Raw genomic sequence first — 55,359 nt, forward strand, 5'->3', positions numbered from 1 at the left:
ACGACGTCGTAGGACTTGCTCATCGCCTGCCTCTCTCTCGGGTGCAGCCAGTACACGATGAGCGGCGGCGGCAGGGCCAATATCATTCGGGCACCCGGGGCATGACGAAAAGGTATGGGGCAATGGAGCTGCGGCAGCTGCGGTACTTCGTCGCGATCTTCGAGCGGCGGTCGATCTCGCGCGCGGCCGAGCACCTGCGGATCTCGCAGCCCGCGCTCACCCGGCAGCTGCACCAGCTCGAGCGGTACGTCGGCACACCGCTGTTCGACCGCGTCCCCGGCGGGGTCAGCCCCTCGCCGGCGGCGATGGCGTTGCACGAGCACGCGCGGCTGGTGTTGCGCCTGGCCGACGCCAGCCGGGAGGTGGCCCGCTCGGCGGGCCCCGTCCGCGAGGCGGTGCGCGTCGGCCTGCCGCCCGGGGTGCCCGGGACGTGGATCGAGCGCGTGATCGGTGCGGTGGCAGGGGAGGTGCCCGGCGCGGCGCTGACGGTCACCGATGCCAGCAGCGTGGACCAGGTGCGGTTGCTCCGGGAAGGCCACCTGGACCTCGGCCTGATCCACCAGCGGCCGCCGGCGCCGTTCGCCGCCCGGCTGGTGCTCGAACAGCAGCTCGGGCTGGCCGTGCGGCCCGGGCACGAGCTGTCCCGGCGGCGCCGCTGTCACCTGTCCGACCTCGACGGGCTGCGGATCCTGGCGCACAGCCGGGACCAGGTGACCGCCGAGCACGACCGGGTGCTCGCCGAGGCGGAGGCCCAGGACGTCCACCCGGAGTGGGTGTTCGCCTGGTTCACCGAAAACGCCTACGCCTGCGTCCTGGCCGGCGACGCGGCCGCCGCGCTGCTGACCCGCCCGAGCGCGGAACGCCTGCTGCCCGGGTGGTGCTGGATCCCGTTCGACCCCGCGGGTTTCGCGCTCCCGCTGTGGCTGGCCCAGCACCCCCAGACCCGGACGGTGGTGACGGCGGTGGCCGACGTCGTCGCCGCGACCCCCGCCGGCGACGCGGGCTGACCGTCCACCCGGGACAGTCGCGTTCGTGGTCCCGGTGGTGTCAGGGGCGCGGGTTTCCGGCTTGCCAGCCCGGGTCGCGGCCGATGAAGGCGATCAGCTTGTCCTGCGCGGAGGCGTCCTCGGCGACCGGCACGGCCGGCCCGAACTGCCCGCTGCCCCGCAGGATCTCCTCCATCGGCCGCATCGCGGCGAGCGCGGCGGTGCAGCGCTCCTGGCCCAGGTCCGGTTCGCGGCCGAGCGCCTTGGCCAGGTCCCAGGTGTGCAACCACACGTCGCCGGTGTAGAACTGGTCGATCGCCTGGTCCACGGGTTTGTCGCCGGTGTGCGGGTTGCTGAGCACGCGACCGGCGGGGTCGTCGAGGATGGCCTGGATGTCGGCGACGTGCTGCTTCCACGCGGCGCGCGGGTCGGCCTCGACGTCGAGCGCGGGCAGTTCGATCCCGGCCCCGCCCAGGAATGCGCGGGACCACTCGATCAGGTGCTTCACGACGTCGAGCGCTGTCCACCCCGCAACCGGGGCGGGCCGCGCCCAGTCGGCGGCCGAGGCGGATTCGACCAGCGCGGTGAACCGGGCCGCGTCGTGTGCGTGCTGTTCGGCGGGACTGTTCGGCGTCATCGTCACGCATCCTTCGCGAGCAGCTCGTCGAGCTTCTCGTAGCCTTCGGTGATCCCGGTCTCCATGCCGCTGGCCAGCATGCCGTCGCGCGTTTCGAAGTCCTTCACGACGCTGAGCACCCGCAGCCGGGTACGGCCGTCCTGGAGCGCCTCGAACGTCACCGTCTCCAGCGCGACCCCGTCGGGCTCACCGAGGTAGGTGAACGTCCACACGATCCGCTCGTGCGGGCGCACTTCGTGGAAGCTGCCGAAGAACGCGGCGATCTCCTCGCCGTCGCGGTCGTTGGCGAACGCCCACGCGCCGCCGGTGCGCGCATCCCACCGGGTGATCCGCGTGGTGAGGGAGCGCGGACCGACCCACTGCGCGTAGAGCTCGGGGTCGATGTGGGCGCGGAACACCTGCTCGCGTGGTGCGTCGAACTCGCGGATGATCTCGATGGTGGGGACCTTCTCGGCCGCCACGATCTGGGTCTCGGTCTGTCGGGTGATCATGATGCGTCTTCCCGGGTGTGTCGATGGTCGTCGGTCATGTGGTCCAGCAAGGCGTCCAGGCGCCGGTAGCGTTCCTCGGCCGTGCGCCGGTAACGCTCGATCCACTTCGTCATCAGGTGGAGCACCTCCGCATCCAGGTGAACGGGCCGCCGCTGCGCGACCTTGCTGCGGGTCACCAGCCCGGCTTCCTCCAGCACCTTCACGTGTTTGGAGATCGCCTGGAGGCTCATCGCGTACGGCTCGGCGAGCTCGCCCACGGTCGCGTCCGCGGCGGCCAGCCGGGCGACCAGGTCCCGCCGGGTCGGATCGGCCAGTGCCGCGAACACCCGGTTCAGCTGCTCGATGTTCTCGTCCACCCTGTTTCCTCAACTGCTTGGTTGAGAACGACGATAGGGGGCGCCACGGGCGTTGTCAACCTGTCGGTTGAGAAACGGGGTGCCACCGGCGCGGTGCCCCCTGTGCGGGTGAGTCCACGCCGCGCCCTGCCCAGCCAGACCCCGGGTGACCTGCGAAAACCTCTTGTGTAACACCTGCCACAGCAAAACCGTCCGTTTACACGCGTCCCGCATGTCACGCACACTGCGGTCGTAGCGGAAGGGGGTGGCTGCCGTGGGCCGGATCGCGACGCGGGTGTTCGTGGCGCTGGTCGTGCTGGTTCTGTGCGCCGCGCCGCAGGCGTCCGCCGAGCCCGCGCCGGTGCCGGGAATGGACGTGTCCGGTCACCAGGGCGAGGTGAACTGGCCGGCGGCCTGGGCCGCGGGTGCCCGCTTCGCCTACGTCAAGGCCACCGAGGGCACCGGGTACCGCAACCCCTACTTCGCCCAGCAGTACGACGGGTCCTACCAGGTGGGGATGATCCGCGGCGCCTACCACTTCGCGCGGCCGGACATCTCCGGCGGTCCCGCCCAGGCGGACTTCTTCGTGGCGCACGGCGGCGCCTGGTCCGCGGACGGCAGGACCCTGCCGCCGATGCTGGACATCGAGTACAACCCGTACGGCCCGGTCTGCTACGGGCTCGCCCGGGACGCGATGGTCGAGTGGATCCGGTCGTTCTCCGCGCAGGTGCACGCCCGCACCAGCCGGTGGCCGATGCTCTACACCACCACGGACTGGTGGCGGACCTGCACCGGTGACTCCGCGGCGTTCGGGGACACGCATCCGCTGTTCATCGCCCGCTACGCCAGCAGCCCCGGCGCGCTGCCCAGCGGCTGGCGGTACTACTCCATGTGGCAGTACTCGGATTCCGGTGCGCTGCCCGGCGACCAGGACACGTTCAACGGCTCGATGGACCAGCTGATCAAGCTGGCCGGCGGCGACCCGGCCCGCGGCACCGTGGACCCGGCACCCGCGCCGCCCACCACGACCACTCGGCCCACGACGACCGTGCCGCCCACCACGACCATGCCGACCACCACGACCATGCCGACCACGCCGAGCACTCTGCCCACCACCACCACCGTGCCGGCCACGACCACGGTGCCGCCCACCACGACGACCACCGCCGCGCCGCCGCACTCCGCCGCGGCGAGCAGCAGCGCGCGGGCCGACGCCACGACGCGGACGGAAACCACCGCCGCCACCACGTCGGTGTCCCCGGCCCCGCCGGGCAGCGCTTCGGACGTCCCACCGCCCGCCGGCGCGCAGCACCCGGCGGAACCGATCAGCGGGCTGGTCTGGGCGGGCGGGCACGCAGGGACCCCGCCGGTGTCCCTGCGGGACGACCACCACGCCGAGGAGCTCGTCGCCCGTGTCGACCCCGGTGCTTCGCCGGACAGCAGCCTGGCACCCGCGGAGTCCCGTGCGCTGGCGAGCACCGGCACGAGCCCCGCGCGGGGGATCGTCTTCGGCGGCGCGCTCGTCCTGCTCGGTGTGATCCTCACGGTCCTGGCCCGCGCCGTCGCGCCCCGCTGACCCACCCCATCGCCCGCCGCGGCCACCCCACCGCCGGGAGCGGCGAACACGCGGCCGGGAGCGGCGCATACGGCGTGTTTGCCCTCGGGGCGCGCCGTGTTTGCTGTTCCGTTCCCGGTTATGTCCAGCGATCCATGATTTCGCGTCCCTGCGGGATGACGAGGTCGAGCAGGCCGGGGAACCGGGCGTCGAGATCGTCGCGGCGGAGCCGGTTGAGCCGCCTGGTCCCTTCGTCTCGCTGGTGGATCACGCCTGCCTCGCGCAGGGTCCGGAAGTGGCCGCTCTGCGTGGACTTGCTGACCGGGAGCGCGAAGGTCGTGCAGGCCAGTTCGCCCTCGGGCTCGACGGTGGCCAGCCGGGCGACGATCGCCAGCCGGACGGGATCGCTCAGCGCGGTCATCACGGTGGGGAACTCCAGCTCGTCCCGCGCCGGGTGCACGAGCTGGGTTGCGGTGCGACTCGCCATGAGGTCCATCCTAACGAACATGTTCGGCTTCTACGAACATCTGCTATGTTCGAGAAACGCGAACATGATGCCGGAGGTAGGACATGCCGAACGACACACCCCTGCTCGGAGCGCCGGCCGGGTCACGGGCTCAGCCAAACTCATCCGGGCGCGGCCCGCGAACCGGCCGCCCGGGCGGGTGGCGATTCTGGGCCACGGCCTACACGCTGCTGATCCTGCTCACCGGAACGAACCTGCCGACACCGCTGTACCGCGGCTACGAGGCGAGGTTCGGCTTCTCGCCGTTCGTCGTCACGCTGATCTTCGCCGTGTACGTGGCCGTGCTCATCCCGTCCCTGCTGGTGGCCGGCCCGCTCTCGGACGCACTCGGCAGACGCCGGGTTCTGCTGCCGGCGGTGCTGCTGGCGGCTGCGGGGTCGCTCGGGTTCGTGTTCGCCACCAGCACGGGGTGGCTGTTCGCGGCGCGGGTCCTGCAGGGTCTGGCCGTCGGCGCGGCTTCCGGGGCGCTGACTGCTGCGCTGAGTGAACTCGAACCCTCCGGCAACCCACGGAAAGCGGCGCTGGTCTCGACGGTGGCGTCGGTCGGCGGACTGGGTCTCGGCCCGGTGCTGGCCGGATTGCTCGCCCAGTACGCACCGGCGCCCACCGTGGTGCCGTTCGTCGTCGAGATCGTGCTGCTGATCCCGGCCGCCGTCACCGTCATCCGGATGCCATCCACGCAACCGAGGACGCGGTGGCGGCCTCGCCGGCCGGAAATCCCGCCCATGATGCGCGCGGTGTTCGCGACCAGTGGGACCGCGAATTTCCTGGCCTTCGCCGTGATCGGGCTGTTCCTCACCCTCATCCCGGCCTACGTGGCCGCACTGACGAACAGCACGAACCTCCTGCTCGGCGGGGGAACCGCCGCTTCGACGCTGGCCTTCTCGGCGGTCGTCCAGGTCCTCGCCCACGGACGGCCGTCGCGCCGGCTGCAGCTCGCTGGCCTGCCGATCCTGGCCCTGGGCCTGGGTCTCCTGGTGCTCGTCGGGCGCGTACCGTCGCTGGTCCTCCTGCTGGCCGCCACCGCGCTCGCCGGTACCGGTCACGGGCTGGTGTTCCTCGGCGGGCTCACCGCGGTCAACAAGGCGGCGCCGGACGGCAGCCGCGGCGAAGTGCTCTCCAGCTTCTACGTCATCCTCTACACCGGCGTCGGGTTTCCCGTCCTCGGCGTCGGCATCCTGGCGACCGCGGTCGGTCTCGCCACCGCCGTGAGCTGGTTCGCCGCCATCGTCGCCGTGCTGTGCCTGCTCGTGCTGCTGGCGCTCGGCCGTGGTCACCGCCACGCACCCGCCGATGCCGGCAGCTGACTCCGCTCGCCCGGACCCGGGGAGACCCATGGACACCGCTGAATTCGACGCCGCCCATCGCGGGCAGCTCACCGTCGCCGCGTCGATCGCGGGCCCGGCCGGTCACCAGCGGGGTGCCCGCATCCTGGGAGCGCTTTCCGCGCCCCGGTGCCGTCCCGCACCATCGGGGCAGGCATTCCGGCACTGGGCGGTGGTTCATGGTGACACGACTGTTCCGCACGATCGGCCGTGCGCTCGGCGGGCTCGGCCACGCGATGGTGCCGGTCAGCGCGCCCTACGATCTCGGGTTCGCACTGCCCCGGCCCGACGACCCGCCGGCCGGGTACCCGGGTGACCGGCTGAGCGTCCCGCTCTCGCCGCGGGAGCGGGCGGCGTTCCACGTCCTCACCGCGGACCTGGCGCTGTGACCGGTCACCGTCGCCGGGCCGGGGTCACAGCGCGGGCAGGCGCTGCGGCAGGCCGATGAGCGGCGCGAGCGGGTCGCCGGTGTGGTGGACGCGGTCGAGGACGGTGCGCAGGGTCCACCGGTCCGGCCGCAGGTCCGGGTCGTCGAGTTCGTCCCAGGCGACCGGCACCGAGACCGGTGCTCCGGGGGCCGGGCGCGGGCTGAACGGGGCGACCAGGGTCTTGTTGATGGCGTTCTGGGTGTAGTCGAGGCGGGCGCGGCCTTCGCGCTCCTTCTTGTACCACCGCCAGCTGACCAGGTCGGGCAGGACGCGGCCGACGACGCGGGACAGCTTCTCCACCCAGGCGCGGGTGTCGGCGAAGCTGTGGCCGGGTGCGACCGGCACCCAGATCTGGATGCCGCGCTGCCCGGTGACCTTGGGCATGCCGGCCAGGCCGAGGTGGTCCAGCGCGGTGCGGTAGAGCCGGGCCAGCGTGAGCACGTCGTCGAATCCGGTGGTGGGCCCCGGGTCGATGTCGATCAGCGCCCAGGTGGGCTGGTGGACGTCGGGCAGCCGCGAGGTCCACGGGTGCAGTTCCACGGCGCCGAAATTGGCCATCCAGACCAGGGCGGGCACACTGTCCAGCACCGGGTAGCACTGGGTCTCGTCCTCGTCGGCCTCGGTGTTGTGCCAGCGGGTGAGCCAGCCCGGGGCGTGGCCGGGCACCTCCTTGTGCCAGAAACCGGGCCGGTCCACGCCGTCGGGGTAGCGGTGCGCGTTGACCGGCCGTCCGGCGAGATAGGGCAGCATGACGGGAGCGATCTGCGCGAAATAGCGGACGAGGTCGCGTTTGGTCACCGGGGGCTCGTCACCGGTGCCGGGGAAGAGCACCTTGTCGAGGTTGGTGAGCTTGAGCCGGCGGCCGGCCAGCGACCACGTGCCGGCGGCGCCGATCCTGTCGAGCGCGGCGAGCTCTGCGGCGGTGGGCGGGTCCCAGCGGGGGAGCGGGGGAGTCAGCGGCACCTCGGCCTCGGCCGCCGGTGCGTCGCTGCGCCACATCGCCGCGGGCGCGGCGGCCACCTCGTCGTTGGTCCGGCCGGACTTCACCGACCGCGGCAGGTCCTCGGGATCCCAGCCCGGCCGGGCGGCCTCGTCGTGCTTGTGGATCAGCAGCCACTGTTCCTTGCCGCGCCGCTCGCTGCGGACGAGCGCGAACCGGCCGGCCAGCTTCTCGCCGTGCAGGTCGAAGTGCAGCTCGCCGTCCTCGATCGCCCGGACCGGGTCGAGGCCGTCGGCGGGCTGCCAGGTGCCCCGGTCCCACACGATCACGTCACCGCCGCCGTACTGGCCCTTCGGGATCACGCCTTCGAAGTCGGCGTACTCCAGCGGGTGGTCCTCGACGTGGACGGCCAGCTGCCGCACGTCCGGGTCCAGCGTGGGGCCTTTGGGCACCGCCCAGCTGGCGAGCACGCCGTCCACCTCGAGCCGGAAGTCGTAGTGCAGGCGGCGGGCGCGGTGCCGCTGCACGACGAACCGGCCGCCGGCCGCCCCCGCCGTCGCCGACCCGGCCGGCTCCGCGGTCACCGAGAAGTCCCGTTTGGACCGGTAGGACTCGAGCCGGTCCGGATTCCGCCGTCGTGCGCTCACCGCCCGGGACTACCCCTGAGCCGCAGCGCCCATACCGCCGTGGGCCCGCCCGTCCGGCGCGGGATACTCGGCGTTCACGGTTTCGCGGACGATAACGCAGGGTAGCCGCGAAGTCAGTCGTCTTGAGCACACAGGACGGGTCGGGAGTGGGCATGCGTCACGACGAGGAGATCGCCACCGGCGGCGACGGGGTGAGCCTGTGGCTGCCGCCGGACGAGCGGCCGCCACCGCTGGTGCGCCTCCGCCGGTGGGCGGCGGAGGCGCTGGCCGACCTGGGCGAGGACCACCTGGTGGCCACGCAGCTGGTCGCGACCGAGCTGGTGACCAACGCCTACGAGCACGGCGGGGGCCCGGCCCGGGTGCGGGTGCGGCGAGAACGCGAGCCGTGCCGGATCCGGATCGAGGTCTCCGACCGCTCGAGCACGCCGCCGGTGGCCAAGGACCCCGATGACACGGTAGTGGGTGGCCGGGGGTTGCGGATGGTCGACAAGGTGTCACTCGACTGGGGCAGCCACCCCTCGGACGGAGGAAAGACGGTGTGGGCGCTGGTCGACTGCGCAGCCTACGGGTGGCAGCCGTGCTCGGCGCTTGAGCAGCCCGGGCGCGGCCGTTAGGCGCGGAGCCGGCGCAGCCCCACCTGCCGCGGCGAACCCGGTGCCGCCGCGGCAGGTGCTGCCGTGCGGTGCGTTCAGCCCAGTGCCGTCCGGGCGGCGTGCACGATCCCGTCGGTGTCGAGGCCGTAGTGCCGGTACAGGTGGGTCGGCGGCCCGACGAGGGCGTACTCGTCGCGCAGCCCGTGCCGCACCACCCGCGCACCGTGGCCGTGGCCGGCGACGACTTCCGCGACCGCGCCGCCGAGCCCGCCGAGAACGCTGTGCTCCTCGACGGTGAGGATCACCCCGGAGCGGGCGGCGGCCCGGGACACCGCGTCCGCGTCGAGCGGTTTGACGGTGTGCATGTCGAGCACTCCGGTGGAGATGCCCTCCGCCTCGAGCACCGCTGCCGCGGACAGCGCGGGGTGCACCATCGAGCCGGTGGCGATGATGGTCAGGTCGCTGCCCGTCGAGTGCTCGATGGCGCGGCCGATCGTGAAGCCGCGGTCGTCGTGGTCGTAGACGTCGGGATCCTGGCCGCGCCCGATCCGGAAGTAGATCGGCCCGGGCCAGTCGGTGGCCGCCCGCAGCGCGGACCGCAACTGCGCCGCGTCGGCCGGGGCGATCACCGTCAGGCCCGCGATGCTCCGTGTGATGGCGAGGTCTTCGGTGGCGTGGTGGGACGTGCCGTAGTAGCCCAGGGTGATGCCGGCGTGGTGACCGATCAACCGGACCGGGAGCCGGGTGTAGGCCACGTCCGTGCGGATCTGCTCACACGCCAGCAGCGCCAGGAACGAGGCGAAGGTGGCCACGTGCGGCTGCCAGCCGGTGGTGGCCAGTCCCGCGGCGGTGGACACCATGTGCTGTTCGGAGATGCCGAACTGGACGTAGTGGTCCGGGTGCCGCTCCTGGAAGCGGACCAGGCCGTTGGAGTACTTCAGGTCCGCGGTGCCGGCGAGGATCGGATGCCCCTCGTCCACCAGGTCGGCCAGGGTGTCGGCCAGGGCGTGCAGGCCCGGCGCGCGGTCGAGGAGTGTCAGCAGGTGCCAGGATTCGGGCTGCAGCCCGGGTGCGATGCTCACCGGCCCCTCCGGAGTTCCTCGATCGCGTTGCGTTCGTCCTGCTCGGCGAGCCAGCCCAGGTGCCAGCCGAACTCGGCTTCCATGTACGAGATCCCCTTGCCCTTCACCGTGTCGGCGATGATCACCACGGGAGACGTGCGGGCGGTGTCGGCCACGACGCTGCGCAGGAGCGCGAGCAGGGCGGCCACGTCGTGCCCGTCGACCCGGTGCGCCTGCCAGCCGAAGGCGCGCCACTTGTCCTCGAGCGGTTCGATTCCGGTGACGGTGTCGATCCGGCCGTCCAGCGAGTGGTCGTTGCGGTCCACGATCGCGATCAGGTTCGACACCTGGTGGTGGGCCGCCCCGAGCGCCGCTTCCCAGATCTGGCCCTCGTGCAGCTCGCCGTCGCCGAGGAGGACGAAGACGTTCGAGTCGTAGCCCCGCATCCGGGTGCCCAGGGCGATCCCGGTGCCGGTGGACAGCGCGTGGCCGAGCGAGCCGCTGCTGAAGTCGATGCCGGGGATCCGGGTCATGTCCGGGTGGTCGCCGAAGGCGTTGCCCAGCCGCGTGTACTCGTCCAGCTCGCGGGGGTCGAAGAACCCCCAGTCGGCCAGGAGCGGGTACAGCGTCGCCGCGGCGTGCCCCTTGCCGAACAGGAATCGGTCCCGCTCGGGCCAGTCCGGCTCGCCGCGGCGCAGCCGCATCACGCCGTAGTAGAGCGTCGCGAGGATCTCCGCGCACGAGAAACCGGAGGCGTAGTGACCGGTCTTGGCGATGGAGATCAGCCGGACCGTTTCCAGGCGGGCGAACAGCGCGCGCTCGCTGATCGTGTCGATGAGGTCCGCGAGGTCGCGCTGCGGATCGCGTTTGACGACTGTCATGAGAGCGCAAAGTACCGCCTGACGGTCAGACTGTCCATACAACGAGAATCTTTTCTATTGGTCGTCTTGTCCGCACAGCGGTAACATCCCGAGGTGGCGAATGACGGAAGCGTGATGCTGGTGCGCAAGGTGGCTCAGGTGCTCGACCACCTCGCGCAGGGAGAGGCGACGGCGGCGGAGCTCGCCGAGGCGCTGGGAGAGCCGCGCAGCTCGGTCTACCGGCTGCTGTCCAGCCTGCAGGCCGAGCGCCTGGTGGAGCAGGGAGCGCGGCGGGGGCAGTTCCGGCTGGGGGTCAAGCTGCTCACCCTGGGCACGGCGGTGGTCGCGAGGTTCGACGAGCGCGAGTTCGCGCAACCGGTGCTGGAGCGGTTGCACGATCTGACCGGCGAGACGGTCTTCCTCTGCGTCCGGCGCGGCGATGCCGCCGTGTGCATCGAACGGCTCGCGGGCAAACGGGTGCAGTCGCTGGCGCTGCAGCTGGGCGGGTCCCTGCCGTTGCACGCGGGCGCCGCCTCCCGTGCCCTGCTGGCCTTCGCGCCGGAGACCGAATGGGAGGCCTACCTGGAACGGAACGTGCCGTTGTCGCGGTTCACCGCGTCCACTCCGTCCGAGCCTGCCGCGCTCCGCAAGGTGCTGCGGCAGGCTCGTGCGGACGGCTTCGCCGTCAGCGACCAGGACGTCACGGTCGGCGTGGCCGCGATCGGAGTGCCGGTCGTCGACTACCGCGGCGAGGTCCGCGCCGCGGTGTCGATCAGCGGCGTGCGCGAGTCGATCCTCGGCGAGGACTTCCCCCGCTGGCGTGACCTGTTGCTCGGCGCGGGGCAGGAGGTGTCCCGCGCTCTGGGCTCCGAGCTCGCCGGCAAGAACATCGCCCGGTTCGACTGACTCGGCGCCCCGAACGCGCCCAGGCCGAAATTCTCACCCACTAGACGAGACGTCCTTTGTATGAGAATGTGTCTCCCAACGTGGGGCGTGCAGCCCCGGTCCCTGACGGTTGAGGGAGGCCATTCATGGTCAACGGTGACCTGTCCGGTCGGGTCGTGGTCATCACCGGTGCGGGCGGCGGCATCGGGCTCGCCTGCGCCCGGCACGCGCTGGACGCGGGCGCCCGCGTCGTGGGCGCCGACCTGCAGACCGGGCAGCTCGGGGAACTCGCCGGCCCGGACCGGTTGCGCGTCGTTCCCGCCGACCTGCGCACGTCCGCCGGTGCCGAGGCGATGATCGCGGCCGCGCTCGACGGATTCGGCCGCGTCGACGTGCTGGTGAACAACGCCGGGGTCGCCCCGGTGCGGGACGGGTTCCTCGGCATCACCGACGCCGACTGGGCGTCGACGCTCGAGCTCAACCTCATGGGCTACGTCCGGGCGGCCCGCGCCGCCCTGGCGGTGATGCGCGACGCCGGGTCGGGCGTGCTCATCCACATCGCCTCGGAGGCGGCGCGCATGCCCAACCCCCGGCTGCCCGACTACAGCGTGTCCAAGGCCGCCGTGCTGATGCTGTCGAAGGTGCTCGCCGCCGAGTTCGCGCCCTACGGCATCCGGTCCACTGTGGTCTCGCCCGCGTTCGTGCGCTCACCCATCTACGACCGTCCCGGTGGTATCGCGGACAGTCTCGCCGAGGAGTTCGGTGTGGACCGGGAGACGGCCTTGCAGCGGTACGTCGAGCTGAACGGGATCCCGCTCGGCCGGCTCGGCACCGTGGACGAGGTCGCCGCGATGGTGACCTTCCTGGCTTCCGACCGCGCCGCCTTCGTGACCGGCGCCAACTTCTGCATCGACGGCGGCGTGACGCCGGTCGTGTGACCCCACCGCGGGTCGGCTGGCCGGCCCGTTCCCCGAACAGACAAGGACAATCAACGATGATTCCTCGCACGCTGCCCGCGCGCCGGCCGCTGCGCCGCGCCGGCGCCCTGGTCGCGGCCGGCCTCACGGTCCTCGCCACGCTCGCCGGGTGCGCCTCCGGTGCCGGTTCCGCCGGCGGTGACCGCACCGTCGGCGTCACGCTCAACGCCGCGTCCAACCCGTTCTTCCTGGCCGAGGGCAAGGCGATCGAGGCGGCGGCCGGACCCGGGGTGCGGGTCGCCGTCCAGTACGCCAACGCCGACGTGGCCACCCAGAGCAACCAGATCGACACCTTCATCCGCCAGCGCGTGAGCTCGATCGTGGTCGACGCGGTCGACTCCGACGGGATCGGTCCCGCGGTACTGCGGGCCAAGCAGGCGGGCATCCCCGTGGTGGCCATCGATGTCGCCGCCGCGGGCGCGGACGCCACCGTCGCCAGCGACAACGTCCAGGCGGGCCGCGATGCGTGCGCCTACCTCGCCGAGCAGCTCGGCGGGCGGGCGAAGATCGCGATCGTGGACGGGTCGGCGGTGTCGGCCATCGCCGACCGCATGACCGGGTGCCGGCAGGCCCTCGCCCAGGCTCCCGGGATCGACGTCGTCGCCACCCAGCGCGCCGACCTGACCCGGGACAAGAGCATGACCGTGGCGAGCAACATCCTCACGGCCCATCCCGACGTCGCCGGGTTCTTCGGGGTCAACGACCCGACCGCGATCGGCATCGCGCTCGCCGCCCAGCAGAAGGGCGCCCGCGTGAAGGTCGCCGGTGTGGACGGTGCCCGCCAGCTCACCGACCTGTTCGGCGACGGCCTGATCATCGGGACCTCGGGGCAGGACCCGGCGAAGCTCGGCCGCACCGGGCTGGACCTGGCGACGCGCCTGGCGCGCAAGGAGCAGGTTCCGTCGGCTCCGGTGCTGATCCCCACCGTGCTGGTCACGCCGCAGACCCTCGGCTCCTACCCGAGCTGGGGCTGACATGGCACGCCACGCAGACGTAGCCGGTACCGCCGACACAGCGGGTACCGCCGACGCAACCGGTACCACCGACACAGCCGGCACAGCCGTGGTGCGGCTGGACGGCGTCACCAAGTCCTTCGCGGGCAACCCGGTACTGCGCGGTGTCTCGCTCGGCCTCGTCCCGGGCGAGGTGCACGTGCTGGCCGGGGAGAACGGGGCGGGCAAGTCGACGCTGATCAAGGTGCTGACCGGGATTCACGCCCCCGACGGCGGCCGGGTTCTGGTCGACGGCGTGCCGGTGACCTTCTCCGGCCCGGGGGACGCCCGCGAGCGCGGGCTCACCGTCGTCCACCAGGAACTGAGCCTGGTGCCGGACCGCACGATCGCGGAGAACATCGTCCTGGGCCGCGAGCCGCGCCGCCGCGGCGGGCGGTTCGACCGGCGCCAGGCCCGGGCGCGCGCGGCCGCCGCGCTGGCGCGGGTCGGCGCGGCGCTCGACCCGGACACGCGGGTGGCCGACCTCAACACCGGGCAGCAGCAGCTGGTCGAGATCGCACGTGCCCTGGCCGACCGTCCGCGGGTGCTGGTGCTCGACGAGCCCACGGCCGCCCTGTCCGACGAGGAGGCCAGGGCGCTGCTGGGGATCGTCGCGGAACTGCGCGACGCGGGCCTCGGACTGCTCTACATCAGCCACCGGATGGCCGAGATCGACCGGATCGCCGACCGCGTCACCGTCCTGCGTGACGGCCGCGTCGCCGACACCATGTCCCGCGCCGGGATGACCGAGGACCGGATCGTGACCTCCATGGTCGGCCGGCCCGTCGAGAACCTGTACCAGCACGGTGAGCGCCGCCCCTCCGCGCAGGTGCGCCTGCGGGTGGAGCGGATCAGCTCGCGCACCGTGCGGGAGTCCTCGTTCGAGGTGCGGGCAGGGGAGGTCGTCGGGCTGGCGGGCATCGTCGGTGCCGGCCGCAGCGAGCTGTGCCGGCTGATCGCCGGTTTCGACCGCAGCGACGGGGGCGCTGTCACGGTGGACGGCCGGCCGGTCGACCTCCGGCACCCGGCCTCGGCCGCGGCGTCGGGGATCGTGATGCTGCCGGAGAGCCGCAAGACCCAGGGCCTGTTCCCGGCGATGTCGGTGGCGGACAACGTCTGCACCGGCACCCCGCTCGGCCGGCGCCCGCTGGGGCGGACGTCGGCGGGGGCGCGCCGGGCCGCCGCCCGCTCCTACGCCGACCGGATGCGGATCAAGGCAGCCGGCCTGGACCAGCGCGTCGCCGAACTGTCCGGCGGCAACCAGCAGAAGGTCCTGCTCGCCCGCTGCCTCGCCCGCCGTCCCGCGGTGCTCATCCTCGACGAGCCCACGCGTGGCGTCGACATCGGCGCGAAGGCCGACATCTACGCCCTGGTCAACGAAGTCGCCGCCCGCGGCGTCGCCGTCGTGCTGATCTCCTCCGAACTGCCCGAGGTTCTCGGGCTCGCCGACCGCGTGCTGGTGATGAGCGGGCGGGCCATCGTCGCCGAACTGACCGGCGAGGCGATGACGGAGGAAGAGGTCATCCGGCACGCCACCGGCTCGGTGAGCGTGCCCGCCGAACTCACACAGAGGTGATCAGATGGAAACGACGTCAGTGATCGAAGCAGCCCCGCCGGACCGGCGGGACCCGCGGCGGAGGCTGCGGCGGCGGGGGAGCGTGGCCGACTGGCTCGGCGTGCTGTCCGCGTTGCTCGTGCTCGTCATCGTGTTCGCGATCGCGGCGCCCTACTTCTTCACCGTACCCAACCTGCTCGACATCGCCCGGCAGATCGCCGTCACCGCGGTCCTCGGGGCCGGCCTGACCTTCGTCATCATCACCGCGGGCATCGACCTGTCGGTCGGCTCGGCCGTGGGGGTCACCGCGTTCGTGGCGGTTTCGCTGTCGTTGCACGGGGTCACCGCGCTGGTCGCGCTCCCGGCGGCCCTCGCCGCCGGCGTGGTCGTGGGCCTCGTCAACGGTGTGCTCGTGGCCGGTCTCGGTCTGGCGCCGTTCATCGTGACGCTGGCCGCGCTCACCTACCTGCGTGGCGTGACCTACGTGGGCACCGGCGGAACCACGCTGTTCTCCACCGACCTCGGTTACGCGGCGGTGGGCAGCGGGGTGGTGCTGGGCGTCCCGACGCCGGTGCTGGTCATGGTCGCGGTGTTCGCGATCGGTGGTTACCTGCTCAACCGGACGGTGTTCGGGCGGTGGGTCTTCGCGGTGGGCGGCAACCCCGAGGCCGCGCGGCTGGCCGGCATCCCGGTCCGGCGCGTGCTCGTGTGGGTCTACGTCCTGTCCGGGCTGTGCGCGGCGATCGGCGGGGTGATCGCTTCGGCCCGCCTGCAGAGCTCGGTGCCCGACCTGGGCACCGGCTACGAGCTGTCCGCCATCGCGGCCGTGGTGCTCGGCGGCACGTCACTGATGGGCGGGCGTGGATCGCTGACCGGCACGTTCCTCGGCGCCGCCATCATGGGTGTGCTGGTCAACGGGATGACGCTGCTCGACGTGTCCTCGTTCTACCAGCAAATCATCCAGGGCGCGGTCATCGTCGTCGCTGTCGCGCTGGACCGCCTGCGGTCCCGCCGGGCCGGAGCGGGCCCGGCATGAGCTCCATCCACGCAACCAACCGGAGAGAACAACAGTGACAACTCCAACCACACTCGTCGTCGGGGCGCACGGTGTCATCGGCGGGGCGGTGGCGCAGCGGCTGCGCGACCACGACCGGCGGGTGGTGACGCTGGCCCGCCGCGGCCCGGTCACCCTCCCCGACGGGACCGTGATCGACGACCACGTGCAGGTCGACCTGCTGGACCGCGACGCGACGATCGCCGCGCTGGCAGGCCGGGCGGACATCACCGACGTCGTGTTCGCCGCGTACGTGGAGCGCGAGACCATGGCGGCGACGGTCGGCCCGAACGTCGCCATGCTGCGGCATCTGCTCGACGCGCTGCACGCGAGCGCGTCGACGGTGCGCCACGTCGTGCTCATCGGCGGGGGCAAGTCCTACGGCGAGCACCTCGGCCACTACAAGACGCCGGCGAAGGAGAGCGATCCGCGTTTTCTCGGGCCGATCTTCTACAACGACCAGGAAGATCTGCTGTGGACGGACGCCGGACGGGCGGGTTACACCTGGACGGTGCTGCGGCCGGACGGCGTGCTGGGGGTCAGCCTCGGCTCACCGATGAACATGGTCACCGGGCTGGGGGTGTTCGCGGCGGTCAGCAAGTACCAGGGCGTGCCCCTGCGGTTCCCGGGCACGCCGGGGGCGTGGACGGCACTGCACCAGGCCACCGACGCGCGGATCATCGCCGGCGCGGTCGAGTGGGCGCTGGACAGCGCGGCCGCGCGCGGCGAGGTCTTCAACGTCACCAACGGCGACCACTTCCGCTGGCAGCACCTGTGGCCGGACATCGCGGCGTTCTTCGCGATGCCCGCGGCGCCGCCGCAGCCGATGTCCCTCGCCGAGCAGATGGCGGACAAGGACAGCACCTGGGATGCCCTGACGGCCGAGCACGGTCTGCGGTCGCTGCCGCTGTCCGCCGTGGCCGCGTGGCCGTTCATCGACGGCTGGCTCGCCAACGAGGCCGACATGGTGCAGAGCACGATCAAGATCCGCCGTGCCGGGTTCACCGAGTGCATCGACACCCACGACAGCTTCCTGGACAACCTCGACCGGATGCGCGCCCTGCGCCTCATCCCGTGACCGCTCGCTACCCTCAGGAGACGATGATGACGACGACCGACCCGGCGGCGATCGCGCAACGGTGGCTCGACGAGTTCGGCAACGTGCTGACGCGCGGAGCCGATCTGTCCGGGCTGTTCGCGAACGAGTGCTACTGGCGCGACCTGGTGGCGTTCACCGACGACATCCGCACGGTGGCGGGGGACCGGGTGCCGGTGGAGCTGGCCGCCCGCCAGCCGGTCGCCAAGGCCTCCGGGTTCCGGGTCGCGGCCGGCCGCACCCCGCCGCGGTTCGTCGAGCGCAACGGCATCCGCGCGGTGGAGGCGATCTTCGAGTTCGAGGTCACCGCGGGCAGCGGCGCGGGTGTCGTGCGGCTGGTCGAGGAGCCCGGGCGCGGCCACGTGGCGCGGAACCTGCTGACCACAGTGGACCAGCTGGCCGGCTATCCGGAACGCACCGGCGAGAACCGGCCGGTGGGCCAGCGCGACTCGGCGAAGTTCGGCGGCCCGAACTGGCTCGACCGCCGGGAGGCGGCGCGGGCCTATGCCGATCACGATCCGGACGTTCTCATCGTGGGCGGCGGGCAGAGCGGACTGGCGCTCGCCGCGCGCCTGGGACAGCTCGACGTGGACGCGCTCGTGGTCGACACGCACGAGCGTCCCGGCGACAACTGGCGCAAGCGCTACCACGCGCTGACGTTGCACAACGCGGTGTGGCTCAACGACCTGCCGTACCTGCCGTTCCCGCAGACCTGGCCGGTGTTCCTGCCCAAGGACAAGCTGGCCGGCTGGTTCGAGTCCTACGTGGACGCGATGGAGATCAACTTCTGGGGCGGCACCACCCTCGAGGGGGCCGCGTACTCCGCCGCGAGCGGCACCTGGGAGGCCCGGCTGCGCCGTGCCGACGGCAGCACGCGGGTGCTGCGCCCCAGGCACGTCGTGATCGCGACGGGCGTGAGCGGCCTGCCCTTCGTCCCGGACCTGCCCGGCCTCGGCGAGTTCGCGGGGGAGGTGGTGCACTCCAGCGCCTACCAGGACGGCGCCGCCCACGCCGGCCGGCGGGTCATCGTGGTGGGCACCGGCAACAGCGGGCACGACGTGGCGCAGGACCTGCACGCCAACGGCGCCTCGGTCACCATGGTCCAGCGCAGCCCCACGACGGTGATCAGCATCGACCCGAGTGCCGCGCTGGCCGACGCCTCCTACCTGACCGCACCGACGCTGGAGGACAGCGACCTGATCGGGCTGTCGGTGCCGTACCCGGACCTCGTCGTGGGCGCGAAGCAGCTCACGGCGCGGATGAAGGAACTCGACCGCGACCTCGTCGAGGGGCTCAACCGGGTCGGTTTCCGCACCGACTACGGCCACGACGAGACCGGGCAGCAGATGAAGTACATGCGCCGCGGCGGCGGGTACTACCTCAACGTCGGGTGCTCGGACCTGCTCATCTCCGGCGAGATCGGCCTGGTGCAGTGGTCGGACGCGGACCGGTTCGTGCGTGCGGGGCTGCGGATGTCCGACGGCTCCGTGGTCGAGGCGGATCTCGTCGTGCTCGCCACCGGGTACCGGAGCCAGCAGGAGGGCTTGCGGCACCTGATGGGGGACGAGGTGGCCGAGACCGTGGGACCCATCTGGGGTTACGACGACGAGGGCGAGATCCGCAACATGTGGCGGCGCACCCCGCACCCCGGACTGTGGTTCACCGCGGGCAACTTCCAGATGTGCCGCACCTACTCGAAGGTGCTCGCCTTCCACCTGCGGCGCGCGCTGGACCAGGCGCGGTGACCGGGCGGTGGCTCCGCGGGCTCGCCCGCGGAGCCACTGCCGGATCCGGTCAGGATTCCAGGGCGGCGACGAGGGGGGCCAGCTCGGGCATGCCGGCCGCGCGCTCGAGCGACTTCTCGAGCACTTCGTCGTGGGTCGGCCGCGCGCGGGCGAGCGCGCGCTGCCCCTCGGAGGTGAGCTCGGTGTAGATGCCGCGGCGGTCGTCGGCGCACAGGACCCGTGTCAGCAGCCCGCGGTCCTCCAGGCGGGTCACCAGCCGGGTGGTCGCGCTGCTGGACAGTGCGGCCGCCCGGGACAGCTGCTGCATCCGCATGTGCCACCCGTCCTGGCGGCTGAGCGCGTCCAGGACCGTGAACTCCACCACCGACAGCTGGTGCTCCCGCTGCAGCGACCGTTCGAGTTCGGTTTCGATCAGATTGTGCAGGGCGGCGAGGGTGCGCCAGCCCCGGGCGCGGATCTCCACGGCGTCGTCGGCGATGCCCATTGCGGTCTCCTTCGTGTCGCTCACTCCAGCCTACCGTGCCCAGCGCTCGTAGAGCGCGCGTGCAAATACCAGGCCACGCGCTCTTCCGGCTCCACCGGCGCCGGGCTGACGGAGCTCGCGGGCACCGGCCCGGGCCGATCCGTACGGCGGCGTGTTCTTCAGAGCAGAATTTCCGATCCCTGCTGACAGAACAAGCTTACGTTTCCGGCATGCCCGCCGCGTGGCGCGAGGTCGCGCCCGTTGCCGTCAAGGAAGGAGTGGTCACCCGATGACCCCCAGCCAGCCGGATCCCTCCCCGGAGCTCGACGAGCTCTACCGCGGCTTCGCGAAGGAACTGCTCGTTCCACTGTGGACCGAGATCGGCGACCTGATGCCGGCGAGCCCGGCGCCGGCGATGCGCCCGCACGCCTGGCGCTGGCAGACCCTGCTGCCGCTCGCGGAGAAGGCCGGTGAGCTGGTCCCGGTCGGCCGCGGCGGCGAGCGGCGCGCCATCGCGCTCGCCAACCCGGGCCTCGGCGGCGCGCCGTACGCGACACCCACGCTGTGGGCCGCGATCCAGTACCTCGGTCCCGGCGAGAACGCCCCCGAGCACCGGCACACGCAGAACGCGTTCCGGTTCGTGGTCGAGGGCGAGGGTGTGTGGACCGTGGTCGACGGTGACCCGGTCGCCATGCGCCGCGGCGACTTCCTGCTCACGCCGGGCTGGCACTTCCACGGCCACCACAACATCTCGTCCGAGCCGATGGCGTGGATCGACGGGCTGGACATCCCGTTCGTGCACTACACCGGCTCGGCGTTCTTCGAGTTCGGGCCGGAGCGGGTGTCCAGCACCGAGACCCCGGCCCGCTCGCGGGCGGAGCGGCTGTGGGCCCACCCCGGCCTGCGCCCGCTGTCGCAGACCGCGCCCGCCGTGCACTCGCCGATCGCCGCCTACCGGTGGGAGCACACCGACGCCGCGCTGACCGACCAGCTCGCGCTGGAGGACGAGGGCCACCCGGGTGTGGTGGAGCCGGGTCACGCCGCGATCCGCTTCACCAACCCGACCACCGGCGGCGACGTGATGCCGACCATCCGCGCGGAGTTCCACCGGTTGCGCGCCGGGACCCGGACCGCGCCGCGCCGGGAGGTCGGTTCGGCCGTGTGGCAGGTGTTCGAGGGCTCCGGCACGGTCCGGGTCGCCGATCAGGAGTGGCGCGTCGACCACGGCGACCTGTTCGTCGTGCCGTCCTGGGCCGAGGTCACCCTGGCCGCCGGCACGCAGCTGGACCTGTTCCGGTTCAGCGACACCCCGATCTTCGAACGACTGCACGCCGATCGCGTGCAGGTGGGAGGACAGCAGTGAAACTGGCGACCCTGCGCACCGCAGAGGGCACCCGCGCGGTCCGCGTCGAGGGCGAGCGCTACGCCGAGCTCGGCGCGCCCGATGTCGGCGCGTTCCTGGCCCAGGAGGACTGGCGCGCCCAGGCCGCGGCCCTCACCCCGGAGCGGCCGCTGGCCGGTGCCGACCTCGCCCCCGTCGTGCCGCGGCCCGGCAAGATCCTGTGCGTCGGGCTGAACTACCGCAACCACATCCTGGAGATGGGCCGCGAAATCCCGCGGTACCCGACGCTGTTCGCCAAGTACCCGGAGGCGCTGATCGGCCCGGGCGACCCGGTCGCGCTGCCGCCGGAGTCGGCCGCGGTGGACTGGGAAGCCGAACTGGCGCTGATCATCGGCGCGACCGTGCGGCGCGCGGGTGACGCCGAGGCGGCCGCGGCGATCGCCGGATTCAGCGTCCTCAACGACGTCACCGCGCGGGACTGGCAGTACCACTCGCCGATGTGGTTGCCGGGCAAGACGTTCGAGGGCACCACCCCGTTCGGCCCGTACCTCGTGACGCCCGACGAGCTGCCGGGCGGCACCGCGCCCGCGCTCGAGCTGAGCTGCGCGGTGGACGGTGAGCAGGTGCAGAAGGCCAACACCGGCGACCTGGTGTTCGACCCGGTCCAGCTCGTCCGGTACGCCTCGACGATCCTGACGCTGCGGCCCGGTGACGTGATCGCCACCGGCACGCCCGGCGGCGTCGGCCACGCCCGCAAGCCGCCGCGCTACCTGTCCCACGGCGCCCGGCTGGTCACCGAGATCAGCGGCCTCGGCCGGCTGGACAACGTGGCGTGTGATGAGCAGGCGTGACTGGATGGACGAGGGCACCCGGCTGGTCCTGCGGGTGATCGGCGAGCTGCCCGACGACGCGTTCGACGCGCCGACGCTGCTGCCCGGCTGGACCCGCCGCCACCTCGTCGCGCACCTGCACTACAACGCCGAAGCGTTGCGGCGCCTGGTGAACTGGGCACGCACCGGTGTGGAGTCACGCATGTACGCCGACGCCGGGCAGCGCACTGCCGAAATCGAGGCGGGTGCGCGCCTGCCCGTGCCGGAACTGCGGCGGCTGGTCCGCGGATCGGCGGACGCACTGGCCGCGGACCTGGACGCGCTGCCGGGCGAAGCCTGGTCGAACGAGGTGGTCACCGCGCAGGGCCGCACCGTCCCGGCCACCGAGATCGTCTGGATGCGGACCCGCGAGGTCGCCGTGCACGCGGTCGATCTCGGCGCCGGGGTGGACTTCGCGGACCTGCCGGCGGACCTGGTCCGGGCGCTGATCGACGACACGCTGACCCGCCGGATCGCGCAGGGGCACGGTCCGGCTCTGGCGAGCTGGTTCACCGGACGCACCGCCCAGGCCCCTGATCTGGGCCCCTGGTTGTAGGAGGAGATGGAGATGAGCGGCACCGAGGTGGTGGTCGTCGGTGGTGGCATCGGCGGACTGGCCAACGCCTACGCCCTGGCCGCGGCCGGGCACCGGGTCCGGGTGCTCGAGCGGGCGCCGGAGTTCGCCGAGGTGGGTGCGGGCTTGCAGCTGGCGCCGAACGCCACCCGGATCCTGCGCGAGTGGGGCCTGCTCGACGAGGTGGTCGCCCGTGGTGTGCTGCCGCGGCGGCTCGTGCTCAAGGACGCGCTCGACGGCGCCGAGCTGACCTCGCTGGACCTCGGGCGCGGGTTCACCGGCCGCTACGGCGCGCCGTACGTGGTGATCCACCGCAGCGACCTGCTGACGATCCTGCACGACGCCTGCCGGGATGCCGGGGTCGAGCTGCTGGCCGATCACAAGGTCGACGACGTCGAGGTGGACGCCGAGGGTGTGCGCGTGCGGGTGGGGGAGCGGGAGTTCGCCGGGGACGCCGTGCTGGCGGCGGACGGGTTGTGGTCGTCGCTGCGGCCGCGGCTGTCCGCCGACCAGCCGGTGTGTTCCGGGTACGTGGCCTACCGCGGTACCCGCCCGGTGGCGGAGGTGACCGGCCTGGACGCCGACGTGCTGACCGATGTGGTCGTCCACTTCGGACCGCGGTGCCACCTCGTGCAGTACCCGTTGCGCGGTGGCGAGCTGCTCAACACGGTGGCCGTGTTCGCCTCGCCGGCCTTCGACCGGGGCGCCGCGGAGTGGGGCGGGCCGGACGAGCTGGACGCGGCGTTCGAGGGCACGTGTGACGCGGTGCGGCGCGGCTTGGCGTGGCTGTGGCGGGACCGGCGGTGGCCGATGTACGACCGGCTGCCCGTGCGGAACTGGGTGGACGGCCGCCTGGCGCTCACCGGGGACGCCGCGCATCCGATGTTGCAGTACCTGGCGCAGGGTGCGTGCCAGGCGCTGGAGGACGCGCACAGCCTGGCCGGTGAGGTCGCCAAGCAGCAGGCCGCGTCGGCGCTGGACTGGCCGTCCGCGCTCACCGCTTACGAGCAGGCCCGCCTCGACCGGACCGCGCGGGTGCAGTCCAGCGCCCGCGTGTGGGGCGAGCTGTGGCACTGCGACGGGCTGGCCCGCCTGCTGCGCAACCAGTACCTGGGTGAACGCCGGCTGGACGACTACCGCTGGACCGACTGGCTCTACCGGCCCTGACCGGTGGACCACTGACCGGTGGACCCCGACCGGCGCCGGGCGCGGGCAGGATTGCTCCGTTCGGAGCAGTCGCGGGACCGAAACGGTTTCCGGAAACGGCTTTACCGGGCGAAAAACGCGGGGATGACCGGCTGACTGACGGCCGGGCCGGGTGGTCGGGAAGTTTCCGACCACCGCCGATGTCCTTTTCCCAGCGGTAATGGGGTGTCCGGTTTCCACTGTGGATCCGGCACCGTTTACAGTTCCGTTCGCCGCGTTCGGTCGAACCGGATTCCGTTGCCTTGTACTGGGGAGGTCCCGTGCGCTCGACGCGTGCGCTCGTGCTGCTCGCTGTCCTGGTGGCCGGGCTGACGCCGCTGGGGCTCCCCGCCGTCGCGGCCACCGCGTCCGGCCCCGCCCATCCGGACACCGATTTTGCCGGGTCGACGGTGCACTCCCCGCCCGCGGCGCGCTCCTTCGCCGCCACCGCGCAGCCGGCCGCCGCACCGGCCGGCACCCCCGGGATGGACGTCTCCCACTACCAGGGCACCGTGGACTGGCCGTCCGCGGCGGCGAAGGGAGCGAAGTTCGCGTACCTGAAGGCGACCGAGGGCACCGGTTACACCGATCCGCAGTTCGGCGTGAACTACACCGGTTCGGCGAACGCGGGACTCGCCCGCGGCGCCTACCACTTCGCCCTCCCGGGCGACTCCAGCGGCGCCGCCCAGGCCATGTTCTTCCTCGCGCACGGCGGCGGATGGGTTGCCGACGGCCGCACGCTGCCGCCGGTGCTCGACATCGAGTACAACCCGTACGGCACCGCGGACTGGGCCGGCTGGTGCTACAACCTCACCCCGGCCCAGTTGACGGCGTGGATCAGCGAGTTCGCCACGACGATCCACGACCGCACCGGTCGCTGGCCGGTCATCTACACCACCAACGGCTGGTGGTCCACCTGCACCGCCAACTCCGCGGCGTTCGCCAACGATCCACTGTGGATCGCGCCGAGCAACTCCGACGCCGGTGGCGCGCCGACGATCCCCGCGTCGTGGAGCGCGTACACGTTCTTCCAGTACGCGACGTCCGGCACGTTCCCGGGGGACCAGGACGTCTTCGCCGGCTCGGCGGCCGATCTGGCCGCCTTCACCACCGGCGACGGCCCGGACCAGATCCAGGCCCGCTACACCGCGCTCGGCGGGAGCGGCTCCGGGCTGGGACAACCGGTCGGTGGTGAGTACGTCGTCGCCTCGGGCTGGGGCCAGGACTACGAGCACGGCACGATCTACTACTCGCCCGCCACCGGTGCGCACGCCGTGACCGGGCCGATCCTCGACCGTTACCGGCAACTCGGCGGCCCCGCGGCCATCGGGTTCCCCACGACCGATACCGCCACCGCCGCCGATGGTGCCGGCCAGTTCAGCACGTTCGGCGGTTCCTCGCTCTACTACTCCGGCGGCACCGGCGTGCACCTGATCGGCGGTGACATCCGGGCCAGGTGGCTGGCCCTGGGCGCGGAGAAGACACTGGGTTACCCGACGACGGATGAGTTGGCCACCCCGGACGGGGTCGGCCGGTACAACCACTTCAGTTCGGGTGCTGGTGCGTCGGTCTACTGGACGCCGGGTACCGGTGCGCATGCGATTCAGGGTGCGATCCGGTCGAAGTGGGCGGAGCTGGGCTGGGAGACCGGCCTCGGGTATCCGACCACGGACGAGTTGGCCACCCCGGACGGGGTCGGCCGGTACAACCACTTCAATTCGGGCGGCGGTGCGTCGGTCTACTGGACGCCGGGTACCGGTGCGCATGCGATTCAGGGTGCGATCCGGTCGAGGTGGCTGGCCCTGGGCGCGGAGAAGACACTGGGTTACCCGACGACGGATGAGTCGGCCACCCCGGACGGGGTCGGCCGGTACAACCACTTCAATTCGGGCGGCGGTGCGTCGGTCTACTGGACGCCGGGTACCGGTGCGCATGCGATTCAGGGTGCGATCCGGTCGAAGTGGGCGGCGCTGGGCTGGGAGACCGGCCTCGGCTACCCGACGACGGACGAGTCGACCACCCCGGACGGAATCGGCCGGTACAACCACTTCACCAACCGCGCCTCGATCTACTGGACCGCATCCACCGGCGCGTGGTCTCTGTACGGCGCGATCCGGGACAAATGGGCCGCCCTGGGCTGGGAAACCAGCCCGCTGCGGTACCCGACCAGCGACGAGTACGGTGTCCCGGGCGGGCGGCGCAACAACTTCCAGAACGGCACCATCACCTGGTACAGCGCGAACGGCAGCGTGCAGGCCGCTTACTGACCGCAGCGCGGGCGCCCGCCGGTGGCGCCCGCGTGCAGCCGACGCGGCGTGCGCGTCACGAGCACACCCGGCAAGGTCGCGCGTCCCCCGGCCGGTCGCGGTGGCCGCCGCGCGCTGAAACCCCGGTCAGGGTTTTCCCGCCGGGTCCCGCGCGCCGGCCGCGGCCCGTGGCCGCAGGAACGGGCGGCGGCAGGTCTCGCCGGTGCGCGCCAGCAGCACCACGCCGACAACGGCGACCAGCGCGGCCGGTCCCCACGCCGCGGCATGGCCGGGTTCGAGCCGTTCCCCGAGGAGCAGCCGGGCCGCCGGAATCGCCGCCAGCGGGTCGAGGACCGTCAGCGCGGGCAACGACCACGCCAGGGCACCCCGCGAGTACGCCTGCTGGCTGCCGACCTGTGCCACCACGGCGACCACGATCGCCGCCGCCACCAGGAACCAGAAAGCGCCGTCGGTGAGGGCGTGCCCGCTGTGGCCGGCCTCCTTGAACGCGGACGAGATCAGCACGGCGGCACAGCCGGCCGCGATCCCGGCGCACACCCCGCACACCACGGCGGCCGGAGCGGCGCCGCGGCGGGTGCGCGCGGCGAGCCCGACCAGCACCAGCACCCCGGCGACCACGCCCAGCACCACGACCGGATTGGGCAGGTGGTCCGGACGCCCCTGGGCCGGGCGCGCGGTCAGCAGGAACGCCGTCAGCCCGCCCACGGTGCACACCGCGCCGAGCACTTCGCCACGCCCGGGCAGGCAGCGGTCCCACACCGCCCGCACGCCCAGCGCGATCACCATCGCGCCCGCCAGCAGGGGCTGCACGATCGACACCGGCGCGAACGCGAGCGCGGCGACCTGCACGAGACTGCCGGAGGCGGTCGCGGCCTGGCCGCCGAGCCACATCGGGCGGCGCACCAGGGTCCGCAGGTCGACGTCCCGGCCGGAGAGAGCCTCGTGCTGCAGGACCGACCCCACGGCGAACAACACGGCCGCGATCACCGCGAGCACGGTGCCGGTGGTGTAGGCGCCGACCCCGCCCAGATGAGGAGCGTGCACGCCGCTGGCTTTCCCGCCGCGCCGCGCGGCGAAACGCGCCGGTCAGTGCTCGGTGGCCGGGAACATCTCCCGGAGCGTGACCGGGGTCAGGTGGCGCTCCCGGATGAGGTCGGCGATCTGGTCGAGCAGCCCGAGCACCGTGGGGTGGTTGGCGTGGCCGAGCAGGATCGTCCCGGGTTGCAGGTACCGGCGGGCCTGCGACATCAGGTAGTCGGGGGTGACCAGCTTCGAGTCGCCGTAGGAGCCGTTCCACATCACCGTGTTGCGGTAGCCGAGCTCGGCGGCGACGCCGTCGACGTGCGCGTTGTGGAAGCCGAACGGCGGCCGGTAGTACGGCGTGGTGCGGGTGCCGAAGGTGGTGCTGACCCACTCGTCGTTGCGCTCGAGCTCGGCGCGGATCTGCGCGTCGGTCATCGGCCGGAGGTCGTGGTGGTTGAAGGTGTGGTTGATGATCTGCACCTGGCCCGCCTCGATCAGCGGTGCGAGCGTGGCGGCGTGCGGCGCCCACGCGTGGGCGTAGAGACCGTTGGGGCTGAACGTGAGGTGGATGCCGGTGCGCTGGGCGAACGCGACGTAACCGGCGACCACCTCGTTGCTGTAGCCGTCGTCCACGGTCAGCGCGATCTGGTTGCTCCCGGCCGGCCCCTTGCTCAGCAACCCGGTCGGGCCACCGGCGCCGGTCTCGGCCGGCACGTCCGGATCGTTGCCGCTCGGCGGCCCGGGTGAGGTGGTGGTGGTCGCGGAAGGTGCGGTGCCGGGTGGGTCGCTGGAACACCCGGTGACGGCGACGGCCGCGCCCAGCGCCAGCAGTCCGAAGAATGCCCGCCGTTCCAGTGGGCTCCGGGGTGCACGCATACCGCCGACTCTACCGATCACCCCGCCCCTGGACCGGGAACCCGGCGGGCCGCGTTCTCAGCGTCCGCTCAGCGTCCCCGGCCACGTGGACCATTGTGGACGATGGCCGCACCGCGTGCCGGGTGCTCATCCCTGGCCGGCGGACTCCGGCAGCAGCCGGTGCCGCGCGTGCCGCACCAGCAGTCCGTCGGCACCGGTGCCGACCTCGCCGGTGACGCGGAGCAGCCGGCCGACCTCCAGGCCGCGGGCGGGTGGCGCGAACTCGACGGTGACCTCGCCGGTGGCGTCGACGAGGCGCCCGAGCATCCGCGGCTCGTGGTCGGAGTGGACGAGCCGCAGTTCGTGCAGGCGCCCGGCGATGGTGGCGTGCTGGCCGGCGCGCAGCGCGTCGATGGGCACCGCGCTGGCCGGTGGCGGCGGCTTCTCCGCCTCCTCGTCGGCGGCCGGGGCACCGGCGATGTGGTCGGCGAGCCGCTCCACCGCCGTGGTGAGCCGTTCCCCGGGCAGGTCCGGGAAGAAGCGCCGGATCCGGCCCTGCACGTCGAAGGGCACGATGGTGGCCGCCGCGTGCTCGAGCCGGCTGACCCCCTTGGCGATCCGGTCCGCGGTGCGGTCGTGCAGCAGCCGGCCCAGCATCGGCGAGTAGGTGCGCCGCGGGAGGAGCACGGTGACACCGGTGCCGGGCACGCGGGTGGCCTCGGCGACCAGCTTCTGCGCGGCCCGGCCGAGCCGCCGGTCGGGGCAGTCCACAATGCGCAGTGGCAGGTCCAGACCGAGCCGCTCCCACCGCTGCCGCAGACGTTCGGCGTGCACCCGGTCCAGCATGAAGTGCACCGCGGTCTGATCCGACCCGCGCAGGGCGCGCGCGTAGCGCACGGTTTCCATCACGGCGAGGTCGGCGGTGTTGACGAGGATGAAGACCTCGTGGCGGGCGTAGTTCACCACGCGCGCCGGGTTCTCCCTGACCCGGTCGAGCACCGCTTCCTCCAGGCGGTACTCCCGGTTGAGCCGGATGAGCACGAACACCAGCACCGGGAACACCACGACGATCAGCCACGCGCCCTCGGCGAACTTCGCCACCGCGAAGATGCCGACCACCACCGTGGCGAGCGCGCCCGCCGCGAAGTTGATCACGAGCCGGTGCCGCCAGCCGGGCTCCCGCAGCCGCAGGTGGTGGCGGGTCATGCCGAACCCGGCGACCGCGAACCCGGTGAACACCCCGATCGCGTAGAACGGCACCAGGCCGTTCACCGACCCACCGGTGACCAGCAGCAACGCGACGGACAGCGCGGCCAGCACGAGGATGCCGTTGGAGAACACCAGCCGGTGGCCCCGGCGGGTGAGCTGCCGCGGCAGGAACCGGTCCTCGGCGACGAAACTGGCCAGGAACGGGAAGCCGTTGAAGCTGGTGTTCGCGCCGGTGTAGAGGATCAGCGCGGAGGCCGTCTGGAGCGCGGCGTACAGGACGGTGCCCAGTGGTCCCTGCCCGAACACGAGCCGGGCCTCCTGCGACAGGACCGACGGGTACCCGGCGGTGAAGGGCGTCGCGTGGGTGACGAAGGCCAGGAACGACACCCCGGCCACGAGGAACCCCAGGATCGACGCCATGACGGTCAGCACGAGCCGGGCGTTGCGGCCCTGGGGCTTGCCGAACGCGCTCACGGTGTTGGAGATCGCCTCCACGCCGGTCAGCGACGAGCCGCCGTTGGCGAACGCCCGCAGCACCACCAGGACCGTCGCGCCCATCACCAGGCCGTTGCCCTGGTGCACGGCGACCGCACCGGGCAGCTGCGCCGGGTCGTAGCGGGACAGGCTGCCCAGGGCCGCCCGCACCACGCCCACCACGATCATCAGCCCGACCATGCCGACGAAGAAGTAGGTCGGTGCCGCGAAGGGACGGCCGGCCTCCCGCAGCCCGCGGAGGTTGCCGTAGCACAGCAGCAGGACGACGGCGATGGTGATTTCCAGGTGGTACCGGCCGAGCACCGGGACGGCCGACACCACCGCGACCGTGCCGGCGGCCGCCTGCACGGCCACCGTGACCACGTAGTCGATCAGCAGCGCCGCGGCCGCGACCTGCGCGAACCGCGGGCCGAAGTTCTCCCTGGCGACGATGTAGGACCCGCCCGCGCGGGTGTAGGCCATCACGACCTGGCGGTAGGAGAGGGTCACCAGCAGCAGGATGAACAGGATGATCCCGGTGATCGGAACAACCAGTGCGAACGCCGCCAATCCGGCGTAGGGCAGCAATTCGATGAGGATCTCCTCGGTGCCGTAGGCGGAGGAGGAGATCGCGTCCGGGGACAGCACGCCGAGCGCGACGGGATTGGACAGCCGTTCGGCGTGCAGGCGGCTGGTGATCAGCGGCCGCCCGAGAAGGATCCGTTTCAGCACGTAGCCGAGCGATTCCTCGGGCAGGGCCGGCGCCGCGTGCCGCTCCGGTGCGATGGCCATAAGGCCATTGTGGGCGTGCACCGGTACCGGGGTGGTGGTCCGGGACCGCTCAAGATTTCGTCAAAATTCCGCACGAGCGCGGCGATGTCCCTCCACGGGGTATGGACCGCGGCCCACCGGGCTGGGCCGGGCGGTCCTAAGACGACGGTGCGGCGCGGAACGGGAACCGGTCCACCAGACGCCATCCGGCGCCCGGCACCGCCAGCCACGCCTCCGTCAGCCGCGCGCGCAGCGGAAGGCCGGCGTCCACCGCCCGCGCGAGCGCCGTGCCGTCCGGGGCGTCCATCGCGATGGTCACGTGCGCGTCGACGGTGTCGCCGAACCGGCCGTCGTAGGGCCGCAGCCCCGGCCACCGGCGCCGCAGGCGGGCGATCAGCTCGTGCAGCGGTTCGGCGGGTTCCGGCCGCAGGAACACGAACCCGTCCCGGACGTGGCAGCGCGTGAACCGCACCTCGAGTTCGCATTGCTGCCCGAGGAGGTCCGCCAGGGCCGCGGTGGTGGCGGCGCCCAGGTCGGCGGCGGGCAGGAACGGGTACAGCAGCGTCAGGTGCGCGGGCAGCCCGCGCCGCGCGGCGGCCGACTGCCCGGCCGCCCGCGCGAGCAGCGGGTCGGCGGCCGGCACCGGGATCGCGAGCGCGCTGCGTCCGTCGGCGGTCATGTCCCGTTCCTACCGGTTCCCGCCGCCGGACGCGAACGGCGGCCCGCGAGCCGCGGAATCAGGCGCCGGCTTCGTCGGTGCGGGCGCCGGCGAGGATGGTGTCCAGCAAACCGGGGTAGCGGACGTCGAGGTCCTCCCGGCGCAGCGTCAGCAGGTTCTCCCGGCCGGACGGCTCCTGGGTGATCACCCCGGCATCGCGCAGGACCCGCCAGTGGTGGGTCATCGTCGACTTGGCGGGGATGCCCAGCACGGTCAGCACGCTGCCGCAGTTGTGCTCACCGCCGGCGTCGAGCACGCGCACGGCCGCCAGGCGCACGGGATGCCCCAGCGCCGACAGCACCCCGTCGATGCGGATCTGGTCACGGGCCGGATGACGGTACCTCACGGTACTACCATACCGCGATACGCGAACAATCGTAGGTATCCCCTTGCCAAGCGGTACGACTGTACGCAAGTATTCGTACAGTCGTACTTCGGTTGGCCGGTGCCGCCCAGCCGTGTCCCCTCGAGATCCCGGAAGGTGTCCTGTCGCATGTCCGCTGTTCCGAGCCGGCCCGCCGGGCGGAGGCTGGGGTGGATCCTGGCCCTGCTGGCGCTGGCGCAACTCATCTACGCGCTCGACCTGAACATCGTGTTCGTCGCCCTCCCCGAGATCGGTGCGGAGCTGGGCTTCCCCGGGCAGACCCAGCAGCTGGTGGTGAGTGCCTACGTGGTGTTCGCCGGCGGATTCCTGCTCTTCGGCGGGCGGGCCGCGGACCTGCTCGGCCGCCGCCGGGTCTTCGTGTTCGCCCTGGCCCTGTATGCGGTGTCGTCGCTGGCCGGTGGCCTCGCGCCGACGCCGGCCATGATCATCATCGCGCGGGCGGTGCAGGGGATCGGGGGCGCGCTGCTGCTGCCGTCCACCCTCTCGCTGATCAACACGCTGTTCCCGGAGGGCCCGCAGCGCAACCGGGCGCTCGCGGTCTGGGGCGGCGCGGGCGCGAGCGGTCTGACCATCGGCGCGCTGCTGGGCGGCGTGCTCACCGAGAACTTCGGCTGGCCCGCGGTGTTCTACGTCAACGTGCCGCTGGCCGGCATCGTGGCGCTGGCCGCGCTGGCCGTCATCCCGCGCGACCCGGCCCGCGGGGAGAAGCGCCGCTTCGACCTGCCCGGTTCGCTGACCGTCACCGCGGGTGCGACGCTGCTCGTCTTCGCCCTGGTCCAGGGGCCGGAGCAGGGCTGGGGCAGCCCCCTGGTGGTCGGCGCGTTCGTGCTGGCCGCGCTGTTGCTGGTGGCGTTCGCGGTGATCGAACAGCGCAGCGCCGATCCGCTGATGCCGTTCCGGCTGTTCCGCAACCGCAGCCTGACCATGGGCATGACCGTCACCTTCATCTACATGGCCACCTTCGGTGTGCTGCCGTACTTCCTGACGGTGCTGATGCAGAGCGTGCACGGCTTCAGCGCCCTGCAGACCGGCCTGGCCTTCCTGGTTCCGTCGCTGGCCATCGCGACCGGCACCCAGCTGGGCGAACGGATGACCACGCGGATGGGCCTGCGCCGCACCCTGCTGATCGGGTTCGGGGTCGGCGTGGTCGGCACCGCGGTGATGGCGATCGGGTTCGACGCCGGTGCCGGTTACGGCATGCTCGTGCCCGGGCTGATCGTCTCCGGTGTCGGGCAGGGCGTGGTGTGGACGGCGATGTGGATCGCCGCCGCCACCGGAACCGCGCCGCACGAACAGGGTGTGGCCAACGGCATCGCGTCCACGGCCCTGAACATCGGCAACGCCATCGGCCTCGCCGTGTTCACCGCGCTCGCCGAGATCGGCACCGGTGGCAAGACCGGCGAGAACCTGCGCGCGGCCACGGCGCACGGCGAGTTCGTCGTGGTGCTGCTGACCGCGGCCGGCATGGTCGTCGGGTTTCTGGTGAGCCTCGCCCTGCCGCGGGCGAACGCGAAGGCACCGGTGCTGCCCGAGGCGCCGAGCCCGGATCCCATCGCCTCCTGACCGCGACGGCGGTCCGCCCAGCCAGGCCCTGGCTGGGCGGACCGCCGCTCGCGGTTCAGGCGGTGGTGCGCCGGTAGTGCTCGGCGATCTCGTCGCTGGTGGTGAGCCAGACACCCTCGTGGCCGGCGATGTAGGCCAGCGCCTCGTCGAGGTAGCGCGCCCGGAACGGCTGGCCGATGACGAACGGGTGCAGCGCGAGCGCCATCACCCGCCCGCTGGCCGCCGAGTCCGCGTAGAGCTGGTCGAACTGGTCCTTGATGATCTGCAGCACCTGCGGACCGGTGAATCCCTTGGTGACGAACATGAGCAGGTCGTTCACCTCGAGCGTGTAGGGGACGCTCAGCAGACCGGGCACGTTCAGCCGGTAGGGCTGGTCGTCGTTGGTCCAGTCCAGCACGTAGCTCAGGCCGAGTTCGGCCAGCAGCCGCGGCGTGTTCATGGTCTCGGTCAGACCGGGACCCATCCAGCCCTTCGGCCGCTGCCCGCTCGCCTTCTCGATGGTGGTGACGATGTCGGCGAGGATCTCCCGCTCGTCGTCGATCTCCAGGTTCGCGTGCAGCCGCGAGTTGGTCTGCCCGTGCGCGAGCCAGGCCCAGTTCCGCGCGCGCCCGGCCTCGATGACCTGCGGGTAGTGCTCCGCGACCTCCGAATTGAGCAGCGTCGACGCCCGGATCCCGTACCGGTCCAGGGTCTCGATCACGCGCCAGATGCCGACGCGCATCCCGTAGTCGCGCCAGCCGTAGTTGAGCGGGTCGGGCACCAGGGTGTTGGTCGAGGCCCAGATGCTGGTCGAGGGCTTGTCCACGTGGAAGTGCTCGATGTTGAGGCCGACGTAGAAGGCGACGCGCGCACCGTTGGGCCAGGTGATCGGCTCGCGATCAACGATCGGCTGGTAGTCGAAGAGTTCTACGTTCATGCCTCCAGCGTGCAACCTTCACATCAGTGTCAAGGTCAAGCAGCTGCAATTCGTTAAATGTCAGACGTTGAGCAACCTGCTTACTTACTGCTAGTCTGCGTGCTCTCTGCTGGTGCAAGTGTCAGCCCGAACCGACGGGAGGGGAAGCCGATGCCGGTCGCACTCGGACCGCTCGAGGGTGTCCGTGTGGTGGACATGACCACGTCCTACGCGGGGCCCACGGCCGCGATGTACCTCGGTGACCTCGGCGCCACCGTCATCAAGGTCGAGCGCCCGGGGACGGGGGACGACGCGCGAGGCTGGGGGCCGCCCTTCGTGGCCGGGGAATCGGCCTGGTTCGCCTCCGCCAACCGCAACAAGCAGTCCGTCGTGCTCGACATCCGCGCGCCGGAGGGGCGCGAGGTGCTGTTGCGGCTGGTCGACACCGCCGACGTGTTCCTGCACAACGTGAACCCGGCCAAGGCCGCCGCCCTGGGCATCGACGGTGAGCAGCTGCGCTCCCGCAACCCTCGCCTGGTCTACTGCGCGCTGTCGGGTTTCGGGCTGGACGGCCCGGACCGCGGCCTGCCGGGCTACGACCTGGTCGCCCAGGCCCGTTCCGGCCTGATGTCGGTCACCGGGGAACAGGGCCGCAGCCCGCAGCGCGTGTCGACCGCGCTGTCCGATGTGGTCACCGGGATGTGCGCGGCCATCGCGGTCAACGCCGCCCTGGTCCGCCAGCGGGTCAGCGGCGCGGGCGAGATCATCGACGTCTCCCTGCTCGACGCCGACCTCGCGCTCATGGCGCCGCGGATCGCCGCTTTCCACGCCGGTGAGCCCGAACCGGCACCCAGTGGCGGCACCGATTCGGTGCTCGCCGTCTACCAGCCTTTCGAGACCGCGGACCGCACGATGGTGGTCGCCGTCGGCAACGACCTGATGTGGCAGCGCCTCTGCCGCGCGCTCGAGCTGGAGGACCTGGCCGCCGATCCCGCGCTGGCCGGCAACGCCGGCCGGCGTGAGCAGCGGGCTCGCGTCACCGAGGCGATCGCCGCCCGCCTCGCCACCCGGCCCGCGGCCGACTGGCTGCGGATCCTCGGCACCGCCCAGGTGCCCGCCGCGATCGTGCACACGCTGTCCGAAGTGGTCAAGGACCCGCAGGTGGTGGCCCGCGGCGCGGTGCTCCCGGTCCCCGGCTCGGGCGACGAGCTGGTCACCGTCCGCAGCCCGTTCCGGCTGTCGTCGGTGGCGCCGCGCAACGAACGGTTCCCGGCGCTCGGCGAGCACACCCGCCAGGTCCTGCGCGGCCTGGGCTACCACGAGGAGGACATCACGCGGATGAAACGCAAGGGTGTGGTTTCCGACGGCCCCGGCGCAGACGCCGGGACCGTCGAGGTTGGCGTGGCTGGTGAGGCGGCGGCGTCATGAGCGACCTGCTCGCGCAGCGCAGCGGCGCGGTGGTGACGCTCACCATCCACCGCCCGGCGGCGCTGAACGCCCTCACCGGCGCGTTGCTGGCGGATCTGCGCCGGGCGGTGGAGGAGGCCGCGGACGACCGGACGGTCCGGGCGGTGGTGATCACCGGCAGCGGGGAGAAGGCGTTCAGCGCCGGGGCCGACCTGAACGAGATCTCGGTGCTCGGATCGGATCTGGACAAGGCACGGGAGGTGATGGCGGCGGGGCAGGCCGCGTTGCGCGCGATCGAGCGCGCCCCGGTTCCGGTCATCGCCGCCGTCAACGGGCTCGCGCTCGGCGGTGGGTTCGAGCTGGTCCTGGCCTCGACCTTCGCGGTGCTGTCCACCCGGGCGTCGTTGGGGCTGCCCGAGGCGGCCCTGGGCCTGATCCCCGGCTACGGCGGTACCCAGCGGCTGCCGCGCGCGGTCGGGCACCGGGTCGCCGCGCACCTGATGCTGACCGGGGCGCGGCTGTCCGCCGACCGCGCCTACGAGCTGGGCGTCACACCGGTACCCCCCGTGGCGCCGGAGGAGCTCCTGCCCACCGCGACGTCGATCGCCGAGACGATCGCCGCGCGCGGCCCGCTCGCCGTGCGCGCCATCCTGCACGCCGCCGAGGCGGCTCGGGACGCGCCGCTGGAGGAGGGGCTGACCACCGAGACCGAGCTCGCGGCGCGGGCGATCGCGAGCCCGGAATCCACCGAGGGGGTGGCCGCGTTCACCGAGCGCAGGCCCCCCGTGTTCCCGAACCCGGAGGACTGAGGATGCCGGCCGAGCCACTCGACTTGGACATCGACCCCGACGCGTACCACCGCCTGCACGCGGTGCTCGACGAACCGGCGGCCGACGCGGCGCTGACCCCGCGCGAGCGGGAGATCCGCGACCGCACCCGGGAGGTGGTGGCGTCGGAGGTCGCGCCGCGCGCGGCGATCCTGGACGCCACGCACGCCTTCGCCCACGAGGGCGTGCAGGCGCTGGCCCGGGCCGGCCTGTGCGGGCTGCTGTTCCCGGAACACCTCGGCGGCAGCGGCGACAGCACCGTCGCCTACGCGGTGGCGATGGAGGAGGTCACCGCCGGTTGCGCGGCGACCAGCCTGGTGTTCATGACCCAGACCCACGCCGCCTACCCCATCCTGCTCGCCGGCACGGACGACCTGCGGCAGCGGTACATCCCCGGGCTGCTCGACGCCTCGCGCTACGGCTCGCTCGCCATCACCGAACCGGACGCGGGCTCCGATGTCGCCTCGCTGAAGACGACCGCCACCGAAACCCCGGACGGCTGGTCGATCACCGGGCAGAAGACGTTCATCACCACCGGCGACAAGGCCGGCGTGATCGTCTGTTTCGCCACCGTCGACCGCGCACTGGGCCGCCGGGGCGTGACCGCCTTCGTCGTCGACGGTGACCGCCCGGGCCTGACCCGGGGTGCGCCGTTCACGAAGATGGGCATGCACGGTTCGAGCACCGCCGAGCTGTTCTTCGACCGCGTCCCGGTTCCGCGGGACAACGTGCTCGGCGAGGTGGGCGGCGGCTGGTCGGTGGTGATGAGCTCGGTCGTGAAGTCGCGCATCAGCGCGGCCGCGCAGGGCGTCGGCCTGGCCCGCGCCGCCTACGCGCGCACGCTCGCGGCCCTGACCCGGCTGCACGGTTCGCGGCTGCCGGACGAGTGCTCGTTCGCGCTCGCCGGGCTGCGGGGCCGCATCCTGCAGGGCCGGCTCCTGCTGCACGCTGTCGCCCGGCAGGTCGACGCGGACCCGCGGGTGTCCCCGGGCCAGATCGCGATCATGAAGCAGTCGTGCACGGACCTGGGGTTCCGCGCGGCGGTGGACGCCGCCCGCATCCTCGGCCCGTACGGTGACCTCGCCGCGGTGGGTGTCGAGCGCTGCCTGCGGGACGCCAAGGTCACCCAGATCTACGACGGCACCAACGAGATCCAGCGGCTGCTCATCGGCCGTGAAACCACCCGGGCGATGGAGGGTGTGGCGTGACGACAGCAAGTTTGCAGGGCAAGGTCGCCATCGTGACCGGCGCGGGCCGCGGGTTGGGCCGGGCGATGGCGCAGGCACTGGCCGAAGCGGGGGCGGCGGTCACCGTCGCCGCGCGCACCCGGTCCGAACTGGACCGGTTCGCCGACGAGGTGAAGGCCTCCGGTGGTTCGGCGCTGGCCTGTCCCACCGACATCACCGACGAGTCCGCGGTGGAGCAGATGGTCACCGCGACGGTCGAGACGTTCGGACGGGTGGACATCCTCGTCAACAACTCCGGCATCGTGGCGACCTCCGCCCTGGTCGACCAGCCGGCGGCGGAGTGGGACCGGGTGATCGCTACCAACCTGCGCGGCACCTTCCTGGCGACCCGCGCGGTCGGCAGGCACCTGATCGCCCAGGGCTCGGGCAAGGTCGTCAACATCGCGTCCAACTTCGCCCTCCAGGGCATCGCGCGGCACGCGGCGTACTCGGCGTCCAAGGGCGCGATCATCGCCTTCACCCGCTCGATGGCCGTGGAATGGGCCCCGCACGGGATCCAGGTGAACGCGATCGCGCCCGGCTACTTCGCCACCGCGCTCAACGCCGACGTGCACGGGAACCCGGACATGCTGGCGCGCGTGGTGCGGGCGATCCCGGCGCGCCGGATGGGGGATCCGGATGAACTCAAGCCGTGGCTGCTGCTGCTGGCCGGCCCCGCTTCGGACTTCATGACCGGCGAGGTCGTCGTCATCGACGGCGGCCAGAGCATCCGCTGACACCCCGGGAGAACGAGTGAGCAACGAGAGCAAGACCGTCGCCGTCCTCGGCGCCGGCACCATGGGCTCGGGCATCGCGACCGTCATGGCGCGCGCCGGGCACCGCACGATCCTGTTCGACATCGACGAGGCCAACCTCCAGCGCGGCCTGGGCACCGTCCGCGGGTTCCTGGACAAGAGCGTCCAGCTCGGCAAGCTCGACGCCGGCGCCGCGCAGGCCGCCAAGGACGGCCTGTCCGGCACCACCGAGCTGACCGATCTGGCGCCGTGCGACGTCGTGGTCGAGGCCGTGTTCGAGGACCTGGCGCTGAAGAAGGACACCTTCGGCCGGCTCGACGACATCGTGTCCGACTCGACCCTGTTCCACACGAACACCTCGACGTTGTCGGTGACCGGCATCGCCAGCGGCTCCCGCCGGCCCGAGCGCGTGGTGGGCACCCACTACTGCAACCCGGCGCCGCTGATGAAGCTCGTCGAGGTGGCCGACGGCCGGCACACCGCCACCTGGGCGCACCGGGCGACCGTGGAGTTCCTCGCCTCGCTGGGCAAGACCAGCGTCGTGACCCAGGACCGGCCCGGGTTCATCGTCAACCGGTTCCTCATCCCGTGGGAGAACTCCTGCATCCGGGCGCTGGAAGCGGGCTGGGCCACCAAGGAGGCCATCGACGCCGCCGTGCCGGGCGCGCTGGGGCACCCGATGGGCCCGTTCCGGCTGCTCGACATCGTCGGGCTGGACATCCACCAGCAGGTGTCCACCCGGCTCTACGAGCAGTTGCGCGACGACCGGTTCTTCCCACCGCCGATGGTGGAGCGGATGGTCGCCGCGGGCGATCTGGGCCGCAAGACCGGCCGCGGGTTCTACGACTACGACGACACCCGGTTGTTCGGGTCCTGAGGAGTAGGGCATGAGTGAGTCCACAGCAGACTTCAAACGGGTCGGCCTGCTCGGCTCCGGGCCGGTGGCCACCGCGATCGCCGAGCTGGTGACCGCCTCCGGGCGCGAGGTGATCGGCACCGTCACCGATCTCGCCGACGCCGATCTCGTCCTGGAGTTCAGCGCCGGGGACGCCGCGGGGACGAAGCAGCTGCTCGCCGAGATCGCGGCCGTCGTCGGCGCGCACATCCCGATCGTGACCGGCACGGCGACGCTGTCGGTCACCGAGCTCGCGGCCGGCGTACCGGAACCGGAACGCGTCGCCGGGCTGCACTTCCTCGACGCGGTGTCCGGCATCGGCGTGGCCGAGGTCGTCCGCGCCCTGCGCACCGCCGACGCGCTGGTGCAGGCCCTGGTCGCCTTCGCCGGCTCGCTGGAGGGCGTGCAGCCCGTCGTGGTGGACGACCGGCCCGGGTTCCTGCTCAACGCGCTGTTCGTGCCCTACCTCAACGACGTCGTCCAGGAGTTCGACGACGGACTGGCGAGCGCGGAGGACATCGACGTCGCCCTGAAGCTCGGCCTGGGCTACCGCCGCGGTCCACTCGAGACACTCGACCGGATCGGGCTCGACGAGCACCTGCGCACCACCGAGGCCCTGTACGCGGCCACCCGGGACGGCCGGTACGCGCCACCACCGCTGCTGCGCCGGATGGTGGCCGCCGGGTACCTCGGCGACAAGACCGGACAAGGCTTCCGCACCGCGGCAGCGGCAACCGAGGAGGAGTGAGTTGACGATGAGCTATGACGACATCCTGGTCAGCACCGACGGCCCGGTGCTCACCATCACGATCAACCGGCCCGGCAACGGCAACAAGTTCCGCCACCAGACCTGTCTGGAACTCTTCGACGCCCTCCAGCGGTTCCGCCTCGATCCGGCGCTGCGCGCCGCGGTCCTCACCGGTGCCGGCGACAAGTTCTTCTGCATCGGCGGCGAGCACGACCCGGTGACCTCGCTCGACCAGTCGCAGGTGCTGCCCATCGTGGACGTCTACCAGGCGATCGACACCATTCCCAAGCCGGTCCTCGCCGCCGTCAACGGGTTCGCGGTCGGCGGCGGCAACGTCCTGCACAACGTGTGCGATCTGACGATCGCGGCCGAGAACGCGGTGTTCCGGCAGGTCGGCCCGCTGGTCGGCAGCTTCGACGCCGGCTACGGCTCGTGGTACCTGGAGGACACCATCGGCCGCAAGCGGGCCAAGGAGATGTGGTACCTCAACCGCAAGTACACCGCCGCGCAGGCGCTGGCGATGGGACTGGTCAACGAGGTCGTCCCGCTGGCGGACCTGCCGGCCAGGGCCGCCGAGGTCGCCCACGAGATCGCCAGCCGCAGCCCGCTCGCGATCGGCGGTCTCAAGGCCGCGTTCTCCGCGCGGCACAACGGGGTCTCCGGTCAGGCGCGGATGGCGCACGACCAGCAGCTGACGCTCTACCTGCAGACGCGGGAGGCGCACGAGGTCAGTGCCGCCTTCGCCGAGCGGCGCAGCCCCAAGTCCGAGAGCTTCTGGTCATGACCTGGCGCGGCCCCCTGCTCGACGAGGAGCAGCGAGATCTGGTGTCCCTGCTGGACGCGGTCGCCGCCGACCGGGCGGTCGCGCCGGCCGACGACGCCCCCGAGACGGTCGCCGCCCTGGTTCGCGAGCTCGCCGGCCTCGGCGTGTGGACCTTGGGCACGGCCGAGTCCGCGGGTGGCGGCGGTGCCGGGTGGATGACCACCGCGGTCGCGTTCGAGCGGCTCGGCCGGTCCTGGCCCGCCCTCGGCTGGGCCGCCGTGCAGGCGCACGCCGCGGTGGACGTGCTCGGCGCGGATCCCCGCTTCGCGGATCTGGTGGGTGCGATCCACGCCGGTGAGGCGGGCATCGCCGTCGTCGACGGCGACGCCGCCCACGTCCGGCTCGCCTGGCAGGGCGAGAGCCTCTCCGGAGCCGTGGACCGGGTGGACGCTGCCGCGCGATCGCCGCACCTGCTGGTCCTGACCGGCGCGGACGAGGCGTTCCTGGTCCCGCCCGCCGTGACCAAGGCGACCCCGCTGCGCCGCACCGGTCTCGGTGGCGCGCTCACCGTGGCGCTGGACGTGGCGGCCGGTGCGGGCGAGGTGCACCAGCTCACCGGCGTCGCCGCCGCGGCCGCTCGCCGCCGGCTCCTCCTCGGCGCGGCGGCGGTCGCCACCGGCATCGCGGGTGCCGCCGCCGACGACGCGGCCGGCTACACCGCCCTGCGCCACCAGTTCGGCCGGGCGCTGCACGACATCCCGGTCGTGCGGATGTCGCTGTTCGAGCAGGCCGCCCGCACGGCGGCCGCGCTGGCCGCCGTCACGTCCGCCGTCCCGGACGAGCTGGCGGCGCTCGCGGTGGCCCGGGAGTGCTGCGACGCCGCCATCGAGGTGGCGGCCGCGGCCGTGCAGGCGCACGGCGGGTACGGCTACCTCGCGGAGTACCCGGTGGAACGGCGGCTCCGCGACGCGGTCTCCCTGCGGGCCGCCGCCGGTACCCACGGCACGCCGGCCCGCACCGCCACCGCTTCGAGAAGGGACGCGCGATGACGACACTCCCGGTCCGCCGGCCGCTGGCGGCGGCACTGGACGGGCAGTACTCACCGATCGACGACGACACCGCGGCACGGTGGCGCGCCGAGGGCTGGTGGGAGGACCGCTCCGTGCGGTCCCTGCTGACCGAGGCCGCGCAGGCCCATCCGGACCGGATCGCGCTGGTCGGCCGCCGCTCCGACGGCAGCCGGGTCACCCGGACCTACCGGGAGTTCGACGAGGGTGCCCATCACGTCGCCAGCGTGCTCGCCCACCTGGGTGTCGGTGTGGGCGACGCCGTGGTCGTGATGCTGCCGAACTGGGTGGAGTACCCGGAACTGGTCTTCGGCATCAACGAGGTCGGCGCGATCTACGCGGGAATCCCGGTGGCCTACGGCCCCCGGCAGGCGGCGGCGATCCTGCGCCGCAGCAAGGCCAAGGTGCTGGTGATCCCGCGCCGCTGGCGCAGCACCCACCACCTGGAGATGGCCCGCGCCCTGCGGGCCGAGCTGCCCGCGTTGCAGCACATCCTCGTCCTGGACGAGGACGGCTCGGACCTGGGCCCGGGGGAGTCGCGGTGGGCCGACCACGCCGGTGTGCCCACCCGGACGTTCCCGGACCCGGACCCGGACCGGATCTGCTACCTCGGCTTCACCTCCGGCACCACGGGCGAGCCCAAGGGTGCGATGCACAGCCACAACACGCTGATCTACTCCGCCCGGCAGCAGGCGAACCACATCGGGGCGAAGGTCTTCGGCGAGCCGATGGTGCAGCTGGTCGCCTCGCCGGCCGGCCACCACACCGGGTTCGAGTGGGGCATCCTGTTCACCACGCTGCTCGCCGGCACCGGTGTGCACGTCGACCGCTGGGACCCGGAGTGGGGCACGCGGATCATCCGCGAGGAGGGCGTGACCACCTTCTTCGGCGCGCCGACCTTCCTGCAGGACATGCTGCGCACGGACCTCGCCGGCGACCCGGCGTGCCCGCTGACCTGCCTGGTGATCGCCGGAGCCCCGGTTCCCCGCAACCTGCCGGCGCAGGCCGCTGCCGCGCTCGGCGCCTACGTCGCCCCCGCGTGGGGCATGACCGAGTGCAGCATCCTCACCTCCTGCACCCCGGCGGAGGGCGAGGCGATCCTGCGCACCGACGGGTCGGTGTTCGCCGGATCCGCGGTCCGGATCGTCGACGCGACCGGTACGGAGGTCGGCGCGGGGGAGGTCGGGGACCTGGTCATGCGCGGCCCGGGGGTCGTGCACGGCTACTACGACCGGCCCGACGCCACCGATGAGGCGTACCTGCCGGGTCTGTGGTTCCGCACCGGGGACCGGGCGAGCGTGGACGAGCACGGGTGGCTCTCCTTGCGGGGCCGCAGCAAGGACGTCATCATCCGCGGCGGTGAGAACATCCCGGTGACCGATGTGGAGTCCCTCATCTTCGATCACCCGGACGTGCTCAACGCCGCCGTGGTCGGCCTGCCCGACCCGCGGCTGGGGGAGCGGGTCTGCGCGGTCCTGGTGCTCCGGCCGGGGCGCCCGGAACTCACGGTGGGCACGCTGGGGGAGTACCTGCTCGCGCGGGGGCTGTCGAAGCACTACCTGCCGGAGCGGGTGGAGGTGCTCGGCGAGCTGCCGATGACGCCCAGCGGGAAGATCCAGAAGTTCAAGCTCCGCGAACTCCTGGGCTGAACCGCGACACGGCTGTGGCGGGACCGGCCGGCCGGTCCCGCCACAGCCGTTCGTCATTCCGTGCGGGGTTCGAGCTCGGGTGCGCCGACGACCTCGGCCCACGCCTGCACACCGCCCTGGAAGGCCACGATGCCCGCTTCGGGCAGTGCGATCTCGATCGCCTCGAGGATTTCCTCCGGCGTGGCCCCCGCGGCGAGGGCCAGCTTGATGTGCGTGACGATCTGCGTGTGCGGGGCGCGCATGACCGTCAGGCTCAGGATGAACAGCAGCTCCTTGGTGCGCTTGTCCAGCCGCCGCTCGGTGAGGTAGGCCTGCGCGACCATGCCGTCCATCGCCTTGAGCAGGTCGAGGTCGGCGCCGGCCAGGATCTTGTGCAGCCGGAACGCGTACCCCCGCCGCCGCGCCAGCTCGTCGATGTAGTCCTGCGCCTCGCTCACCGCGCGACCTCGCGTCCGGCCGCGAGGGCGCGGCTCACGCCACGGCTGAGGTCCAGCAGCTCCTGGGTCATCAGCGAGCGCGGGCCGCCGGCGACGTGCGGGGTCAGGATGACCCGTTCGGAGTCCAGGAGCGGGTTGTCCGCGGGGACGGGTTCGCTTCCGTGGACGTCGAGGGCGGCGAAGCGGAGTTCGCCGCGGCGCAGGGCTTGCGCCAGGGCGTGCTCGTCGATGAGCAGTCCCCGGGAGACGTTGACGAGCACCGCGTCGGCCCGCATCTTGCCGAGGAAGGCGGCGTCGACGACGTGACGGTTGTCCGCCGTGCTCGGGATGTGCAGGCTCACCGCGTCGCTTTCGGCGAGCAGGTCGTCCAGCGGCAGGTACTCCAGGCCGTCGACCGTCCGTTGTGGACGGCCGCGGAGCGAGGTCCACACCACCCGGGCGCCGGCGGCGCGCAGGCGCCGGGCGACGAGCAGCCCGACCTCGCCGAGTCCGATGATGCCGACGGTGCTCGCGGACAACGTCCGTCCGAACGCGACACCGGGCCAGTTGTAGGCGGTGGATCCGGGTTCGGCGGAACCGGCCGCGACGGTCGACTCCCGGGTGGTCCGGTCCAGCCGGGGCAGCTCCCGCAGCGCCGCCATCACGAGCAGCACGGCGTGGTCGGCCGTCGCTTCCAGCGCCGGGCGGGGCACGAAGTCGAGCGTGATGCCGCGCTCGCCCGCCGCGGCGACGTCAATGGTGTCCCGCCGCTCGCCGAGCTTCTGGACGTGCCGCAGCTGCGGCAGCCGGTCCAGCAGCTGCCGGTCCACCCGGGTCCGGCGGACGACGAGCACGCGGGTGCCGGGGTCGGGCGCGTAGCCGGTGTCCCCCTTGGCCGGCATGTCGATGGCGGCGTCCGGGATGTGGCCCGCGGCGAAGAGCGCGTCCAGATCGACCACCTCGGGGGCGAAGAACGCCTCCAGGCGCCGGCGGGTCGCCTCGTCCGGTCCGCGCATCACGTCGGCTGCGGCAGCGAGCATGTGGTCCCACTCGGGGAAGCTCACGACGGTGGGGTTGACCATCCCATCTCCTGTCTGACCGATTTGACAATGCGTCAATTGTCAGACATTAGCAGGACGGGGTCAAGCACTCGTGATGCCGTTGGGTGCGGGGGAGTCCGGGTTCAGACCCCCGCCGGGGCCGGCCGGCCGTTTCCGCCGGCCGGCTGGTCCGCGAGCGCGGCCCTGATGTGCTCCCGCAGGTAGGCGAGGTGTTCGCTGATCGCCGCTTCCGCGGCCTGCCGGTCCTGCGCCTCGATCGCCTGCACGATCCGCTGGTGCTGGGCCACCGTGTGGCGTCCGACCTCCGGCGAGAGGTCGAGGTAGCGCACCGGCTCCGACTCGTGGTGCAGCGCGTGGACCAGTGACGCGAGCACCCGGTTGCCCGACATCCGGGCGATGATGGTGTGGAAGCGCATGTCCAGCTCGGCGATCAGCGGGTCGTCCACCGAGCGCGTCTTCTGCTCGCGCACCACCTGGCGCAGCTCCTCCAGGTCCTCGGCGGACCGGTTCTCGGCGGCCAGCCCCGCGCACGGGACCTCGAGGTGCTGGCGCGCCAGGGACACCTCCTCGAAGCTGACGCTGCCGAGCCGCACGAGGTTCTGCATCGAGGCGCGCACCACCTCGCCGAGGGACTGGTGGTCCACGGGCTGGACGAAGCTGCCGCCGCCCGCGCCGGGCACGCGGCGGATCAGTCCCTGCATCTGCAGCGACGACAACGCCTCGCGGATGGTCGGGCGGCTGACGCCGAACTGCCGCGCGAGCTCGGCCTCCGACGGCAGGCGTTCGCCGGTGCCCAGCTTGCTGCTCAGGATCGCCTTCTTCAGTGCCTGCTCGACCTGTTCACGCGGGCGGAGAATCTTCTCCCCGAGCTCCATGTGTCCGATCCCCTTCCCGAGGTGCACGCGTCCCATCTGCAAATGTACGGCACTTGGCAAATGGGTGAGAGTTTGCCCTGCGGTCTGCGACTTACCTAATCGGCAAATGTCAGGCAGATCCCGGCGTGCACCCCGGGGACGGGCCGGTGCCGAGGGAGGTCAGGCGGCGGTCAGGGTACCGGCACCGGCTGGGCCGCGTGGCGGACCGACTCCAGGTACTCGATGGTCTCGCTCGTGCTGACCACCTCGGCGTACTTCATGTGCATGTCGAACAGGTTGACCTGGTGGGAGATCTGGCTGCGGTCGGCGCAGCATTCGAACGGCACGACGACGTGGAAGTTGTACTGGAACGCGTCCAGGACGGTGGCGCGCACGCAGCCGCTGGTCGTCATCCCGGTGACGATGACGGTGTCGCATCCCGCGTGGATCAGGTAGGACGCCAGCGGCGTGCCGAAGAACGCGCTCGGCTTGCCGCCCTTGTTGATGACGATCTCGTCGTTGAGCGGGGTGAGCTCCGGGGGCAGCGCATCGCCGGGCGGGGTGCCGTCGGGGAGCGGGACGGGCCGCGGGTTGAGCTTCCACCGGCCGCGCTCGGCCGGCCGGGGGCGGTGATCGGGTTCGGCGTAGGCCTTGGTGAAGAACACCGGGATGCCGGCTCGCCGCGACGCGGCGAGCAGTTCCGCGTTCGCCGCCAGGGCCGGCCGGCCGGTGGGCGAGAAACCGGTCGGGTAGGTGGAGTCGACGAACGCCTTCGTCATGTCCACCACCACGAGCGCGGGCGACGTGCCCGCCGTGAGCGGCCGGTCTTCGGGCGCGAACTCGCGGCCGAAGGTCTCCAGATCCGCCGCCGGGATCACGCCGGACCACGGTTTGGGGTTCCCAGGTGTCGGCACAGGCCCTCCCTCAAGCTAATTGTCTGACATTCGAAGACTAGGAACCGGACTGCCGGTTAGTCAACGGTGGATTCCGCGCCGAGGTCCCCCGCGACGTACTGGACCACCCGGGTGCAGTCGAGGTCCGCGTACCCGTCCTCGGCGGCCTGCTGCCACGCGGCGTGCGCGTGGGTGGCCACGGCGGGGTCCAGGCCGGCGTCCCGCGCCGCTTCCAGGAACAGGCTCAGGTCCTTGACCACCGAGGCGAAGCTGAACCCGAAGTCGAACCGGCCGGTCAGCACCTCCCGCGGGAACTTCTCCAGCGTGGCGGAGTTGCGGCCGCTGCTGGCGTTGAAGACGTCGATCGCCTGCGCGAGGTCGACGCCCAGCCGGGTCAGCACGACCGCCGCTTCCGCGGTGGCCAGCAGGGCGGACAGGCCGAGCATGTTGTTCGCGCTCTTGACGGCCTGGGCCAGCCCGGGCTCGCGGCCGACGTCGAACAGGTGCTCGCCCAGGAGCTCGAGCACCGGACGTGCGGTGCGCACCGCCTCCGCCGGGCCGGACACGATGAAGGTCAGGGCGCCGCGTTCGGCGGCCACCATCCCGCCGCTGACCGGGGCGTCGACGAGCTGCACACCGGTGCCGGCCAGTCGCTCGGCGCACTTCTTGCTGGTCACGATCCCCGAGGTGGAGGTGTTCACGATCGTGAGCCGCTCCGGGGTGCGCCCGGCGAGCAGCTCGGACACCGTGCCCTCGACCGCGGCCGGCCCGGGCAGGCTGAGGATCGCGAGCTCGCTGGCCTCGAACAGCGAGCCCGGATCGCGGTGCACGGTCACCGACGGCAGTCCGGTCAGCCGCTCGGTGGCGGCGGGATCGCGGTCGTAGACCCCGATCTCGTGCTTGCCGTGCGCGGCCAGCCGCCGGATCATCGGCTGCGCCATCCGGCCGGCGCCCACGAAACCGACCCGCTCCGGGTAAATGTCGGACATTAAGTTCTCCTGTCGAAGTCAGGCGTTGTGAGCCAGGTTATATTGTTCTACACTCGCCGCCAACCTTGGCAGACAGAGAGGCGGCAGGATGACTACCGACACCGCGCACGGTCAAGCCACCGTGCCGATCCGGAGGATCGCGCTCGCGAGCTTCATCGGAACCTGCATCGAGTACTTCGACTTCTTCATCTTCAGCACGGCATCGGCCCTCGTCATCAACAAGCTGTTCTTCCCGGCACTGGATCCGCTGGCCGGAACCCTCGCCGCGTTCGCCGCGTTCGGTGTCGCGTTCTTCATGCGCCCCTTCGGCGGCATGCTGTTCGGGCACTTCGGTGACCGGATCGGCCGCAAGCGGATGCTGGTGCTCAGCCTCCTGATCATGGGCGTCGGCACCGCGTCCGTGGGGCTGCTGCCGACCTACGCGCAGATCGGCGTCTGGGCGCCGATCCTGCTCGTCGTCACCCGCATGCTGCAGGGTCTCGCCGTCGGCGGGGAGTGGAGCGGCGCGGTCCTCCTCGCGGCCGAGCACGCGCCCCCGTCCCGGCGTGCGTTCTTCAGCAGCTGGCCGCAGGTCGGGATCCCGGCCGGACTGGTGATGTCCTCGGCGGTCTTCTACTTCGTGGGCCTGATGCCGCACGACGCGATGATGAGCTGGGGATGGCGGCTGCCGTTCATCGCGAGCGCGATCCTGGTCGTGATCGGCCTCTACGTGCGCCTGCGCATCGACGAATCGCCGGCCTTCAAGGCGGTGCGCGAGCGCGGTGAGGTGGCCAAGTTCCCCGCACTCGAGCTCGTGCGCACGGCGAAGAAGTCGGTCGTCATCGCGCTGCTGGCGCACGCCGGGAACAGCGTGGTGTTCTACATGGCTTCGGTGTTCGGCCTGAAGTACGCCGCGGACCGGGGGACCGGCAGCGGTGGCATGCTGCTCGCCCTGATCGTGGCGGCCGCGCTGCAGGTCGTGACGATCCCGTTGTCGGCGGTCCTGGCCGACCGCTACGGCCGTCGCCCGGTGATGGCGGTGGGTGCCGTCCTGACGGTCATCCTGGCCTTCCCGGTCTTCTGGCTGCTCGGCGCCGGGCACTTCCTGCCCAGTCTGGTGGCGCTGGTGCTGGCGATCTCCGTACTGCACGCGCTGCTGTACGGCCCGGAGGCGAGCTTCCTGCTCGAACTGTTCGAAACGCGGCTCCGTTACACCGGTTCCGCGGTCGGTTACCAGATCGGCAGTATGCTCTTCAGCGGTCCCACGCCATTCATCGCGGCGGCCCTGTTCGCCTGGGCGCAGTCGATCTGGCCGCTGGCGGCTTACATGATCCTTTCCGGGCTGCTCACCGTGATCGGAGTGGCGATGGCGAAGGAGACCCGGGCGATGGAATTCGTATCGGGCCGCTCCCGTGGAGCTCTCGACAAGGTCGAGTAGCAGCTCCGTCACCGAGGGCAAAAACCGTGCCCGAGCTGCGCGAACACGGTTCAAATAGATTGCCCTTGGCACCCCTAAACTGTGGGTTCAGTCACCGTTTGGTGATATCTCCGTTGCTCGTTCGTAATCTGGCTGAGGCCTCGTGGTGACCCCGAGAAATCCCCCGTTCTCCTCACCCGTGGCCCCCGCCGGCCTGGCCCCCGACAGGGTCGGCGCGGACGAACGTCCGAGCAAGGAGACCTCCCGTTCATGGGATGCCATAATTCGAAAACCCGTTTTCCCCGCCCACTGGTCCTGTTTCCCCCGGACAGGCACCGTCCCCGACACGCAGCAAAACTGAAGAACTCCGGTCGCCTCGCCGCGCGCACGTCCGTTTCCGCGGGCCTGCTCGTGATGTCGGTGGCCGGGTCCGCGAGCCCGCTCGCGATGGCGAGCACCGGCGGCGATCCCGCGCCGCCGGTGCCCGCCGCCGAGACCGCCCCGGTCGCCGACGCCGCACATGTCGCTCCGGTCCTCGGGCCGCCGTCGACCTGGGTCGTGAGCACCCCGGCGTCCGTCCTGGACATCCCGGCCCGCCCCGCCCACCCGGAGCCGGCCGCCGCGGAAACCCCCGCCGCGGCACCGGTTCCACCGCCCCCACCACCGCCCCCGCCGGAGGTGTTCGACACCAGCGGCGACCAGCTCGCCGGCTGGGTCAACGAGGCGCTGCGCGTGATGAAATCGCAGGGCATGCCGGTGGGTGCCGGTGATGTGCGGGCCATCCGCACGATCATCGACAAGGAGTCGGGCGGCGACCCGCAGGCGGTGAACCGGTGGGACAGCAACTGGATCGCCGGTCACCCGTCCAAGGGCCTGATGCAGTGCATCGACTCGACCTTCGAGGCGAACAAGCTGCCCGGGCACGACGACATCTTCGACCCGGTGGACAACATCATCGCCGGGGTGCGCTACACCTTCGACCGCTACGGCAGTTTCGCCGGTCACCCCGGGCTGAAGAGCATGTCCCAGGGCAGCGGTTACCGCGGTTACTGAGGCACCCACGGGCGTCCGTCCGATCCGGACGGACGCCCGTGGCCGCTGTGGACGGTCGCGCGGCACCGCCGACCGGATCCCTGCGCACCTCAGTCCTGCAGTGCCTTCCTCAGCACCGACACCGCCTGGCTGATCGCGGCCTCGGCGGCCGGGGTCTCGCGCAGCGCGTTGAGCATCACGAAGTCGTGGATGACACCCTGGTAGCGCACCGCGGTGACCGGGACGCCGGCCTGGCGCAGCTTGTTCGCGTATGCCTCACCCTCGTCGCGGAGCACGTCGGCCTCCGCGGTGATCACCAGCGCCGGGGGCAGCCCGGCCAGCTCGTCCAGGCTCGCGCGCAGCGGCGAGGCGGTGATCTCCGCGCGCTGCGCCGCATCGGTGGTGTACTGGTCCCAGAACCACTTCATGCCCTCCAGCGCCAGGAAGTAGCCGGTGGCGAACTCCCGGTACGAGGCGGTGTCGAAGCTCGCGTCGGTGACCGGGTAGAACAGGACCTGCTGGCGGAAGGTGACGTCGCCGCGCTGCCTGGCCAGGATCGTCACGGCCGCGGTCATGTTCCCGCCGACCGAGTCGCCGGCGATCGCCAGGCGGTTCGCATCGAGTCCGTGCTCCGCGCCCTCGGCGACGATCCACTGCGCGGCGGCGTAGTTCTGCTCGAGCGCGACCGGATAACGCGCCTCGGGGGAGCGGTCGTATTCGGGGAAGACGACCGCCGCGCCGGTACCGGCCGCGATCTCGCGGATCAGCCGGTCGTGGGTGTGGCTGTTGCCGAACACCCAGCCCGCGCCGTGGATGTAGAGCACGACCGGCAGGGTGCCGGTGGCGCCGGCGGGACGCACGATGCGCAGCCGCACCTGGCCGGTCGGCCCGCCGTCGATGGTGCGGTCCTCGATGTCGGCGTCCGGCTTGGCGATCTCCCCGGACTGAACCTCGTCGACGGCCCTGCGGCCTTCCTCGGGCGGAAGCTGGAACAGGTACGGCGGGTTGTCGGTCGCCTCGGCGAACGCCTGTGCGGCGGGTTCGAGGGCGAGGTTGTGCGGGTTGGCGGTCATGGCGCTCTCCTGACTGTGTGCGGGGCCGGCGGTCCGGCCATTCGGTTGCATCAAACCAGATTGTGCACAACTTAATTGCCTGATATGGTATGTGTCACCCCGGAATGGCAGGCGACCTGGTGTGGGGGAAGATCGAGTGTCGTACTCCGGCGGGAAGGTGGAGGCATGGCCGAGGACGCACCACGACTCGACGATCAGGTCTGCTTCGCGTTGTACGCCGCCTCGCGTGCGGTGACTTCGCTGTACCGTCCCCTGCTCGACGAGCTGGGGCTCACCTATCCGCAGTATCTGGTGATGCTGGCGCTGTGGGAGCACGGCGAACTCTCGGTCAAGGAGCTCGGCCGGGCGCTGTCGCTGGACTCCGGCACGCTGTCGCCGCTGCTCAAGCGTCTGGAGAAGCTCGAGCTGGTGCGCCGTGAACGGCGCGCCGACGACGAGCGGTCGGTGTGCATCCGGCTCACCGGCAAGGGGGACGAGCTGCGGGCGATGGCGGCCCCGCTGCCCGGGGTGGTCGGCACGGCGATGGGCCTGCCGGCAGCCGGTCTGGAGGAGCTGCGCGCGACGTTACGTGGGCTGACCGATTCGGTGAACGCCTACCGCGAGTCCCGGACTGACGTATAACGACATATACGCCACGGCCGGGACGGGTGCGGTCCGGCGGCCGGGACCCCTACCCTGCAGGGAACGGCCCCGACCGGAAGGATCCGCTGTGCTCGATCTCCTGGTGCGCGACGTACGTGCGCTGACCGTGTCCGACGACCGTCCCCGGGCGCACGCCGTGGGCGTGCTGCACGGGCGGATCGTCGGCCTCGACGAGGAGGTTGAGGGGCTGGCCGCCCGGACCGTGATCGACGGCGGTGGCGCGGTGCTCACGCCCGGGTTCGCCGACGCGCACAACCACATGGTCTGGTACGGCCTGTCACTGGCCGAGATCGACCTGTCGGTCTGCCGCACCCTGGACGAGCTCTACGACACCGTCGCCGCGCGCGCCGCGCAACTGCCCGCCGACGCCTGGGTGATCGGCTCGAAGTACGACGACTTCGTCCTCGGCGGCCACCCCGACCGCGCCGCGCTGGACCGCGCCGGCGGCGGCCGTCCGGTGTGGCTCAAGCACCGGTCGGCGCACATGTGCACGGTCAGCTCCGCGATCCTGCAGCAGGCCGGGGTGCTCGATGCCGCGGTGCGCGTGCCCGAGGGCGGGGTGGTCGCCCGTGACGACGACGGCGTCCCGACCGGGCTGCTCGCCGAGCAGGCACAGCAGCTGGTGGATGCGCTGGTCAAGCCCTACCCGGTGGAGGAGCTGGCGGCCGCGATCGAGCGGGCCGCGAAGGTGTACGTCACGGAGGGCCTGACCTCGGTGACCGAGGCCGGGATCGGCGGCGGCTGGATCGGCCACAGCCCGGCCGAGGCGTCGGCCTACCAGCTCGCGCGTGCCCGCGGCGCCCTGCCGGTGCGGGTCGAGCTGATGCCGGCCAGCGAGGTGCTGCACCCCCTCGGTGGCAACCCCGCCGACACCGGGTCGATCGGGGTGGATCTGGGCCTGCGCAGCGGGTTCGGTGACGAGTTCCTCCGGCTCGGCCCGATGAAGATCTTCACCGACGGCGCGCTGAGCAGCCGGACCGCCGCCCTGACCGAGCCGTTCTGCTCGCACGGCGGCCTCGGTGTGCTGCAGGACGACCCGAAGGTGCTGCGCGACACCATCGTCGCCGCCCACCGCAGCGGCTGGCGGGTCGCCGCGCACGCGATCGGCGACCGGGCCATCGATCTGACGCTGGACGCGTTCGAGGAGGCCCAGCGGGTGCTCCCGCGCCCGGACGTGCGGCACCGCATCGAGCACGCCGCCATGGTGCGGCCCGACCAGCTGCCGCGGCTGGTCGCGCTGGGGGTGGTGCCGGTACCGCAGGCGCGGTTCCTGTACGAGATCGGCGACACCATGGCCGAGGCGCTCGGCGCGTCCCGGGTGCCGTGGTTGTACCGCCAGAAGTCGCTGGTGGCGGCCGGGCTGCGGGTGCCGGGCAGTTCCGACCGGCCGTGTGTCGGGGTCGGCGCCCCGCTGGCGGGGCTGCGCTCGATGGTGGAGCGCACGACCAGCGCGGGCGTGGTCCTCAGCCCGGACGAGCGGGTCGACGGGACGGAGGCGCTGCGCGCCTACACCGCGCACCCGGCGTGGGCGTCGCACCAGGAGCACGAGCGGGGCCGGCTCGCGCCCGGGCTGTGGGCGGACATGGTGCTGCTCGACGACGACCCGACCACCGTGCCGAGCGCGCGGATCAGCGAGATCGGCGTCCTGGCCACCTTCGTCGGCGGCCGGTGCGTGCACGGCGCCGGGAACGTGCGGGCCGACGGCCCGGTGCCGGCCTGACTCATCCCCCCAGCGCGGCGAGCAGCAGCCCGCTGCGTGGCTTCGGGGTGAAGTAGGTGCTCTTGCGCGGCATGCGGCGGCCCTGCGCGTGCGCGGTGAGCACTTCGGACAGTGGCACGGGCGCCAGCCGCAGCACGGCGTCCGTGCCCGGCCCCGGCGGGTGGCCTGCGGGCAGAGGGTGCACGTGCGGGCCTTCCGGGTCGAGCCCGAGTGTCTTGGCGAGCAACAGGTTCTCCACCACGGCGTGGTCGGGTTCGCCCGGCGGCAGCTCGACCAGCAGGGTGCCGCCGCGGCCCGTCACGACCGTGCTGCCCGGCACCGGGGTGTCCACATCGGACGCTTCCCGGACGGTCAGGCCGGCCCGCCGCCAGACCCGCGCCAGCGCGGCCACGGTCAGCCCGGTACCGCTGATCGTCCGGTGGATCGCGCCGATCCGCAGGTCCGGGCCGGCGGTCACCAGCGCCAGCAGGGGACTGCCCGCCTCGGCCGCCGCCGCGACGCGGTGGTTGCCGTCGGCGACGAGCAGGGGAGCGGCGCGCACGGCGGCGAGCAGCCGGTCCTGCTCCACGCCGGGACCGGTCAGCCACAGCCGGTGCGTGCGGCCGCCGCCGGTCACCTCCACGGCGGGCGCGCCCCGCGCCGCGCCCAGGGCCGCCGCGGTGAGCTCGTCGCCGGACACCGGCACCAGCATCGCCGCGCTCGTCGCGCAGCCGAGCGCCCGCAGCGCGGCCGCCCGCTCGGCGACGACACCGGTGTAGACCTCTTCACCGTGCCGGATCCGGGCGCCGACCGCGGACGGGTCGACCAGGCACAGCACTCCCGCCGCGGTCCCGTCCGGCCCGCTGATCCGGTACGGCGCGACGACGTCCCGCACCGGCCGGTAGTCCCGGGCCCGCAACCGGTCCAGCATCGCCCGCGCGGCCGGCAGGGACTCCTCCAGCGACCGGCCGCCCGGCAGCCGGTGCGGGTGCTGCACCGCCAGCAGCGAGTCGCCGGGGTCCGCCGCCAGCGCCGCCGCGATCTCCACCGGGTCGGCGAACTCGTCCACGTCCGGCCCGGCGGGCGGCGCGTCGAGGACCCATCCGGTGCCGATCGGGCGTGCCCAGTCCGTCATGCCCCGATCCTGCCGGACGGGGCTCAGCACGCCGCCGGCAGTTCCTCGGTGCCGGCGCCGGCGCGCGCCCAGCGGGCCAGCCGCGGCGCCGCGGCCACGTAGAAGTCCGGGTCCAGTCCCATTCCGGTGTGCGAGCTGCGCACCTCCACGCATTCGGCGTACGGGTCCAGGCACAGCTGCCACGGCGCGATCGCGTCGGCGCGCGAGTACACCGCCAGCGCGGGAACCTCCCGCGGCAGGGGCGCGGCGAGGGCCTTGATGTTCGCGTCGTAGCAGGGGCCGGTGAAGCAGTCGGTGTCCATCAGCCCGGGAATGCCCAAAGTGGACAGCCGGGCGAGGAGGCGGGCCACGCGCACCACCTTCGGGTGCGCGCCCAGCGGGTCGAGCACCGGGCTGCCGAGCATCACCAGGCCGCGCACCAGATCCGGGCGGCGGATCGCGGCCAGCCGCGCCAGCCAGCCGCCGCGGCTCTGCCCGAGGAGGACGACGCGACGACCGGTGTCGGTGGCGTGCTGTTCGAGCCGGGCGACGAGCCGGTCGACCAGTGCGGTGGTGCAGCCGACGTTGAACCCGATCCGGGCCCCGGCCGGGCGGTAGCCGCGCGCTTTCAGCCAGGCCCCGGCCAGCGTCATGCTGCGGTCGCCGAAGCCGAAACCCGGCACCAGCAGCACACCGAGCCCGGCGCCCTCCCGCGGATCGTGCGGCCGCCAGATCGGATGCCGCACCAGCCGCGGGATGTCCAGCATCGCCAGCAGCAGGTGTTCGCGTGTCGCCATGCGGATGGTGTCGCCCGCCGCGCGCGCGGGCTGGAGCAGCGTGATCATGTGCGGCCTCCTCGCGAGCTGAAGAGGCCCTTGATCTACCCGGAATTCCGCTGTTGACACCTCGAACCGCGCCGATGGGCCGGCGTCGGACGCGAAGTCAGTGGCGCGTCCCGCTCCGCAGGTACCGCGCGGGGGTGGTCCCGGTCCAGCGGCGGAACGCGTAGATGAAGCTGGACGCCTCCGCGTATCCCAGCCGCAGGGCCACGTCTTCCACCGTCAGTGCGCCGGTCGCGAGCATTTCCTCGGCCAGGGTCTGGCGGACCTCGTCGAGCAGCCCGCGGAAACTGGTGCCGGCGTCCTCCAGGCGCCGCCGCAGGGTCCGTGTGCTGATGTTGAACTCGAGCGCCACCTCGTCCATGGTCACCGTGCCGCCGACGCGGATCAGCTTGTCCCGCACCTGATGCGCGATGCCGGAACGGGCGCGTCGGCGGCTGACCAGGTCACGGCACTGCGCCTCGCACAGGGCGACCGTGTGCTCGCTGGCCTGCGGCAGTGGCTGCCCGAGGGCGGCGGGATCGAGGGTGACCAGGTGCGCCGGCGCGTCGAAGCCCGGGTGGATACCGAACACCTCCGCGTACCCCGCGGGATCCGGCGGCCCGGGGAAGGGAAAGTCCACACTGCGCAGGTGCAGACCACTCGGCAGCAGGTCGTGCAGCACGGTGTGGATCGCACTGGCGTCGCGCTCCAGCAGGAACCGGCGCACGTCGTGCGGAAGGCCGTCGTCGCG

Annotated in this window: 55 protein-coding genes (2 of these 55 only partly in view); 31 read left to right on the forward strand and 24 right to left on the reverse strand. The window is 72.2% G+C overall.

Annotated elements, in window-relative coordinates; all coding sequences use genetic code 11:
• Positions 1 to 86: the beginning of an FAD-dependent oxidoreductase gene (locus FHX45_RS01045; RefSeq protein WP_243868898.1), read on the reverse strand. Its footprint begins 1,222 nt before the window's first position; 86 of the gene's 1,308 nt are visible here — the first part of the coding sequence; it begins with the start codon at positions 84 to 86; the stop codon falls past the left edge of the window.
• 36 nt (positions 87 to 122) lie between these two features.
• Here FHX45_RS01045 and FHX45_RS01050 point away from each other — a divergent pair, with 36 nt between their 5' ends.
• Positions 123 to 1,007 (forward strand): LysR family transcriptional regulator, encoded by an 885-nt coding sequence (locus FHX45_RS01050; protein ID WP_167096160.1) that lies wholly within the window; start codon positions 123 to 125, stop codon positions 1,005 to 1,007.
• A 40-nt stretch (positions 1,008 to 1,047) separates the two neighbouring features.
• On the opposite strand, the gene FHX45_RS01055 is transcribed toward FHX45_RS01050, so the two are convergent.
• From FHX45_RS01055 to FHX45_RS01065, 3 genes are read right to left on the reverse strand one after another with little or no spacing between them, the layout of a single operon-like run.
• Positions 1,048 to 1,623: a TIGR03086 family metal-binding protein gene (locus FHX45_RS01055; protein WP_167096161.1), complete on the reverse strand. Its 576-nt coding sequence runs from the start codon at positions 1,621 to 1,623 to the stop codon at positions 1,048 to 1,050.
• A 2-nt stretch (positions 1,624 to 1,625) separates the two neighbouring features.
• Entirely contained in the window at positions 1,626 to 2,114 is a 489-nt protein-coding gene (locus FHX45_RS01060) for an SRPBCC family protein (protein WP_167096162.1), read from the reverse strand.
• The gene (locus FHX45_RS01065) at positions 2,111 to 2,470 is read right to left on the reverse strand and encodes a metalloregulator ArsR/SmtB family transcription factor (RefSeq protein WP_167096163.1); all 360 of its coding nucleotides are present in this window, start codon (positions 2,468 to 2,470) and stop codon (positions 2,111 to 2,113) included. The genes FHX45_RS01060 and FHX45_RS01065 overlap by 4 nt, the downstream gene beginning before the upstream one ends.
• A 253-nt stretch (positions 2,471 to 2,723) precedes the next feature.
• Between FHX45_RS01065 and FHX45_RS28515 the strand changes: the two genes are divergently transcribed.
• On the forward strand, positions 2,724 to 4,025 hold the full coding sequence (locus FHX45_RS28515) for a lysozyme (RefSeq protein ID WP_341771296.1): 1,302 nt from the start codon (positions 2,724 to 2,726) through the stop codon (positions 4,023 to 4,025).
• A 118-nt stretch (positions 4,026 to 4,143) separates the two neighbouring features.
• Here FHX45_RS28515 and FHX45_RS01080 read toward each other — a convergent pair whose 3' ends face one another.
• Positions 4,144 to 4,491 (reverse strand): ArsR/SmtB family transcription factor, encoded by a 348-nt coding sequence (locus FHX45_RS01080; protein ID WP_167096164.1) that lies wholly within the window; start codon positions 4,489 to 4,491, stop codon positions 4,144 to 4,146.
• Between the two features lie 83 nt (positions 4,492 to 4,574).
• Here FHX45_RS01080 and FHX45_RS01085 point away from each other — a divergent pair, with 83 nt between their 5' ends.
• Together FHX45_RS01085 and FHX45_RS01090 are read left to right on the forward strand one after the other, a co-directional pair.
• Positions 4,575 to 5,837: an MFS transporter gene (locus FHX45_RS01085; RefSeq protein ID WP_167096165.1), complete on the forward strand. Its 1,263-nt coding sequence runs from the start codon at positions 4,575 to 4,577 to the stop codon at positions 5,835 to 5,837.
• 197 nt (positions 5,838 to 6,034) lie between these two features.
• Positions 6,035 to 6,244 (forward strand): hypothetical protein, encoded by a 210-nt coding sequence (locus FHX45_RS01090; RefSeq protein ID WP_167096166.1) that lies wholly within the window; start codon positions 6,035 to 6,037, stop codon positions 6,242 to 6,244.
• A gap of 24 nt (positions 6,245 to 6,268) precedes the next feature.
• Here FHX45_RS01090 and ligD read toward each other — a convergent pair whose 3' ends face one another.
• On the reverse strand, positions 6,269 to 7,870 hold the full coding sequence (gene ligD / locus FHX45_RS01095; RefSeq protein ID WP_167096167.1) for a non-homologous end-joining DNA ligase: 1,602 nt from the start codon (positions 7,868 to 7,870) through the stop codon (positions 6,269 to 6,271).
• Positions 7,871 to 8,022: 152 nt separating this feature from the next.
• Between ligD and FHX45_RS01100 the strand changes: the two genes are divergently transcribed.
• On the forward strand, positions 8,023 to 8,484 hold the full coding sequence (locus FHX45_RS01100) for an ATP-binding protein (RefSeq protein ID WP_167096168.1): 462 nt from the start codon (positions 8,023 to 8,025) through the stop codon (positions 8,482 to 8,484).
• A 74-nt stretch (positions 8,485 to 8,558) separates the two neighbouring features.
• On the opposite strand, the gene FHX45_RS01105 is transcribed toward FHX45_RS01100, so the two are convergent.
• Both FHX45_RS01105 and FHX45_RS01110 read right to left on the reverse strand, forming a co-directional pair.
• Positions 8,559 to 9,545, reverse strand: a complete 987-nt coding sequence (locus FHX45_RS01105) for a transketolase C-terminal domain-containing protein (protein ID WP_167096169.1) — start codon at positions 9,543 to 9,545, stop codon at positions 8,559 to 8,561.
• Positions 9,542 to 10,405: a transketolase gene (locus tag FHX45_RS01110; protein WP_167096170.1), complete on the reverse strand. Its 864-nt coding sequence runs from the start codon at positions 10,403 to 10,405 to the stop codon at positions 9,542 to 9,544. Before FHX45_RS01110 ends, FHX45_RS01105 begins: the two co-directional genes overlap by 4 nt.
• A gap of 93 nt (positions 10,406 to 10,498) precedes the next feature.
• Here FHX45_RS01110 and FHX45_RS01115 point away from each other — a divergent pair, with 93 nt between their 5' ends.
• The 7 genes from FHX45_RS01115 to FHX45_RS01145 all read left to right on the forward strand — a co-directional run bounded on the left by FHX45_RS01115 (position 10,499) and on the right by FHX45_RS01145 (position 18,688).
• Positions 10,499 to 11,290, forward strand: coding sequence for an IclR family transcriptional regulator domain-containing protein (locus FHX45_RS01115; protein WP_167096171.1), 792 nt, complete (start codon positions 10,499 to 10,501; stop codon positions 11,288 to 11,290).
• Positions 11,291 to 11,415: 125 nt separating this feature from the next.
• Complete coding sequence (locus FHX45_RS01120; RefSeq protein WP_167096172.1) at positions 11,416 to 12,207, forward strand: SDR family NAD(P)-dependent oxidoreductase; 792 nt, start codon at positions 11,416 to 11,418, stop codon at positions 12,205 to 12,207.
• 56 nt (positions 12,208 to 12,263) lie between these two features.
• Positions 12,264 to 13,220, forward strand: coding sequence for a substrate-binding domain-containing protein (locus tag FHX45_RS01125; RefSeq protein WP_167096173.1), 957 nt, complete (start codon positions 12,264 to 12,266; stop codon positions 13,218 to 13,220).
• Positions 13,221 to 13,308: 88 nt separating this feature from the next.
• Positions 13,309 to 14,814, forward strand: coding sequence for an ATP-binding cassette domain-containing protein (locus tag FHX45_RS01130; protein WP_208405760.1), 1,506 nt, complete (start codon positions 13,309 to 13,311; stop codon positions 14,812 to 14,814).
• A gap of 4 nt (positions 14,815 to 14,818) precedes the next feature.
• Positions 14,819 to 15,829: an ABC transporter permease subunit gene (locus FHX45_RS01135; RefSeq protein WP_167096175.1), complete on the forward strand. Its 1,011-nt coding sequence runs from the start codon at positions 14,819 to 14,821 to the stop codon at positions 15,827 to 15,829.
• Between the two features lie 34 nt (positions 15,830 to 15,863).
• The gene (locus tag FHX45_RS01140; RefSeq protein WP_167096176.1) at positions 15,864 to 16,925 is read left to right on the forward strand and encodes an NAD-dependent epimerase/dehydratase family protein; all 1,062 of its coding nucleotides are present in this window, start codon (positions 15,864 to 15,866) and stop codon (positions 16,923 to 16,925) included.
• 26 nt (positions 16,926 to 16,951) lie between these two features.
• Entirely contained in the window at positions 16,952 to 18,688 is a 1,737-nt protein-coding gene (locus FHX45_RS01145; protein ID WP_208405761.1) for a flavin-containing monooxygenase, read from the forward strand.
• Positions 18,689 to 18,737: 49 nt separating this feature from the next.
• Here the strand turns inward: FHX45_RS01145 and FHX45_RS01150 are convergent, their stop codons facing one another.
• On the reverse strand, positions 18,738 to 19,172 hold the full coding sequence (locus tag FHX45_RS01150; protein WP_167108159.1) for a MarR family winged helix-turn-helix transcriptional regulator: 435 nt from the start codon (positions 19,170 to 19,172) through the stop codon (positions 18,738 to 18,740).
• Between the two features lie 268 nt (positions 19,173 to 19,440).
• Here FHX45_RS01150 and FHX45_RS01155 point away from each other — a divergent pair, with 268 nt between their 5' ends.
• The 5 genes from FHX45_RS01155 (at position 19,441) to FHX45_RS01175 (ending at position 25,388) form a co-directional block, all read left to right on the forward strand.
• A complete protein-coding gene (locus FHX45_RS01155; RefSeq protein WP_167096178.1) occupies positions 19,441 to 20,514 on the forward strand; it encodes a cupin domain-containing protein in 1,074 nt (357 codons plus the stop codon).
• Positions 20,511 to 21,344, forward strand: coding sequence for a fumarylacetoacetate hydrolase family protein (locus FHX45_RS01160; RefSeq protein WP_167096179.1), 834 nt, complete (start codon positions 20,511 to 20,513; stop codon positions 21,342 to 21,344). Before FHX45_RS01155 ends, FHX45_RS01160 begins: the two co-directional genes overlap by 4 nt.
• On the forward strand, positions 21,331 to 21,918 hold the full coding sequence (locus FHX45_RS01165; protein ID WP_243868899.1) for a maleylpyruvate isomerase family mycothiol-dependent enzyme: 588 nt from the start codon (positions 21,331 to 21,333) through the stop codon (positions 21,916 to 21,918). Before FHX45_RS01160 ends, FHX45_RS01165 begins: the two co-directional genes overlap by 14 nt.
• Before the next feature lie 12 nt (positions 21,919 to 21,930).
• A complete protein-coding gene (locus FHX45_RS01170; RefSeq protein WP_167096180.1) occupies positions 21,931 to 23,103 on the forward strand; it encodes an FAD-dependent oxidoreductase in 1,173 nt (390 codons plus the stop codon).
• Between the two features lie 299 nt (positions 23,104 to 23,402).
• Complete coding sequence (locus tag FHX45_RS01175; protein ID WP_341771298.1) at positions 23,403 to 25,388, forward strand: GH25 family lysozyme; 1,986 nt, start codon at positions 23,403 to 23,405, stop codon at positions 25,386 to 25,388.
• 126 nt (positions 25,389 to 25,514) lie between these two features.
• Here FHX45_RS01175 and FHX45_RS01180 read toward each other — a convergent pair whose 3' ends face one another.
• From FHX45_RS01180 to FHX45_RS01200, 5 genes are all read right to left on the reverse strand, one after another.
• Positions 25,515 to 26,432 (reverse strand): DMT family transporter, encoded by a 918-nt coding sequence (locus tag FHX45_RS01180; RefSeq protein ID WP_341771299.1) that lies wholly within the window; start codon positions 26,430 to 26,432, stop codon positions 25,515 to 25,517.
• A 42-nt stretch (positions 26,433 to 26,474) separates the two neighbouring features.
• Positions 26,475 to 27,287: a polysaccharide deacetylase family protein gene (locus FHX45_RS01185; protein ID WP_167096181.1), complete on the reverse strand. Its 813-nt coding sequence runs from the start codon at positions 27,285 to 27,287 to the stop codon at positions 26,475 to 26,477.
• A gap of 126 nt (positions 27,288 to 27,413) precedes the next feature.
• The gene (locus tag FHX45_RS01190; protein ID WP_167096182.1) at positions 27,414 to 29,741 is read right to left on the reverse strand and encodes an APC family permease; all 2,328 of its coding nucleotides are present in this window, start codon (positions 29,739 to 29,741) and stop codon (positions 27,414 to 27,416) included.
• Positions 29,742 to 29,877: 136 nt separating this feature from the next.
• On the reverse strand, positions 29,878 to 30,399 hold the full coding sequence (locus tag FHX45_RS01195; protein WP_167096183.1) for a 2'-5' RNA ligase family protein: 522 nt from the start codon (positions 30,397 to 30,399) through the stop codon (positions 29,878 to 29,880).
• 58 nt (positions 30,400 to 30,457) lie between these two features.
• On the reverse strand, positions 30,458 to 30,784 hold the full coding sequence (locus FHX45_RS01200; protein WP_167096184.1) for a helix-turn-helix domain-containing protein: 327 nt from the start codon (positions 30,782 to 30,784) through the stop codon (positions 30,458 to 30,460).
• A 147-nt stretch (positions 30,785 to 30,931) separates the two neighbouring features.
• Here FHX45_RS01200 and FHX45_RS01205 point away from each other — a divergent pair, with 147 nt between their 5' ends.
• The gene (locus tag FHX45_RS01205; RefSeq protein ID WP_208405763.1) at positions 30,932 to 32,386 is read left to right on the forward strand and encodes an MFS transporter; all 1,455 of its coding nucleotides are present in this window, start codon (positions 30,932 to 30,934) and stop codon (positions 32,384 to 32,386) included.
• A 55-nt stretch (positions 32,387 to 32,441) separates the two neighbouring features.
• Here the strand turns inward: FHX45_RS01205 and FHX45_RS01210 are convergent, their stop codons facing one another.
• Positions 32,442 to 33,302 carry a polysaccharide deacetylase family protein gene (locus tag FHX45_RS01210; protein ID WP_167096185.1) on the reverse strand — a complete coding sequence of 287 codons (861 nt, stop codon included), beginning with the start codon at positions 33,300 to 33,302 and terminating at the stop codon, positions 32,442 to 32,444.
• A gap of 150 nt (positions 33,303 to 33,452) precedes the next feature.
• Between FHX45_RS01210 and FHX45_RS01215 the strand changes: the two genes are divergently transcribed.
• The 9 genes from FHX45_RS01215 to FHX45_RS01255 are packed head-to-tail and all read left to right on the forward strand — an operon-like array spanning position 33,453 to position 42,618.
• Positions 33,453 to 34,709: a CaiB/BaiF CoA transferase family protein gene (locus tag FHX45_RS01215; protein WP_167096186.1), complete on the forward strand. Its 1,257-nt coding sequence runs from the start codon at positions 33,453 to 33,455 to the stop codon at positions 34,707 to 34,709.
• Positions 34,706 to 35,497 carry an enoyl-CoA hydratase/isomerase family protein gene (locus FHX45_RS01220; protein ID WP_167096187.1) on the forward strand — a complete coding sequence of 264 codons (792 nt, stop codon included), beginning with the start codon at positions 34,706 to 34,708 and terminating at the stop codon, positions 35,495 to 35,497. Before FHX45_RS01215 ends, FHX45_RS01220 begins: the two co-directional genes overlap by 4 nt.
• 2 nt (positions 35,498 to 35,499) lie before the next feature.
• Positions 35,500 to 36,723: an acyl-CoA dehydrogenase family protein gene (locus FHX45_RS01225; RefSeq protein ID WP_167096188.1), complete on the forward strand. Its 1,224-nt coding sequence runs from the start codon at positions 35,500 to 35,502 to the stop codon at positions 36,721 to 36,723.
• Complete coding sequence (locus tag FHX45_RS01230; protein WP_167096189.1) at positions 36,720 to 37,478, forward strand: glucose 1-dehydrogenase; 759 nt, start codon at positions 36,720 to 36,722, stop codon at positions 37,476 to 37,478. The genes FHX45_RS01225 and FHX45_RS01230 overlap by 4 nt, the downstream gene beginning before the upstream one ends.
• Before the next feature lie 16 nt (positions 37,479 to 37,494).
• Positions 37,495 to 38,373, forward strand: a complete 879-nt coding sequence (locus FHX45_RS28520; protein ID WP_167096190.1) for a 3-hydroxyacyl-CoA dehydrogenase NAD-binding domain-containing protein — start codon at positions 37,495 to 37,497, stop codon at positions 38,371 to 38,373.
• Between the two features lie 10 nt (positions 38,374 to 38,383).
• Positions 38,384 to 39,139, forward strand: a complete 756-nt coding sequence (locus FHX45_RS01240; protein ID WP_167096191.1) for a 3-hydroxyacyl-CoA dehydrogenase family protein — start codon at positions 38,384 to 38,386, stop codon at positions 39,137 to 39,139.
• A gap of 7 nt (positions 39,140 to 39,146) precedes the next feature.
• Positions 39,147 to 39,923 (forward strand): enoyl-CoA hydratase-related protein, encoded by a 777-nt coding sequence (locus FHX45_RS01245; RefSeq protein ID WP_167096192.1) that lies wholly within the window; start codon positions 39,147 to 39,149, stop codon positions 39,921 to 39,923.
• Positions 39,920 to 40,951 carry an acyl-CoA dehydrogenase family protein gene (locus FHX45_RS01250; protein ID WP_167096193.1) on the forward strand — a complete coding sequence of 344 codons (1,032 nt, stop codon included), beginning with the start codon at positions 39,920 to 39,922 and terminating at the stop codon, positions 40,949 to 40,951. The genes FHX45_RS01245 and FHX45_RS01250 overlap by 4 nt, the downstream gene beginning before the upstream one ends.
• Complete coding sequence (locus FHX45_RS01255; RefSeq protein WP_167096194.1) at positions 40,948 to 42,618, forward strand: AMP-binding protein; 1,671 nt, start codon at positions 40,948 to 40,950, stop codon at positions 42,616 to 42,618. Before FHX45_RS01250 ends, FHX45_RS01255 begins: the two co-directional genes overlap by 4 nt.
• 53 nt (positions 42,619 to 42,671) lie before the next feature.
• On the opposite strand, the gene FHX45_RS01260 is transcribed toward FHX45_RS01255, so the two are convergent.
• The 5 genes from FHX45_RS01260 to FHX45_RS01280 form a co-directional block, all read right to left on the reverse strand.
• Positions 42,672 to 43,055 (reverse strand): carboxymuconolactone decarboxylase family protein, encoded by a 384-nt coding sequence (locus tag FHX45_RS01260; protein ID WP_167096195.1) that lies wholly within the window; start codon positions 43,053 to 43,055, stop codon positions 42,672 to 42,674.
• On the reverse strand, positions 43,052 to 44,116 hold the full coding sequence (locus FHX45_RS01265; protein ID WP_167096196.1) for a 2-hydroxyacid dehydrogenase: 1,065 nt from the start codon (positions 44,114 to 44,116) through the stop codon (positions 43,052 to 43,054). The genes FHX45_RS01260 and FHX45_RS01265 overlap by 4 nt, the downstream gene beginning before the upstream one ends.
• A gap of 101 nt (positions 44,117 to 44,217) precedes the next feature.
• Entirely contained in the window at positions 44,218 to 45,006 is a 789-nt protein-coding gene (locus FHX45_RS01270) for a FadR/GntR family transcriptional regulator (protein ID WP_243868900.1), read from the reverse strand.
• A 134-nt stretch (positions 45,007 to 45,140) separates the two neighbouring features.
• Positions 45,141 to 45,863, reverse strand: a complete 723-nt coding sequence (locus tag FHX45_RS01275) for an isochorismatase family protein (protein ID WP_167096197.1) — start codon at positions 45,861 to 45,863, stop codon at positions 45,141 to 45,143.
• 56 nt (positions 45,864 to 45,919) lie between these two features.
• Complete coding sequence (locus FHX45_RS01280; protein ID WP_167096198.1) at positions 45,920 to 46,831, reverse strand: NAD(P)-dependent oxidoreductase; 912 nt, start codon at positions 46,829 to 46,831, stop codon at positions 45,920 to 45,922.
• A gap of 88 nt (positions 46,832 to 46,919) precedes the next feature.
• Here FHX45_RS01280 and FHX45_RS01285 point away from each other — a divergent pair, with 88 nt between their 5' ends.
• Together FHX45_RS01285 and FHX45_RS01290 are read left to right on the forward strand one after the other, a co-directional pair.
• Positions 46,920 to 48,248, forward strand: coding sequence for an MFS transporter (locus FHX45_RS01285; protein WP_167096199.1), 1,329 nt, complete (start codon positions 46,920 to 46,922; stop codon positions 48,246 to 48,248).
• A 393-nt stretch (positions 48,249 to 48,641) separates the two neighbouring features.
• On the forward strand, positions 48,642 to 49,280 hold the full coding sequence (locus FHX45_RS01290; RefSeq protein WP_243868901.1) for a transglycosylase SLT domain-containing protein: 639 nt from the start codon (positions 48,642 to 48,644) through the stop codon (positions 49,278 to 49,280).
• 89 nt (positions 49,281 to 49,369) lie between these two features.
• Here the strand turns inward: FHX45_RS01290 and FHX45_RS01295 are convergent, their stop codons facing one another.
• Positions 49,370 to 50,332 carry an alpha/beta hydrolase gene (locus FHX45_RS01295; RefSeq protein WP_167096201.1) on the reverse strand — a complete coding sequence of 321 codons (963 nt, stop codon included), beginning with the start codon at positions 50,330 to 50,332 and terminating at the stop codon, positions 49,370 to 49,372.
• Between the two features lie 165 nt (positions 50,333 to 50,497).
• Between FHX45_RS01295 and FHX45_RS01300 the strand changes: the two genes are divergently transcribed.
• Together FHX45_RS01300 and FHX45_RS01305 are read left to right on the forward strand one after the other, a co-directional pair.
• On the forward strand, positions 50,498 to 50,953 hold the full coding sequence (locus FHX45_RS01300) for a MarR family winged helix-turn-helix transcriptional regulator (protein ID WP_167096202.1): 456 nt from the start codon (positions 50,498 to 50,500) through the stop codon (positions 50,951 to 50,953).
• 88 nt (positions 50,954 to 51,041) lie between these two features.
• Complete coding sequence (locus FHX45_RS01305; protein ID WP_167096203.1) at positions 51,042 to 52,694, forward strand: amidohydrolase family protein; 1,653 nt, start codon at positions 51,042 to 51,044, stop codon at positions 52,692 to 52,694.
• 1 nt (position 52,695) lies between these two features.
• On the opposite strand, the gene FHX45_RS01310 is transcribed toward FHX45_RS01305, so the two are convergent.
• The 3 genes from FHX45_RS01310 to FHX45_RS01320 form a co-directional block, all read right to left on the reverse strand.
• Positions 52,696 to 53,808 carry a DUF1015 family protein gene (locus tag FHX45_RS01310; protein ID WP_167096204.1) on the reverse strand — a complete coding sequence of 371 codons (1,113 nt, stop codon included), beginning with the start codon at positions 53,806 to 53,808 and terminating at the stop codon, positions 52,696 to 52,698.
• Between the two features lie 23 nt (positions 53,809 to 53,831).
• Complete coding sequence (locus tag FHX45_RS01315) at positions 53,832 to 54,632, reverse strand: alpha/beta fold hydrolase (RefSeq protein ID WP_167096205.1); 801 nt, start codon at positions 54,630 to 54,632, stop codon at positions 53,832 to 53,834.
• Between the two features lie 97 nt (positions 54,633 to 54,729).
• A protein-coding gene (locus FHX45_RS01320; RefSeq protein WP_167096206.1) for an AraC family transcriptional regulator crosses the window boundary here: on the reverse strand, positions 54,730 to 55,359 show its 3' portion. It continues 411 nt past the right edge of the window; 630 of the gene's 1,041 nt are visible here — the last part of the coding sequence; its start codon lies off the right edge, out of view; the stop codon is at positions 54,730 to 54,732.

This window comes from Amycolatopsis granulosa (assembly GCF_011758745.1).
GTDB lineage: Bacteria > Actinomycetota > Actinomycetes > Mycobacteriales > Pseudonocardiaceae > Amycolatopsis_E > Amycolatopsis_E granulosa.

What these genes read in the sequence shown, in the direction of transcription:
- FHX45_RS01080 (WP_167096164.1), bottom strand. Translation starts at nt 4,491, where the DNA reads ATGGCGAGTCGCACCGCAACCCAGCTCGTGCACCCGGCGCGGGACGAG.
- FHX45_RS01205 (WP_208405763.1), top strand. Translation starts at nt 30,932, where the DNA reads ATGTCCGCTGTTCCGAGCCGGCCCGCCGGGCGGAGGCTGGGGTGGATC.
- FHX45_RS01315 (WP_167096205.1), bottom strand. Translation starts at nt 54,632, where the DNA reads ATGATCACGCTGCTCCAGCCCGCGCGCGCGGCGGGCGACACCATCCGC.
- FHX45_RS01090 (WP_167096166.1), top strand. Translation starts at nt 6,035, where the DNA reads ATGGTGACACGACTGTTCCGCACGATCGGCCGTGCGCTCGGCGGGCTC.
- FHX45_RS01270 (WP_243868900.1), bottom strand. Translation starts at nt 45,006, where the DNA reads ATGGGACGCGTGCACCTCGGGAAGGGGATCGGACACATGGAGCTCGGG.
- FHX45_RS01265 (WP_167096196.1), bottom strand. Translation starts at nt 44,116, where the DNA reads ATGGTCAACCCCACCGTCGTGAGCTTCCCCGAGTGGGACCACATGCTC.
- FHX45_RS01255 (WP_167096194.1), top strand. Translation starts at nt 40,948, where the DNA reads ATGACGACACTCCCGGTCCGCCGGCCGCTGGCGGCGGCACTGGACGGG.
- FHX45_RS01085 (WP_167096165.1), top strand. Translation starts at nt 4,575, where the DNA reads ATGCCGAACGACACACCCCTGCTCGGAGCGCCGGCCGGGTCACGGGCT.
- FHX45_RS01225 (WP_167096188.1), top strand. Translation starts at nt 35,500, where the DNA reads ATGCCGGCCGAGCCACTCGACTTGGACATCGACCCCGACGCGTACCAC.
- FHX45_RS01185 (WP_167096181.1), bottom strand. Translation starts at nt 27,287, where the DNA reads ATGCGTGCACCCCGGAGCCCACTGGAACGGCGGGCATTCTTCGGACTG.
- FHX45_RS01285 (WP_167096199.1), top strand. Translation starts at nt 46,920, where the DNA reads ATGACTACCGACACCGCGCACGGTCAAGCCACCGTGCCGATCCGGAGG.
- FHX45_RS01050 (WP_167096160.1), top strand. Translation starts at nt 123, where the DNA reads ATGGAGCTGCGGCAGCTGCGGTACTTCGTCGCGATCTTCGAGCGGCGG.
- FHX45_RS01240 (WP_167096191.1), top strand. Translation starts at nt 38,384, where the DNA reads ATGAGTGAGTCCACAGCAGACTTCAAACGGGTCGGCCTGCTCGGCTCC.
- FHX45_RS01190 (WP_167096182.1), bottom strand. Translation starts at nt 29,741, where the DNA reads ATGGCCATCGCACCGGAGCGGCACGCGGCGCCGGCCCTGCCCGAGGAA.
- FHX45_RS01215 (WP_167096186.1), top strand. Translation starts at nt 33,453, where the DNA reads ATGCCGGTCGCACTCGGACCGCTCGAGGGTGTCCGTGTGGTGGACATG.
- FHX45_RS01120 (WP_167096172.1), top strand. Translation starts at nt 11,416, where the DNA reads ATGGTCAACGGTGACCTGTCCGGTCGGGTCGTGGTCATCACCGGTGCG.
- FHX45_RS01125 (WP_167096173.1), top strand. Translation starts at nt 12,264, where the DNA reads ATGATTCCTCGCACGCTGCCCGCGCGCCGGCCGCTGCGCCGCGCCGGC.
- FHX45_RS01210 (WP_167096185.1), bottom strand. Translation starts at nt 33,302, where the DNA reads ATGAACGTAGAACTCTTCGACTACCAGCCGATCGTTGATCGCGAGCCG.
- FHX45_RS01245 (WP_167096192.1), top strand. Translation starts at nt 39,147, where the DNA reads ATGAGCTATGACGACATCCTGGTCAGCACCGACGGCCCGGTGCTCACC.
- FHX45_RS01310 (WP_167096204.1), bottom strand. Translation starts at nt 53,808, where the DNA reads ATGACGGACTGGGCACGCCCGATCGGCACCGGATGGGTCCTCGACGCG.
- FHX45_RS01300 (WP_167096202.1), top strand. Translation starts at nt 50,498, where the DNA reads ATGGCCGAGGACGCACCACGACTCGACGATCAGGTCTGCTTCGCGTTG.
- FHX45_RS01220 (WP_167096187.1), top strand. Translation starts at nt 34,706, where the DNA reads ATGAGCGACCTGCTCGCGCAGCGCAGCGGCGCGGTGGTGACGCTCACC.
- FHX45_RS01145 (WP_208405761.1), top strand. Translation starts at nt 16,952, where the DNA reads ATGACGACGACCGACCCGGCGGCGATCGCGCAACGGTGGCTCGACGAG.
- FHX45_RS01170 (WP_167096180.1), top strand. Translation starts at nt 21,931, where the DNA reads ATGAGCGGCACCGAGGTGGTGGTCGTCGGTGGTGGCATCGGCGGACTG.
- FHX45_RS01195 (WP_167096183.1), bottom strand. Translation starts at nt 30,399, where the DNA reads ATGACCGCCGACGGACGCAGCGCGCTCGCGATCCCGGTGCCGGCCGCC.
- FHX45_RS01295 (WP_167096201.1), bottom strand. Translation starts at nt 50,332, where the DNA reads ATGACCGCCAACCCGCACAACCTCGCCCTCGAACCCGCCGCACAGGCG.
- FHX45_RS01060 (WP_167096162.1), bottom strand. Translation starts at nt 2,114, where the DNA reads ATGATCACCCGACAGACCGAGACCCAGATCGTGGCGGCCGAGAAGGTC.
- FHX45_RS01165 (WP_243868899.1), top strand. Translation starts at nt 21,331, where the DNA reads ATGAGCAGGCGTGACTGGATGGACGAGGGCACCCGGCTGGTCCTGCGG.
- FHX45_RS01135 (WP_167096175.1), top strand. Translation starts at nt 14,819, where the DNA reads ATGGAAACGACGTCAGTGATCGAAGCAGCCCCGCCGGACCGGCGGGAC.
- FHX45_RS01280 (WP_167096198.1), bottom strand. Translation starts at nt 46,831, where the DNA reads ATGTCCGACATTTACCCGGAGCGGGTCGGTTTCGTGGGCGCCGGCCGG.
- FHX45_RS01250 (WP_167096193.1), top strand. Translation starts at nt 39,920, where the DNA reads ATGACCTGGCGCGGCCCCCTGCTCGACGAGGAGCAGCGAGATCTGGTG.
- FHX45_RS01150 (WP_167108159.1), bottom strand. Translation starts at nt 19,172, where the DNA reads ATGGGCATCGCCGACGACGCCGTGGAGATCCGCGCCCGGGGCTGGCGC.
- FHX45_RS01110 (WP_167096170.1), bottom strand. Translation starts at nt 10,405, where the DNA reads ATGACAGTCGTCAAACGCGATCCGCAGCGCGACCTCGCGGACCTCATC.
- FHX45_RS01055 (WP_167096161.1), bottom strand. Translation starts at nt 1,623, where the DNA reads ATGACGCCGAACAGTCCCGCCGAACAGCACGCACACGACGCGGCCCGG.
- FHX45_RS01155 (WP_167096178.1), top strand. Translation starts at nt 19,441, where the DNA reads ATGACCCCCAGCCAGCCGGATCCCTCCCCGGAGCTCGACGAGCTCTAC.
- FHX45_RS01290 (WP_243868901.1), top strand. Translation starts at nt 48,642, where the DNA reads ATGTCGGTGGCCGGGTCCGCGAGCCCGCTCGCGATGGCGAGCACCGGC.
- FHX45_RS01100 (WP_167096168.1), top strand. Translation starts at nt 8,023, where the DNA reads ATGCGTCACGACGAGGAGATCGCCACCGGCGGCGACGGGGTGAGCCTG.